The sequence below is a fragment of the Actinoplanes hulinensis genome, from assembly GCF_019429605.1.
Lineage (GTDB): Bacteria > Actinomycetota > Actinomycetes > Mycobacteriales > Micromonosporaceae > Actinoplanes > Actinoplanes campanulatus.
In genome coordinates, this window is the sequence record NZ_JAHXZI010000004.1 from 211,537 (window position 1) to 267,908 (window position 56,372).

Below are 56,372 nucleotides of genomic sequence, written 5' to 3' on the forward strand. Positions count from 1 at the left end.
CGGAAGACGGTTCAACCATGAAGAAGATCGTCGCGCCCCTCGGTTTCACCCTGCTCTCGGCCTGGGTTGTCGTGCTGTTCGTCCTGGCGCACAACACTCCCTAGGGCAACCGGGACGTCCACAGCAGACTCATCGCCGCGCCGGCCAGCCCCAGCAGCAGGCCCACGGCGGCGTACCACCGTGTCACCTCGCGCGGCTCGGTCCGGTGCCCGATCGAGCTGCCCATGTCCTCGTAGACCTGCTTGAGCTCGCTCACCGAGGCCGCCTCGTAGAAGTAGCCGTCGGTGTTCTCGGCCAGCTCCTGCAGGGAGAGGCGGTCCACCGGCACCCGCTGCACCGAGCCGCGGATGTCGACCACACCCGTGTCGGTGCCGAACGCGATCGTCGACACCGGCACGTTGGCCTGCGCCGACGCGGTCGCCGCGTCCTCGATCGAGCGGCCCGACGTGCGGTAGCCGTCGGAGAGCAGCACGATCCGGGCGGGCGGGGCGCCGTCCGCGCCGTCGGCCGGCACCATCCGGATGGCGTCCAGCGAGGTGAACACCGCCTCACCGGTGGCGGTCGCCTCGGCCAGCGTCAGCCCGTCGATCGCGCTGATCACCGCGGACCGGTCCTTGGTCGGCGCGACGAGCACGTTCGCCGCCTTCGCGAACGACACCAGGCCCAGGTTGTAGCTGGGCGGCAGCTCGGCCACGAACGCCTTCGCGGCCTCCTGCGCCGCCTCGATCCGGCTCGGCGCCACGTCCTCGGCCTGCATCGACAGCGACACGTCGATGGCCAGCATCACGGTGGCCCGCTCCAGCGGCTCCTCGGTGTCCACCGAGGGGCGGGCGGTGGCCGCCGCCAGCGCGCCCATCATCAGCAGGAACGCGCCCGCCGAGACGTGCCGGCGCCAGCCCAGGCCCTTCGGGGCGAGGGTGCGGAGCAGGTCGACGTTGGTGAAGCGCATCGCGTACTGCCGCTTGCGGAACTGCCGCCAGACGTACAGCCCGGCCATGGCCAGGACCGGCAGCAGCGTCAGCAGCCACCACGGCTCCAGAAAACGGATCATCGTGTGGTCCCTCGGGTACGGGCGTGGCGCTGAGCGGCCACGAAGCGGACCATGTCGAGCAGCCAGTCGGTGTCGGTGCGCAGCCGGAGGTGGGCCGCGCCGGCGGCGCGCAGCGCACGGGCGATCGCGGCGCGCTGCTCCCCCGCCGCCTCGGCGTACCGACGGCGCAGCTCCGGATCGGAGGTCTGCACCTCGTGCAGCATCCCGGACTCCGGATCGGCCAGGGTCAGCACCCCGACGTCCGGCAGCTCCAGCTCACGTGGGTCGACCACCTCGATGGCGAGCACGTCGTGCCGGACGCCGAGCTTGCGCACCGGCCGGGCCCAGCCCTCCACCGGGGCCAGGAAGTCGGAGATCACCACGGCCACGCCGCGCCGCCGGGGCGGCCGGTTCAGCATGTCGATCAGCTCGCCCAGGTCGGCGCGGCCGGGCCGGATCATGGTCCCGGCGATCGCCCGCAGCAGGCCCTGCGCCTCCTTGCGGCCGGCCCGCGCCGGCAGCCGCAGAACCGGGCCGCCCGGGACGGGCTCACCCACCGTCTCCGGCCTACGGCGCCACCAGCTCCGGCTCACCTTCCTCTCCGGTACGCCGGAGCCGGTGCCCACCACGGCGCCGATCCGGTTGCCGCCCCGGACGGTGAGATGGGCCATCGCGGTGGCGGCCGCGAGCACCAGGTCCCGTTTGAGCCATTTCGCGGTGCCGAAGTCGAGGCTCGCGGACAGATCCACGGCCAGCCAGGTCTCCAGTTCCCGGTCGGCCACCGTACGGCGGACGTGCGGCAGCGTGGTCCGGGCGGTCACCGGCCAGTCCATCCGCCGCACGTCGTCGCCCGGCCGGTACTCCCGCGACTCGCCCGCCTCACTGCCCGGGCCGGGCAGCAGGCCGGCGTAGTCCCCCTGGAGCAGGCCGTCGAGTTTCCGGGTGACCAGCAGTTGCAGCTTGGCGAGGACGGCCTCGGACCGGGCCGCCTCCTCCGGGGCGACCGGCACCGCCGCGCCGGGCCGGATCATTGGGGTCCGGGCTGGCCGGGGTGACCGGGGGCGGGCCAGGGCCCGGCCGGCGGCTGGGGCCGGCCGTTGTCGAACACGCCCGCCGGGACGCCGCTGGTCGGCTGCACACCGGCGGGGCCGGCCACGTACTGCGCGGACTGGGCCACACCGGCCGGGACCGGGGTCATCGGGCCGGGCGGGACCGGCGGCGCGGCCGGGGACCCGCCGTTCGGCCCGGAGCCCTGCCGGGAGGAGACCTGCGGCGGCGGCACCATCTGCATGATCCGGGCCACGATGTGGTCGGCCGGGATGTCGTCGGCCAGCGCGTCGTAGCTGAGCACCAGCCGATGGCGCAGGATGTCCGGGGCGATGTCCTGCACGTCCTGGGGCAGCGCGTAGTCACGGCCGCGCAGCAGCGCCAGCGCCCGGGTGGCCCGGACGATGCCGAGCGAGGCGCGGGGGCTCGCCCCGTACTGGATCAGCTGGGCGACGTCCGGCATGCCGTGCTGTGCCGGGGCCCGGGTGGCCAGCACCAGCCGGACCGTGTAGTCCACCAGCGCGTTGTGCACGAACACCTGGTCAGCGCGGCCCTGGAGGGCGAGCAGGTCCTCCGGGGTGAAGATCTGCTTCGGCTCCGGGGGGCTCACCCCCATCCGGTAGACGATCTCCCGCTCCTCGCTGTCCGTCGGATAGCCCACGAGGATCTTCATGAGGAAGCGGTCCCGTTGCGCCTCCGGCAGCGGGTAGACGCCCTCCTGCTCGATCGGGTTCTGCGTGGCCATCACCAGGAACGGGTCGGGCACGTCGTAGCTCTTGCCGCCGATCGACACCTGGTGCTCGGCCATCACCTCGAGCAGCGCCGACTGCACCTTGGCCGGCGCCCGGTTGATCTCGTCGGCCAGCAGGAAGTTGACGAACACCGGGCCCAGCTCCACGTCGAACTGCTCGCTCGACTGCCGGTAGATCCGGGTGCCCACGATGTCGGCCGGCACCAGGTCCGGGGTGAACTGCACCCGGGAGAACGTGCCGCCGACCACCTTGGCCAGGGTCTCCACCGCGAGGGTCTTGGCCACGCCGGGCACACCCTCGAGCAGGCAGTGCCCGCGGGCCAGCAGGGCCACGAACATCCGCTCGACCATCCGGTCCTGGCCCACGATGACCCGCTTGACCTCGAACATCGCGCGCTCGAGCTGCGACGCGTCGTGCGCCGGGGGCACGGGCGCCGCGGACCCGCCGCTCGTCTCGGTATCGGGCGTGCTCGGCTGCGCCACCGGTCCTCCACAACGGTCGAGATGCGCCGGCTCTTCGACGCCGACGCTCAAGACTTACACGACATACGACAACACACGGCTGGGAGGTTCCCAAGAGCCGGTCCCAGCGGCGCCGCCCAGCCTAGGGCGGCCCGTCGTCATCCGGCCGTCATCATCCCGGAACCCTGTGATCCGCGCAGCCCACGGCGCCATGGGCCGATTGTGTTGATCTTTCTGCGCGATCCGCCGGATCGGGCACGGTCACCGGGTGGATACGCGACCATGGGATGCGTGTAGCATTTGGCTCGTCGCCGGGCGGCTTCCCCCGTGGCCGCCCGGCGCTAAAACTCCCGTTCCGTAATGTCTACGGCATGGTCGAGGAGATCAACCCCCAGTGTTCCGCCAAGGGCTGCCGCGCGCCCGCGGTCTGGCAGCTGCGGTGGAACAACCCGAAGATCCACACGCCGGAGCGGCGGAAGACCTGGCTAGCCTGCGACGAGCACCGGGCCTCGCTCGGCTCCTTCCTGGAGGCCCGTGGGTTCCTGCGTGAGGTCACCCCCTTCACCTCGTCGGGAGAGGCGATCATCTCTTAGGCTTCAAGGGTGAGCGAGCCGCCCGCACGAACCGTCGTCGATGCCCTCGAACCCTGGCCGGACACCGTGATCTGGCGTCCGCTCTCCAGCCGGCTGATCGTCGTGCACCTGATCGGCGTCGCCACCTGGACCGTCGTGCTGCTCGGCGGCCTGCTCGCCGGCCGGATCATCGGCGGCCAGACCGCGTGGCTGTGGGGCATGGGCGCGGTCCTGGTCCTCGGCCTCTGGCGCGCCGGCGTGGCCGTCCGCGCGGTCCGGGCGTGGGGTTACGCCGAGCGCGACAACGACCTGCTGGTGCGGCACGGCCTGGTGGTCCGCCACCTGTCGATCGTGCCGTACGCGCGGATGCAGTACGTGGACGTCACCGCCGGACCGCTGGAGCGCGCGTTCGGCCTGGCCACGGTGCAACTGCACACGGCCGCGGCGGCCAGCGACGCCCGGGTGCCCGGGCTGCCGCCGGAGGAGGCGGCCCGTCTCCGGGACCGGCTCACCGCCCTCGGCGAGGACCGGGCCGAGGGCCTGTGAGCGACACCGGACATCCCGTCACGTCCGGGCCGCCGGCGCCGGAAGTCGAGCCGCGCCGGCGCCTGCACCCGCTCAGCCCGCTGCTGAAAGGCGCCAAGAGCATCGCCGTGATCGTGGCGGCGCTCTCCTGGCAGACCCTCGGGCAGGTCGGGGCGACCGACTTCGCGCTCATCGTGCTGGCGCTCGCGGTCGGGGTGGCGATCTTTTCAGCGGTCGGCTGGTGGAACACCGGGTACCACGTCGTCGCCCGGGAGCTGCGGATCACCGAGGGCCTGGTCTGGCGGCGCAACCGGGCCATCCCGCTCGACCGGCTCCAGGCCGTGGAGCTGCGCCGGCCCCTGCTCGCCCAGATCAGCGGCCTGGCCGAGCTGCGGCTCGAGGTGGTCGGTGGCAACAAGGCGGAGGCTCCGCTCGCCTACCTGACCGTGCGGGACGCGGCCACCCTGCGGGAGCGGCTGCTGGCGCTGTCCGGGCGGGCCGCTCCGGTGGACGACACCGCCACCACCGCGGACGAGCCGGCCGGTGGCGCGCCGCTCTACCGGGTGCGCAACCACGACCTGCTGATCAGCCAGTTGCTCACCCCGCAGGCGATCCTCCTGCCGCTCGGTGTGGCCTGGGTGTCCGCCCAGTTCCTGCTGGAGGGCTCGTGGACGTTCGTCGGCATCGCCAGCACGGTGACCGCGATGGCCGGTGTCCTCCTCCAGCCGATCCGGCGGGTGCTGCGCGACTGGGACTTCCAGCTCGCCCGGGAGAACGGCGACCGGTTGGTGCTGCACTACGGCCTCACCGAGACGCGCAGCCAGGTGGTGCCGCCGAACCGGGTGCAGGCGGTGCGGCTCACCTGGCCGTTCCTCTGGCGGGCCAAACGGTGGATGCGCCTGCGGATGGACATCGCCGGCCTGTCCGGTCCCGACCCCGGCGACGACAAGAGCTCCGACCGCCTCATGCCGGTCGGTGACCTGGCGACCGCCCGCGCCCTGGTCGCCGCGGCGCTGCCCGGGGTCGACCTGGCCGCCCTGGCCACCTCGCCACCCCCGCCGCGGGCCCGTCTGCTGCATCCCTTCGGGCTGCGTTTCCTGGGCGCCGGCCTGGCGGCCGACGTCTTCGTCTCCCGCTCCGGGCGGATCACCCGCGAGACGGCCCTGATCCCGTACGCCCGGATGCAGAGCGTCCGCGTCGTCCAGGGCCCGGTGCAGCGCCGCCTGGGACTGGCCACGGTGTACGCGGACACCGCCGGCGGCCACGCCGGTGCGGCCCACGACCGGCCCCTGGCCGAGGCCTACGCCATCGCCGACCAGCTCGCCCTGCGCGCCCGCCGGGCCCGCTCCGGCCCGCCCGCCCCGGTCGGCGTCGCGGGTCCGGTCACCGATGGATCGGAAGCACCCGTGGAAGAGACGTTCTGGCAACGGCCCGGACAGCCTTAAGCTTTGACAATGGAGCCTCCGGAGTTCGCGCCCGGTCTCAGCGCCCGGGTCGAGTTGTTGGTCACCGACGCCGACACCGCACAGTCCCTCGGCTCCGGTGACGTGCCGGTGCTCGGCACGCCCCGGGTGCTCGCCCTGGCCGAGGCTGCGACGGTCGCGGCGACCGCCCGCCAGATCCCCGGCGGCATCACCACGGTCGGCACCCGGGCGGAGGTCGAGCACCGGGCGCCCACCCCGCTCGGTCGCCGGGTCGTCGCCCAGGCCACGCTGACCAAGGTGGACGGCCGCAAGCTCCTCTTCGAAGTGACCGTCCACGACGGCGAGCTGCTGGTGGCCGAGGTCCGCCTGGAACGGGTCGTCCTCGACCGGCAGCGCTTCATCGCCCGCGCCTTCGGCGACTGATCCCCAGCCGGTGTGCTCCGGGCGTACCGGGAATGGGTCTGATCTTCAGCGGACGCCCCAGCGGGCCGCCAGGTCGGCCGGGGTGGGCATGGCCGTGGCGCCGCCCCGGCGTTCGCAGACGAGGCCGGCCACCGACAGGGCGAAGTCGACGTGGCCCGGCGTGGTGGGCCCGCCCTCGGAGAGCAGGCGGCTGATCAGGGCGGCCATCACCGAGTCGCCGGCGCCGGTGGCGTCGACCGCGTCGACCTTCGGCGCGGGGAGCGTGACGGCGCCGTCCGCGGTGGCGAGGTGGGCGCCCCGCGCGCCGTCGGTCACCACGACGGTGGCCGCGCCGAGCGAGCGGATGTGCGCGGCGGCGGCCGCCGGATCGGGTTCGCCATAGAGTGTCGCGGCGTCGGCGGCGCTCAGTTTGACCAGGTCGGCGGTGGCGAAGAACTCCTCGGCGAGGTCACGCAGCGCGGTCACGGCGGCGGCGCCGGGGAGCAGGGTGGGCCGCACGTTCGGGTCGAAGACGCGCAGCGGGCCGGGGACGGCCCAGGCGGCGCGGGCGGCGTCCAGGAACGGGCGGCGCAGCAGGCAGATCGAGCCCGCGTAGAGGACCGCGGCGCCGGCCACCTCGGCCGGGTCCAGGTCGGCCGGGGCGAGCAGCGCGTAGGACGGCGGCTCGCCGTAGAAGGTGAAGGTCGGCTCGGCGCCCTCGAAGGTGGTCACGGCCAGGGTGGTGGGCACGGGCACCCGGCGGACCCCTCGGTCGCCGACACCGGTCTCGCGGAGGAATCCGGCGATCCGGTCGCCGAGCGTGTCGTCGCCGAGCGTGCCGGCGTAGCGGGCCTCGCCGCCCAGCCGGGCCACGCCGACGGCCACGTTGAGCGGGGCGCCGCCGATCGCCTGGCGGTAGACGCGCTCGCCGTCGAGTTCGGCTTCGAGCAGGTCGACCAGCGCCTCGCCCATCACCATCGCGTAGCCCATGACGGTCAGCCTCTCATCCGTCGCGGGGCACCGGCGGGCCAGTACCCGCGAGAAACGAGGCCTATATGGGTGAATTTGGGATAATTGCTGGATGAATGGTCGTCTGTTGATTCTCACGGCGCCGCTCGCGCTGAGCCTGCTCCCCGCGCCCGCCGCGAACGCCGCCATGCCCAGGCACGAGTTCGAGGGCACGTTCAAACGCTGGCGCGCGGGCGCCACCGCGATCACCTATCAACCCGAGCTGGTCCCGCAAGGCGCGCGGGCCACGGTCACGGCCGAGAAGACCGGGGCCGGGGTACGGGTGGAACTTCTCGCCACCGGACTGATCCCGGGCCGGGCCTACGGGGCGCACGTGCACACCAGCCCGTGCGGCAAGGATCCGGCCGCCGCAGGGCCGCACTACCAGCACCGCCTGGATCCGGCCGCCGGACCGGGCCGCCCGTCGGTGGACCCGGCCTACGCCAACCCGCGCAACGAGGTCTGGCTGGACCTCACCGCCGACCGCAACGGGGTGGGCCGCTCGGTGAGCGCGCAGGACTGGATGTTCGACCTGAAACGGGCGCCGTGGTCGCTGGTGCTGCACGCCGAACACACCCATACCGGACCGGGTGAGGCGGGCACCGCAGGGGCACGGCTGGCCTGCCTGACCAGGGACGCGCTCACGCCGTACGGGGAACCGGCCGGCCGCTGACCGAACACCGCCCGGCCCTGCCGGGCTGGGCGGCCCAGGCGGTAACGTCGGTGGCACCGAGAACGGAGGCACCCATGACGGCCGAGAACAGCGGCACCCAGCCCAAGACCGAGTCGCACGACCCGGACTTCCCCGAGGCGTTCCTGAGCTTCATGCGCCAGGGCTGGCGGGAGGATCCGCTCACCGTCACACCCCTGCCCGAGGTGCCCAACTACGCGAAGCGGCGGGCCGCGCTCTCCGAGGCGTTCCCCGGTGAGACGCTGATCATCCCGAGCGGCAACGAGAAGGTGCGGGCCAACGACACCGACTACCACTTCCGCCCGGGCAGCGACTTCTTCTACCTGACCGGTGACCACGACCCGGACAGCGTGCTCATCCTGCACCCGAGCGGCTCCGGCCACGACGCGGTGCTCTACACCCGGCAGCGCAACTCCAAGGACACCGACCGCTTCTTCCGGGACCGCAACGGCGAGCTCTGGGTCGGGCGCACGCACACGCTGGCCGAGAAGTCGACCGAGCTGGGCCTGCCCACCGCCGCCCTGGGCTCGCTGGGCCCGGCGCTGGCCGGGTCGGCTCCGGGGCGGACCCGGGTGCTGCGCGGGCTGGACGCGAATGTGGACCGCGCCATCCTGCCGTACGAGCCGGATCGTTCCCGGCTCCGCGACCGTGAGCTGGCCCACGTGGTCTCCGAGCTGAAGCTGGTCAAGGACGAGTGGGAGATCGCCCAGCTGCAGGCCGCCATCGACGCCACGGTGCGCGGCTTCGAGGACGTGGCCCGCGTCCTGCCGGCCGACCGGGGTGTCAAGGAGCGGCTGCTGGAGGGCGTGTTCGGGCTGCGCGCCCGGCACGACGGCAACGACGTCGGCTACACCTCGATCGTGGGCGCCGGCCCGCACGCGACGATCCTGCACTGGGTGCGCAACAACGGTGTGACGGTGCCGGGTGAGCTGCTGCTGATGGACATGGGTGTGGAGGGCCACAACCTCTACACCGCCGACGTGACCCGGACGGTGCCGGTCAACGGCGTCTTCACCCCGTTGCAGCGGCAGGTGTACGACATCGTCCACGCCTCCCAGCAGGCCGGCATGGACGCGATCAGGCCCGGCGTGGTCTTCCGCGACGTGCACAAGGTCTGCATGCGGGTGCTCGCCGAGGGCCTGCACGACCTGGGCCTGCTACCGGTCGGTGTGGACCAGGCGATGGCCGACGACAGCACGGTCTACCGGCGGTGGACACTGCACGGCTTCGGCCACATGCTCGGCATCGACGTGCACGACTGCTCGGCGGCTCGCAACGAGACGTACCGGGAGGGCGAGCTGAAGGAGGGCTTCGTGCTCACCGTCGAGCCGGGCCTCTACTTCCAGCCGGAGGACGAGCTGGTGCCCGAGGAGCTGCGCGGCGTCGGCATCCGCATCGAGGACGACGTCCTGGTGACCGCGGACGGCTGCCGCAACCTGTCGGCGGGCCTGCCGCGCTCCTCCGGTGAGGTGGAGCAGTGGCTCGCGGCGCAGCGTGAGGCGGGTCCCCGCCTGCCCGGCTGAGTCAGCCCTTCCGGTAGTCGGAGACGATCCAGCACTCGGCGCCGGCAGCCGTGTCGGTGACGTTGATGGTCACCTTGGCCGGATGACCGTCGGTGAGGTCGAACTCGGTGGCCACCTCGGCCCCGTCCTCCTCGGCGGTCTCCGCCATGGTGACCAGCTCGCCCAGCGTCGGCACCTCGATCTCCTCGCCCTCCTGCCCGGTCGCCGGGCCGAGGTCGACGGCGGCCGAGGCGGTCGGCGCCGCGGCGGACGCGCCGACCCGCTGCGAGCCGGTCACCTTCCCGCCGGAGACGGTGGCCTGGTAGCGGCCCAGCGGCGCGGCGGCGTCACAGCCCCGGGTCAGCACGAAGCTGTAGGCCGAGGGCTCGGTCCATGCCGGCGCGGACGCGGCCACCGACGGCGGCGGATCCTGAATGACCGGCTCACTGTCCGGAGAGGACGTGCATCCCCCGGCCAGCCCGGCGACGACCACCACACACAGCACACGCTCGAACCGCAGAACTCCCACGCGGCGCAATCTAGCGCAGCCGTGCCCGTCCACCGTGCTCCGGCTCGTCACCAGGGCCGGCTGATCACTTCCGGCAGCTCCCGGACCGCGACCCGGTCCTCATCGGCCAGCACGCCGAACATCCGCTCCGCCTCGTCGACGGTGGCGTGCCTGCCGACCGACGCGGCCGCTTCGACGTCGGGCGTCTCCAGCCACAGCCCACTCTCCTCCCAGACCACCTGCACGCATCCGCCGGACCGGCCGACCGCGCTGAGCCACGACCCGGTCCGCGTGGGCAGCCGCCGCAGCACGCCGGTGACCTCGGCGATCGTCATCGGCCGCCCGGCGGGCTCGGCGTGCCCGGCGGGCAGGGTCTGGTAGGTCACCTCGATCAGCCCCGCCTCGGCCGGCGGCTCCTCGCCCTCCCCGTCCGCCAGCAGCCGCAGCCCGTCGAACCGGCCCACCGCACGGCCGTCGCCGATCAGCCGGTCGAACTCCCGGTGCACCGCCACCGACCGCTCGCCGTCGGTGAGCCGGAGCTCGACCCCGGCGGGCAGCCACGGCAGCTCGACCTCGCCGAGCACGGCCGCCGGGAGCCGCCCGGGGACACGGTGCCGACCGCGGACCACCTCGACGCCGATCTCCCGGCCGACTGGCTCCGACGGGTGGGCGGCCATCCGCCCGTACCGGGGACGGGCCCACCGCAGCCGCACGTGGATCCGCTGGCCGGCCGACTCGTCCCAGTCCACGTGCAGGCCCTCGGCGCGCAGCGCGGCCACCACCTCCCGGCCGGTCTCGACGTCCGGGCCGAAGGCGAGCCACAGGCTGCCGCCGCCGGCCGCCCGCTCGGCGTCCTGCTGGTGGTAGAAGACGAAACCCCGGCCCGGGACGTCGCGCAGCTCGGCGACCCCGCAGTTCTGGCAGCAGGAGAAGTCCTGCCGGGCGATGATGCCGGCGGTGTCCAGCGCCCGGAACGCGTCGGTGAGCCGGTCGCTGTCGGTCCGCCGCGGCCAGCCCACCTGTGCCTCGAGGTGGGCCGCGAAGTGCCGGGTGGCCAGCGCGCGGATCTTCTCCGGTTCGATCTCGCCGCTGAAGTCCTCGGCGCACTCCTCCACCAGGGTGATCCAGTCGTGCTCGCCACGCGCCACGGCGACCCGCACGTTCTCCTCGACGGACATGTATCTCCCTGCTCAGACGGTGTCACTGACGAAGACCGCGACCGACCGGGCCGGCACCTCGTGCGGTGTGGCGGCGCGCAGCACCGGATCCGCCGACGCGATCTGCTCCGGATGCGGGCGCAACGACCCCGGCTCGGTCAGCCGCGGCCGGGCCGGCTCGGTGGTGGCGTTGAACACCACCACGACCCGGCTCCAGCGGGCGTCCAGCCCGGTGCCGTCCAGGCACATCACGATCACGCCGGGTGGCTCCTGCGGGCCGCCGAGCGGGAACGACAGGCGCCGCTGCACCTCCTCGGCGGTGGGCAGCCCGAAGACCGGCGAGGACCGGCGGATGCGGAGCAGCTCCCGGTAGCGCTCGGCGGTCAGCTCGATCACGTCGGGCCGGGGCACCAGGCCCGGGTCGGCGAGCAGCGGCCGGGCGTAGTCCCACTTGTCGGCGTTGTCGGGCTCCGGTGGCAGGCCCACGCCGAACCCGTTGCCCAGGCCCGGATCCCAGCGGATCTGGTTGAACCAGTCGCCGGAGTTGTAGGAGTTCCGGTCCAGCGACTTGGACCGCAGCAGCTCGGTGCCGAGCGCCACGAACCCGGCGCCCTGGCCCAGCACCACGAAGGAGAGGGCGAGGATCTGCATCCGGGCGCGGTCCAGCTGGGGCGTGTCGGGGGGCAGTTTGAACGCCATGGCGTCGTACAGGATCTCGTTGTCGTGGGCGTCCACATAGTTGACCGCCTCGCCGGGGGCGTGGGCGTAGCCGCACGGTGAGCCGTTGTAGTCGATCTGGGCGCCGCTGCGCTCCACCCCGTCGTGGTTGACGAACCGGTACGTCGTGAGCGCCCCGGACAGCCCCACCTTGATCCGGTCGTGCAGCCACAGCGGCGTGGCCGAACCGAGCCCGGTGGCGAACCCGGGCACCCCCGGGTCGTCGCCGAACGCGCCACCGCCGCGCAGCGCGTCCCGCAGCCGGTCGTTGAACGTGGCGACGCCGGTGCCGGCCATGTTGACCTGGGTGGCCTGGACGAAGCGGGCGTCATAGGCCACCTCCCCGAAATTCCACCCCTCCCCGTAGAGCACCGTGCCGGGGCCGAGCGCCTCCTGGACGCGCAGGATGTTCGCCTTCGGGTGGTGGCCCATCAGGTCGAACCGGAACCCGTCGATCCGGTAGTGCCGTGCCCAGGTGACCAGCGAGTCGACGACGAGCCGGTCCATCATGGCGTGCTCGGTGGCGGTGTTGGGGCAGCAGGAGGACTCGGCGGTGCTGCCGTCGGCGAGCAGCCGGTGGTAGTAGCCCGGCACGATCCGGTCGAGGACGCTGAACCGGCCGAGCCCGTCGTGCATGGTGTGGTTGTAGACGACGTCGAGGACCACCCGCAGACCGGCCGCGCTGAGGGCCATCACCGCCTGGCGCAGCTGGAGGATCCGGTGCGGCCCGGCCGGGTCGGTGGCGTAACCGCCCTCCGGCGCCGTCCAGTGCCACGGGTCGTAACCCCAGTTGAACCCGTCGGTGTCGGCGACCGCCATGACGGCCCGCTGCTGCTCCGGCGAATCCGGCGGGAAGGTGGCCAGGTCGCAGGCGGGCACCGACTGGTCGGCGCGGCGGTCCGGCACGGTGGCGAAGTCGTTGACCGGCAGCAGGTGCACGTGGGTGAGCCCGGCCTCGGCCAGCGAGCGCAGGTGGCGCATCCCGGCCGAACCGGGATGGGTGAAGGCCAGGTAGGTGCCGCGCTCGGCGGCCGGCACCGAGCCGTCCAGGATGGAGAAGTCGCGCACCGACAGCTCGCTGATCTGCATCCGGGCGGGGGCCACCGGCGGCGGTTTGACCAGGGTGTCCCAGCCGTGTGGGCGCAGCGCCGGATCGTCCAGGTCGATCAGTTGGCTGTGGGTGGAGTCGGTGGCCAGGGACACCGAGTACGGATCCGTCACGCTGGTCGTCACCACCCGCTGTGCGGCCGGTTGCCACACCTGGACCCGGAATCTGTACCACCGGCCGAGCCACTTGCGCCGGCCGGTGATCGACCAGACGCCGGTCGTGTCGTCGCGCTCCATCGGCAGGACCCGTGGCTCGTCGGCGGGGTCCTTGAAGAGCTCCAGCTCCACCGTGCGGGCGGTCGGCGCCCACACCGAGATCCGGGGCCGGTCGTGGTCCTCGGTCACCGGGCCCAGCTCGGCCCCGGTGGCGGCCTCGTAGAGGTCGTCGAGCACTCCGGCGAGCTGCACCGCGGTGACCGCGACCACCTCGCCCGAGGTGTCCCGGCCCTCGACGAGCAGACGGTCCCGCAGAAGCGGGTCCAGGTCGGTCTCCGGGACGGCGAAGGCGCGGTACGCCCGGAGGTGCGGGAACCGTCGGCTCTGCGCCTGGAAGAGGCCGCCCGGCCGGGGCGCGAGGGAAAGCCCGCCGAGCGTGAACGTGGCCGCGCGGGCGGCGAACCAGTCGGGCAGCGCCACCGTGGTCCGGTCGATGAGGACGGCGTGCGCCCGGGCCGGGTCCAGCTCCGGCCCGAGGGTCCCGAGGTCGGGGCGGACCGGCGCCCGCACCCCGGCGGTCAGCCACACCTCCCGGCAGACGGTGAGGTCGAGCCGCTGGTCGTCGGGCAGATCCTTCTCCTCGCCGCGGTGCAGCACATAGCGCAGGCCCACCGCGCCGGGCCGGACCGGAACCTCGAAGACCGCGCCGAACGCGTCGAAGCGGGTGGGCGCCAGCGGCGTGCCCCAGCGGGTGCGGTCCTTGACGAGGACGCCCTCCCAGCAGTGCAGACCCCACCCGGCGTAGTCACCGGCGGGCCGCCGGTAGTGGATCACCACGGTGGCAGGGCCGGGTGGTGTGGTCTCCGGGGCGACGGTGGAGACCGCCCGGTCACCGGCGGTCACCCAGATCTCGCTCGCCTCGCGGATCGCGACCCAGCGGTCGGCCTCGACGTCCTTGGCGCCCCGGCGGTTCAGCACCAGGAAGCCGGCCTTCTGCGCGTCGCGGGCCAGCGGCACCCAGGCGAAGCGGCCCCACTCGTCCTCCCCCGCGAACGGGACGCCATCGGGATAGGCCGGACCCGCGCCGGGCTCGAGGTCGCCCCAGGCGTGCAGCACCCAGTCCGCGTAGTCATCGTCGTCGCGCCGGTAGTGCACGATCAGCCATCGCGGATCGCCTCTGGTCACCGGCACATCATCGCAGCGGGATACGACATTTTCCGGGCGTCCCGATGAAGGGCTGGAAGACTCGGCCCGTGGGACCCGCCTTGCACGGGCTTACAAGACGGACGTACGGTTTACCGAAGACGCACAACCGAGAGTTAGGCAAACCTAACCCGAAGGTCGCCCTTTCGGTGCGAAAGACTTGACTTCCAGTCGCTGGGTGTGAAGGAGATGACGGTGGCCAGCCTCGACACCTTTGGTGCGAAGAGCGAGCTGCGCGTCGGAGACGCGAGCTACGAGATTTTCACGATCGACAAGGTCAAGGGGCACGATCGCCTGCCCTACTCCTTGAAGATCCTCCTGGAGAACCTGCTGCGTACTGAGGACGGCGCGAACATCACCGCCGACCACATCACCGCGCTCGGCAGCTGGGACAAGGACGCCCAACCCAACGTCGAGATTCAGTTCACCCCGGCACGGGTGCTGATGCAGGACTTCACCGGCGTCCCCTGCGTGGTCGACCTGGCCACCATGCGTGAGGCCGTCAAGGAGCTGGGCGGCGACCCCACCAAGGTCAACCCGCTCTCGCCCGCCGAGATGGTCATCGACCACTCGGTCATCGCCGACCTGTTCGGCCGTGCGGACGCCTTCCAGCGCAACGTGGACCTGGAGTACCAGCGCAACAAGGAGCGCTACCAGTTCCTGCGCTGGGGCCAGACCGCGTTCAACGAGTTCAAGGTCGTCCCGCCGGGCACCGGCATCGTGCACCAGGTCAACATCGAGTACCTGGCCCGCACCATCATGGAGCGCAACGGCCAGGCCTACCCGGACACCGTGGTCGGCACCGACTCGCACACCACCATGGTCAACGGCCTGGGCGTGCTGGGCTGGGGCGTCGGCGGCATCGAGGCCGAGGCCGCCATGCTCGGCCAGCCGGTCAGCATGCTGATCCCGCGGGTCGTCGGCTTCAAGCTCTCCGGCGAGGCGCCGGCCGGCACCACCGCCACCGACCTGGTGCTCACCATCACCGAGATGCTGCGCAAGCACGGTGTGGTCAGCAAGTTCGTCGAGTTCTACGGCCCCGGCGTGAGCGCCGTCCCGCTGGCCAACCGCGCGACCATCGGCAACATGTCGCCGGAGTACGGCTCCACCGTCGCGATCTTCCCGATCGACGAGCAGACCATCGACTACCTGAAGCTGACCGGCCGCACCGAGCAGCAGGTGGCGCTCGTCGAGGCGTACGCGAAGCGCCAGGGCCTGTGGCTGGACCCGAACGCCGAGCCGGACTACTCGGAGAAGCTCGAGCTGGACCTGTCGACGATCGTCCCGTCGCTGGCCGGCCCGAAGCGCCCGCAGGACCGCGTCCTGCTCAGCGAGGCCAAGCCGATGTTCCGCGACGCCCTGAAGAACTACGTACAGCCCCAGGGCCACGCCGACGAGGCCAGCGACGAGTCCTTCCCGGCCAGCGACTCGCCGGCCAACGGCGTCGACGACCCGGCCGACAAGCCGCATGTCTTCAGCGCCGCGAACGGGGCCGACGGCCGCCCGTCGAAGCCGACCCTGGTCAAGGGCGAGGACGGCGTCGAGTACGAACTGGACCACGGCGCCGTCGTCATCGCCGCCATCACGTCCTGCACCAACACCTCGAACCCGCAGGTCATGATCGGCGCCGCGCTGCTGGCCAAGAAGGCGGTGGAGAAGGGCCTGACCCGCAAGCCGTGGGTCAAGACCACCCTGGCGCCGGGCTCGAAGGTCGTCTCCGACTACTACGACCGGGCCGGGCTGACCCCCTACCTGGACAAGATCGGTTTCAACCTGGTCGGCTACGGCTGCACCACCTGCATCGGCAACTCCGGTCCGCTGCCCGAAGAGGTCTCGGCCGCCATCAACGAGGCCGACCTGACCGCGGTCAGCGTCCTCTCCGGCAACCGGAACTTCGAGGGCCGGATCAACCCGGACGTCAAGATGAACTACCTGGCGTCCCCGCCGCTGGTCGTCGCCTACGCCCTGGCCGGCTCGATGGACATCGACATCACCACCGAGCCGCTCGGCACGGGTTCGGACGGCAAGCCGGTCTACCTCAACGACATCTGGCCGACCAACCAGGAGATCGACGACACCATCGCGCAGGCGATCGGCGCCGAGGGCTTCTCCACGGCGTACCAGGACGTCTTCGCCGGTGACGAGCAGTGGCAGTCGCTGCCCACCCCGACCGGCGACACCTTCGCCTGGGCGAGTGACTCCACCTACGTCCGCAAGCCCCCGTACTTCGAGGGCATGCAGGCCGACCCGAGCCCGGTGACCGACATCACCGGCGCCCGCGTCCTGGCCAAGCTGGGCGACTCGGTCACCACCGACCACATCTCCCCGGCCAGCTCGATCAAGCCCGACTCGCCGGCCGGCAAGTACCTCGCGGCCAACGGCGTCCCGCGCGCCGAGTTCAACAGCTACGGCTCGCGCCGCGGCAACCACGAGGTCATGATCCGTGGCACGTTCGCCAACATCCGGCTGCGCAACCAGCTGCTGACGGATGTCGAGGGTGGCTTCACGCTCAACCACCTGACCGGCGAGCAGACCACCATCTACGACGCCTCGGTCGCCTACCAGGAGGCCGGCATCCCGCTGGTCATCCTGGCCGGCAAGGAGTACGGCTCGGGCTCGTCGCGTGACTGGGCCGCCAAGGGCACCATGCTCCTCGGCGTCCGCGCGGTCATCGCCGAGAGCTACGAGCGCATCCACCGCTCCAACCTGATCGGCATGGGCGTGCTGCCGCTGCAGTTCCCGCAGGGCCAGAACGCCGCGTCGCTCGGCCTCACCGGCACCGAGACCTTCTCGTTCGCCGGCGTCACCGAGCTGAACAACGGCTCCACCCCGCGCACGGTCAAGGTGACGACGGACACCGGCATCGAGTTCGACGCCGTCGTCCGCATCGACACTCCCGGCGAGGCGGACTACTACCGCAACGGCGGCATCCTCCAGTACGTCCTCCGCAAGATGCTCCGCGGCTGACGATCACCGAGACGCCCCGCCTTCCACTCACGGAGGGCGGGGCGTTCCGCTTTCCAAGTTCAACCCCGATGTCGCACCTGAGTGGTGGGTACAGACCGCTGCTCCCGCCGAGGGCCCGGCGCGACTCGCTGGCCGCTGACGCGTCCAAACCGCTCCCCACCCCGGGCGACGTGCGTAAGGGGTCGCCCTCACCCCAACCCCGGCTGGCCCTCAGTGCTGTCGGGTTTGAGTGACCACTCACGCACGTCGCCGGGTGGGGGTGGCCGTTCAGGAGCCGCCAGGCGACTGGCCGCCCGCGCCCGGCCCTCGGCGGGAGCAGCGGTCTGTACCCACCCCCCGGATGCGACATCCTGATCTTGATCGCTCAGAGGTCGATCGCGTAGAACAACAGATCCTCGGGCTCCGTGCGGATCAGGGACATCCCGTGGCGGCGGCCATGGTCACAGGATGGGCTCGGCCCAGGCCGCGTGGTCGAACTCGACCGCCGGGGTGACCCGGCCCTCGACCTCGCCGCCGGCCGTCATGGCGACGGCGACCGAGATGAGGTGCTGGCCGGAGTCGACGTAGTACACCTGGCGGCGGACCCGTGGGCTGTGCCTGATCCGGTAGCGCAGGCCCTCGACGTGAACGATGCCGCACTCGTCGCCGTCGTCCTCGAACGCTGTCGACTCGACCACGACCTGCCAGCCGGCCTTCTGCGCCCGGTAGCACCACACCTCGAAGGCGCGGGCCCGGCCGTCCCGCTCACCCACCCGGGCCAGGATCTCGACCGGATCCGTCCGTTTCTCCACCAGCGTCCTCCCCGCGATGTCAGGGACGATAGCCGGTCTTGTCGGCGCCGGTGATCTCGCGCAGCACCCGGGCCGGGACGCCGGCCGCGATCACCCCGGGCGGAACGGACTTCGTGACCACGCTGCCGGACCCGATGATCGCCCCGTCGCCGATGGTCACGCCCTGGTTGATGGTGACGCCGCCGCCGACCCAGACGTTGTTCCCGATGACGACCGGTTTCGCGTAGCAGGCCCCGGCCGCCCGCTCGGCCGCGTCGACCGCGTGGTTGGACGTGTAGATGCCGACCCGCGGCCCGAACAGCACATGGTCCCCGATGGTGATGCCGCCGCCGTCGAGCATCACGCAGTCGAAGTTGGCGTAGAAGTGGTCGCCGACGCTGATGTTGAACCCGAACTCGCACCGGAACGTCGGCTCGAAGTGGCACTCCCGCCCGACCGACCGCAGCAGCCGCCGCAGGACGGCCTCGCGCTCCGCCTGCGGCCGGCCGAAGCTGTCGTTGTATTCGCTGGTCAGCAGCACGGCTCGTTCCCGGGCGCCGATCAGTTCCGGGGTCAGGTCGTTGTACATCCGCCCGGAGAGGATGTGCTCCCGCTGAGCCTCAAGCGTCACCACATGATCCTAATGTCGGCATGAAACCGGTGCGGTGAGCGCCCACCGGCACGGCCCGGATGCTTAGGCTCCGGGAATGGATGACAAGACTGTGCTGAGCCGCATCAGCGACCTGGTCGATGAGGAGCACACGCTCCGCCGTCAGCTGAGCGACGGCAAGATCTCCTCGGACGAGGAGCACACCCGCCTCCGGGAGCTGGAGGAGTCGCTGGACCAGTGCTGGGACCTGCTGCGCCGGCGCCGTGCGGCCCGCTCGGCCGGCAACGACCCCGACGACGAGCAGGCCCACAGCGTCGACGAGGTGGAGAACTACGTGCAGTGAGCCGGCGCCGGTCGCGGCCGCCGTGGACGCGGCGGCCGCGGGCCGGGCAGTGGCCGGCACTGGACCGCGCTCAGCGCAGTCCCGCCTCGTAGTGCAGGCGCTCGACCAGCGCCTCCTCGTCGACCTCCAGCCCCCGTGACCGGAACCAGCCGGCCACGTTGCGCACGTCCCGCGCGATGAACTCGCCGCCGCGCGGATTCGCGATCACGTCCACGATCTGCGGCAGGTCGATGAGCACCAGCCGCCCGTCGTGGACGAGTGTGTTGTACGGCGACAGGTCCCCGTGTGCCACCTGTGCCCGGGCCAGCACCGAGAGCGCGTCGGTCATCTGCCGCCACAGGTCGGCCAGCCCGTCGGCGTCGGCGCGCACCTGGGCGAGCCGTGGCGCCGCCTCACCGGTCTCCCAGTCGCCGATGAACTCCAGCATCAGCTCGGTGCCGATCAGCTGCACCGGGTAGGGCACACAGATCAGCCCGCTCTCCTGGCCGACCTGCCACAGCCGGCTGAGCGCGCCGAACTCGGCGGCCGCCCACTGCCCGGAGATCATCTCCTTGCCGAAGGCGGTCCGGTTGGTCATGGCCCGCATCTCCCGGGAGCGGCGGACCCGGCGGCCCTCGAGATAGCCGGCGTCCCGGTGGAACATCCGGTGGTCACCGTCTCGGTACCGCTTGGCGGCCAGCATGCTGATCTGGCCGGTGCCCGGGATGGCGCGCCGGACCAGGAAGACGTCGGCCTCCTTGCCGGTCTTCAGCATCCCCAACTCGGTGTCGACGGCGCCGTACTCGGTACGGACCCAGTCGGGCCGGGGATCGGGACCGTGCAGAGCGCCGTCCCAGGTGGACCAGCGGTCGCCCTCCTCGGGCAGATCAGGGTCCTCCTGCAGGGCCGGCTCGAGCCGGCCGCGCTTTACGAAAGTCGGTTCGTCGTCGTCGAACTTGGGGCGCCCACGGCGCATGGTCGTCTCGTGCTCGCGCACTGGAGGGTCTCCTCAGAGAAAGAAGTCATCAGGGAAAACGGGGACGCAGGCATGACAAAGACAGCCACGAGGTCCACCCCCTTCTTTCTCGTCGGGAAACACGCGCGCCCACTCTGTCCGACCGCCGGACCGGGGCGCAACCTATTTATCTGGCGGCCATGATCGCCGAGATTCCCTGGATCACGTTGCCCACCACCCGGGTCGGCGCGAACCGGTTGTCCACCCAGTCCCGCCCGCGGTGCAGCCACACGCTGGGCAGCCCGAGCGCCGCGGCGCCGCCGATGTCGGCCTCCGGGCTGTCCCCGAGCACCCAGGCCCCGGCCAGCCGCATCCGCACCCGCTGCGCGGCCAGGGCGAAGATCCGCGGGTTCGGCTTGCTCACCCCGCACTCCTCGGAGATCACCCAGTCGGCGACATAACGGTCCACCCCGGTACGCCGGATCCGCGCCTCCTGCTGTTCGGTCTGCCCGTTGGTGACCACCACCGGCACCAGCCCCGCGTCGCCCGCGATCTCCAGCGCGCAGCCGACCATCGGGTCCAGCCGTTCGAAGGTGAGCGGCCCGGTGTTCAGTTCGTCGACCAGGTCGATCACCGGCACCCGCAGCCGGTAGCGTTCCCGGATGAGGTCCGCCAGGTCCCAGCGTGAGGTCAGGCCATCGGCGTCGACCGACACCAGCCACTCCAGGTCGTCCTGAGGGGCGGCGATCTCGTCGAGGAAGCCCTTAGACCACAGCCGGAACGCACCGCTGCGGTCGAGCAGGGTGTCGTCCAGGGCGAGGAAGACTAGGGGCACGCGGGCACTTTACGTGAGCGCCTGCCGGACCGCCCAGTCCAGGACTGTTAACAAAACACGGAGCCGATGAGGAAATTCGCATCATCCGATCGTGGGACGGCCATTTGTAGTAAGCCGTACGTACGGATTGCAAGACGGTCCGGCCACATGACACGATCAACGACGTGCCCAGGGTGAGTCAGGACCAGCTCTATGCGCGCCGCCACGAGATCCTCAGTGCGGCCCGCGCCTGTTTCGCGCGGTTCGGCTACGGGGGCGCCACCGTCCGCCGCCTCGAAGAGGCCACCGGCATGTCGCGCGGCGCGATTTTTCACCATTTCCGGGACAAGGAGCATCTGTTCCTCGCTGTGGCCGAGGACGACGCCGCCACCATGGTGGAGACCGTAGCCCGCAACGGCCTGGTCCAGGTGATGCGCGACCTGCTCGACCGGGCCGGCAACAGCGAGGGCGACACGGCCGGCTGGCTCGGCACCCAGCTCGAGGTGTCACACCGTCTGCGTACCGACCCGGCCTTCGCCAAGCGCTGGGCCCAGCGGTCCGCCGCGATCGCCGACGCCACCCGCGAGCGGCTCCAGCGGCAGCGCGAGGCCGGGGTGCTGCGCGAGGACGTACCGGTCGAGGTTCTCACCCAGTTCCTGGAGCTCGCCTACGACGGCCTGGTGTTGCACCTGGCCACCGGCCGCCCGGCCGGCGAACTGACCCGTGTCCTCGACGTGGTCGAGGAGGCGGTCCGCAAGCCCGCCGCGTGATTCCCGTCGATTACCCCGGAGGTAATGGTGAACGCGCGTGGCCGCTGCCTAGGCTGCCCGCATGGGCGAGGTGGGAAGGCTGCTGCGCGGCTGGCGGGACACCCGGAGGCTGAGCCAGCTCGATCTGTCGGGCCGGTCCGGGGTGTCCACCCGGCATCTGTCGTTCGTGGAGACCGGCCGGTCCCGGCCCACCCGGCAGATGCTGCTGCGGCTGGCCGAGGAGCTGGACGTGCCGTTGCGCGCCCGCAACGAGCTGCTGCTGGCCGGAGGGTACGCGCCCGCCTACCCGGAGTCGGCACTGGACGGCCCACCGCTGGCCGAGGTGCTGTCCGCGCTCCGCGAGGTGCTGGCCGGGCACGGGCCGAACCCGGCAATACTGGTGGACCGGCACTGGACCATGGTCGACGGCAACGCGGCGGTGGACCTCTTCACCACGGGATGCGCGCCGGAGTTGCTGGCGCCGCCGGTCAACGTGCTGCGCCTGGCCCTGCATCCGGCCGGCCTGGCGCCCCGGATCGGCAATCTCGCCGAGTGGCGCACCCACCTCCTGCACCGGCTGGACCGGCAGGCCGCGGCCACCGGCGACCCGGTGCTGCACGAGCTGCGGGCCGAACTGGCCGGCTATCCGGGCGGCGAGGCCGACGCCCGCCCGGACGGGCTGGTGGTGCCGCTGCGGTTCGGCGACCTGAACCTGTTCAGCATCACGTCGGTGCTCGGCACCCCGCGTGACGTCACCCTGTCCGAGCTGGCCATCGAGACGTTCCTGCCGGCCGACGCGGCCACCGCGACCGCGCTCGGCCGCCGGATGGCAGGATCGTCCCATGGACCTTGGGCTGGCTGATCGTGTCTTCATCCTCACCGGCGCCTCGCGCGGGCTGGGGTTCGCCACCGCACAGGCGCTCGTCGGCGACGGCGCCCGGGTGGTGATCTCCTCGCGCGACGCCGACCGGGTCGCCGAGGCGGTGGACCGGCTGGGCGGCCCCGAGCACGCCCTCGGGGTGACCGCCGACCTGGCCGACCCGAGCACACCGCGCGAACTCGTGCACGCCGCGCAGGAGCGGTTCGGCCGGCTGGACGGCGCGCTCATCTCGGTCGGCGGACCCACTCCGGGCACCGCGGCCAGCATGAGCGACGACCAGTGGACGACCGCCTTCGAGACGGTGTTCCTCGGTTCGGTGCGCGCGGCCCGCACATTCGCCGCCGCCCTGCCCGAGGGCGGCGCCATCGGCCTGGTCCTGTCCACGTCGGTGAAGACGCCGCTGGCCGGGCTGGGCCTCTCCAACGGCTTCCGCCCCGGCCTGGCGATGGTGGCGAAGGACATGGCCGACGAGTTCGCCCCGCGCGGCGTCCGGGTGCTGAGCATCCTGCCGGGCCGTTTCATGACCGACCGCAGCCGCGAGCTCTTCGAGGCCGCCCCCGACCCGGCGGCCGCGGCCGAGGCGGTCGCCGCGAACATCCCGCTGAGCCGGATCGGCGAGCCCACCGAGTTCGGCCGGGTCGCGGCCTTCCTGCTCTCCCCCGCCGCCAGCTACGTGACCGGCGTGGCGGTCCCGGTCGACGGCGGCGCCCTTCGCACCCTGTGACCCTCCCGCCCACCGAGCCCGCCTCCACGGTCCGCCGTCCGAGCGCCGAAGAGGTGGCGGCCGCGGCCGGGCGGACCATCCCCGACGTGGCCGGGCCCGATCTGCTGGTGCTGTTCTCCGGCATCAACCCGAGCCTCTACTCGGCGGCGACCGGCCACCACTTCGCCCGGCCCGGCAACCGGTTCTGGCCGGCGCTGCACGGCGCCGGCTTCACCGACCGCCTGCTGGCGCCCTCCGAACAGCACCTGCTGCCCGTTCTCGGACTCGGCATCACCAATGTGGTGGCCCGGGCCACCGCCCGCGCCGACGAGCTCTCCCCCGAGGAGTACGCCGAGGGCGGCGCCCAGCTCACGGAACGGGTGGCCCGCCTGCGGCCGCGGTGTCTCGCGGTGCTCGGGGTGACCGCCTACCGTGCCGCCTTCCGCCGCCCGAAGGCACGGTTGGGGCCACAGGACGAGGCGCTCGCGGGCGTACCGGTGTGGGTGTTGCCGAACCCGAGCGGCCTGAACGCGCACTTCCAGTTGCCCGCCCTGATCAGCGAGTTCGCGGCGCTCCGCGCCGCGACGCTCAGGCGACAGCGATGATCTCCAGCTCGACGAGCCAATCGCTCTCCAGCGTCTGTACGACGATCGCCGTGGTGGGAATGGCACGCCCGCCGAGCGCCGCCACCCGGGCCGCCGCGTTCTCCTCGGCGTAGGACACGTCCCGCAGGTAGCTGGTCAGGCGGACGACGTTGTCCACCGTCATCCCCGCCGAGGCCAGGATGGTGCGGATGTTGTTCCAGACGAGTTCGAGCTGTTCGGTGAGATCCGCGCCCGGCCGCCCACCCGGATCGAGCCCCATCGTCCCGGAGACGAAGAGCATCCGCTGCGCCCCTCGAACCTCCATGGCGTGCACGTAGTCGCCGGTGGCCGGATAGATGCCGTCGATCGGATTGCGCGCGACCGTCTCCATCCGGCCGAGCCTAATCCGGTTTCCTCGATCTCGGGGCACCGGATCGCTCATCCGGTCGGGGTGATCCGGTCGTACCCGTCTCGCGGTCTGATCGGGGCATGAATGAAGCGGCGGCGGCAATGGCGCTGCTCGCCGTCTTCGGTTGGGGGTTGTGGTCGGCGCGGCTGGGTCGCGCCGACCTCACCGCGCCGATCCTGTTCGTCAGCGCCGGACTGCTGCTCTCCACCGGCCCGATGCCCGATCCGGAGGCCACCCGTGAGGTGGTCCGGCTGCTGGCCGAGATCACCCTGGTCTGGGTGCTGTTCGCCGACGCGTCCCGGGTGGGGTTGCCGGAGTTCCGCGCCGACCTGGGCCTCTTCGCACGGCTGCTGGGGATCGGCCTGCCGCTGACGATCGCGGTGGGCACCCTGCTGGCGGCCGTGTTCTTCGGCGAGCTGGGATTCTGGCTCGCGCTCCTGATCGGTGCCGCCCTGGCGCCGACGGACGCGGCCCTGGGCGCGGCAGTGATGTCCGACCCGTCGGTGCCGGAGCGGATCCGCCGGACGCTCAATGTGGAGAGTGGACTCAACGACGGCATCGCGACCCCGGTCGTGACACTGGCGATCGCCGGCGCGGCGGCCACCGCCGGCAGTCCGCACACGGCGATCGGCGACGTGGTGATCGGCGTGGCGGCCGGCGTCGGCGCCGGGCTGGTGGGCGGCCGGGCGATGCGCACCGCCCGGGCCCGGGGCTGGGCGTCCGAGGATTTCGCCGGGCCGGGCGTGCTGGCGCTGGCCCTGGCCGTCTACACCGGCACGCACTGGCTGGGCGGCAACGGTTTCGTCGCCGCTTTCGTGGCCGGCATCGTGTTCGGGGCGGCGGCCGGCCGGGGCAGCGCACGCGAGGTCTTCTACGTCGAGCAGACCGCCGGCCTGGCCTCCCTGCTGACCTGGTTGATCTTCGGTGCGGCCGCGGTGCCGATCGTCATCGCCCACACCGACTGGCCGGTGATCGGGTACGCGCTCCTGAGCCTTACCGTGATCCGGATGCTGCCGGCCGGGCTCTCCCTGATCGGCAGCGGCCTTCCGCTCCGGACGATCGCCTTCATCAGCTGGTTCGGCCCCCGCGGCCTGGCGTCGATCGTCTTCGCGATGCTCGCGGTGGAGGATCTCGGCCCGCGGGCGGACCGTGCCGTCGCCGTGATCGGGCTGACCGTCCTGTTCAGCGTCTTCGCTCACGGCCTGACCGCGAAGCCCCTGGCCGCCCGCTTCGCAAAACACAGCGGCCGGCAGGCGACCACCGCCGGCGCCACCGCGGCGGCCGCGCCGGGCAGCGTTCTCAGCCCGGCCGCCGACGCCACCCCGGAGGCCGGGACCACAGTGGACACGCCTGGAGCCGCCGCACGGCAGCCGGGCGCCGCTCCCGATCCGGCCCGGGCCACCGCGGGCCCGGGCACCGGCCCGCCGGGCCCGGGCAAGGACCCGACCGGCCCGCCGGGCCCGGGCGAGGACGCGACCGCCCCGCCGGCCCCGGAGCGTGCCGGATCCGATCGCCAGGCCGGTGTGCTGCCTGCGCGCGGCCTGCTCCACCGTCACCCGGCCCACCATCGGCCGGACGGGCCCTAACCACGATCGTCACCGGCGCTTGGCCCGACCGCCATCTCCCGCGATGGGAGTTCCGCGAACTGGGTCCGGTAGAGATCGGCGTAGAGCCCACCCGCGACGATCAACTCCTCGTGCCGGCCGCGCTCGACGATGCGCCCCCTGTCCAGAACCAGAATCTGGTCGGCCTCCCGAATGGTGGAGAGCCGGTGCGCGATGACCAGCGCCGTCCGCCCGCGCAGCGCCTCGGCGAGCGCCCGTTGCACGGCCGCCTCGGATTCGCTGTCCAGGTGGGCGGTGGCCTCGTCGAGGATGACGATCGACGGCTGTTTGAGCAGCAGCCGGGCGATGGCGAGCCGCTGTTTCTCCCCGCCGGAGAACCGGTAGCCGCGCTCCCCCACCACGGTGTCGAGCCCGTCCGGCAGGGCCCGCACCAGCGCGGCGATCCGCGCGCCGGTGAGCGCGTCCCACATCTGTTCCTCGGTGGCGTCTGGTCGTGCGTACCGAAGATTGTCGGCGATGGTCTCGTGGAACAGATGCGAGTCCTGGGTGACGACGCCGACGGTGTCGCGCAGTGACGCGAGGGTGGCGTCGCGCACGTCGACCCCACCGATCCGGACCGAGCCGCCGGTCACGTCGTAGACCCGGGAGACCAGCATCGACGTGGTGGACTTGCCGGCGCCGGACGGGCCGACGAGCGCGACCATCTGCCCCGGCTCGACGGTGAAGTCGAGGCCGGCGAGGACCTCCTCGTTCTCCCGGTGGTCGAGGGTGGCGACGTCCTCCAGGGTGGCGAGCGACACCTCGGCGGCGCTGGGGTAGCGGAACCGGGCGTCCCGGAACTCGATGAGCCCGGAGCCGGCCGGGATGGGTACGGCGCCCGGCTTCTCGGCGATGCCCGGTCGCAGGTCCAGCACCTCGAAGACCCGGTCGAAGGAGACCAGCGCGCTCATCACGTCGACCCGGACGTTGCTGAGCGCGGTGAGCGGACCGTACAGCCGGGTGAGCAGCAACGCCAGGGTGACGACGGTGCCGGCCGAGACGTCGCCGCGGACCGCCAGCCAGCCGCCCAGCCCGTACGTCAGCGCCTGCGCGAGCGAAGCGACGAGCAGCATCGCGACGAAGAAGGTCCGGGAATACATCGCCTGCTGGACGCCGATGTCGCGGACCCGGCCGGCGCGCTCGCCGAACCGGGCGGCCTCGACCTCCGGCCGCCCGAAGAGCTTGACGAGCAGCGCGCCGGAGACGTTGAACCGCTCGGTCATCGTCGCGTTCATCTTCGCGTCGAGGTTGTACGACTCCCGGGTGATCTCGGCGAGCCGCTTGCCCACCCGTCGCGCCGGCACGATGAAGACCGGCAGCAGGAACAGCGACAGGGCGGTGATCTGCCAGGACAGGGTGAACATCACCGCGGCCGTGAGGACCAGCTGGATGACGTTGCTGACCACGCCGGAGAGCGTCGACGTGAAGGCCCGCTGCGCGCCGACGACGTCGTTGTTGAGCCGGCTGACCAGGGCGCCGGTCTGGGTGCGCGCGAAGAACTGCAACGGCATGCGCTGCACGTGGTCGTAGACCCGGGTGCGCAGGTCGAGGATGATGCCCTCGCCGATGCGTGCCGAATACCACCGCTGGGCGAGCGACAGCAGGGCCTCGGCGACGGCCAGCCCGGCGATCACCAGGGCGATCCGGACCACCGCGTCCGCGCGTCCGGCGGTGATCGCGTTGATCACGTCGCCGGCGAGCAGTGGGGTGGCCACACCGATCCCGGCGGCGAGGACCACGGTCAGCAGGAACACCGCGATGTCACGCCGGTACGGCGCGGCGAACCGCAGGATCCGCTCCGACGTGCCCTTGCGCACACGGTGCCGGCTGACCCGGTCCGCGTTCTGGATCGAGCGCAGGACACTCCAGCTGGACATGTCACCTCCCGGGTGCCGTTCGACGGGGCAGCACACAGTCTGCCCCGTGGGTACGACAATCCCGGGAGGTGATCTACTCCCCGGAACCCAGCAGGTCGCTCAACCTGCGGGTCTGTGCTTCGCGCTCGGCCCGGTCCTGCTCCGCGTACGACCGCTGGGGCGCACCCGCGAGCAGGGCCTTGATCTCGGCGACCGCGCCACCGTCCGCGGCCAGCACCGCCGCGGCGAGGTCGGCCACCGCCCCGTCCAGTTCGGTTCGGGGGACCACGGCCGTCGCCAGGCCGATCCGGTCCGCCTCGTCGGCCGCCATCCGCCGGCCGGTCACGCATATCTCCAGTGCCCGGGACGGGCCGACCAGCTCGGTGAGCCGTTTCGTACCGCCCAGATCGGGAACCAGCCCGAGTGTGACCTCGGCCATGGAGAACCGCGCGTCGTCGGCGAGGACCCGCATGTCACAGTTCAGCGCAAGCTGGAAGCCGGCGCCGATCGCGTGTCCTTGCACAGCGGCAATCGTCACAATGGACGGACTGCGCAACCAGGTGAACGCGGTCTGGAACCCGGCAATCCGATCCGCGCACTCGGACGCGGACAACTGTGCCAGGACGGCCAGAGAAGAATCGCCGTCGCCACGTGCCACCGACAGATCCAGGCCGGCGGAAAACGCGCGTCCCTCGCCCCGGACAATGACGACCCGGACGTCACCCGGTAATTTTCGTGAAATGTTGCCGAGCTCCGTCCACATGGCCGGAGTCTGAGCATTGAGAACGTCGGGCCGGCACAACGTCACCGTCGCGACCGGCCCGTCCTGTTCGTAGCGAACGCCGACGTCGTCGGTGGAACTGGGTCGAGCGTTGCCGGACGTCACGCCTTCTTACGGCGGCGGGCGCCGCCACGCTGGCGCAACTGAACACCCGACTCGGTGAGCACGCGGTGGACGAATCCGTAGGAACGGCCGGTGGAAGCGGCCAGCGCGCGGATGCTCTCGCCGGAGGTGTAACGCTTCACCAGGTCCTTGGCGAGCGACTGCCGCTCGCTACCGACGATTCGACGACCCTTCTCAGTACTGGTAGCTGTGCCAGTGGCTGCCATCTTGAATCCTCACGTCGCAGACAGTGCGGTCAGATACGGTCCCTCCTATTACACCGTCTCGAACGATCATGCGCCAGGCATCTAGCCCCCGTGAACGTGCCCATTTATTACTGTCAGGAACTTGACGGTTACCACCGGCATCAATGTCAGACAGTTTGCCGGCAGCCTCTCGGAAGGCATTTCCGGGCAGCGGGGCCGCCGCCCAAGACCATCGATCACCTGCGGAAACACTCGATCGAGGGGAGGCCCTCGATCGCTCCGGAGAGTGCTGTGATCGCTCCATGGCGTGACACTCGACCTTGGGACGGAGCCCCGGCCGAGCGCCCGACCTGTTGGCAAACGCCCGAACATCGCACTGTCTGTGTGGGCACCTGTTGACAACTGACGATCGGCAATGATCCCGGCTCAGGCCAGCTCGACGAGCTCCAGGAGATCGTCGCTCCAGGCGTCCTCGTCGCCGTCCGGCAGCAGGATCGCCCGGTCCGGCTTCAGCGCCTGCACACAGCCGGCGTCGTGGGTGACCAGCACGATCGCCCCCGGGTAGTTGGCGATCGCGTCCAGCACCTGCTCGCGGCTCACCGGGTCGAGGTTGTTGGTCGGCTCGTCCAGCAGCAGCACGTTGGCGCCCGAGCAGACCAGGGTGGCCAGGGCCAGCCGGGTCTTCTCACCGCCGGAGAGCACACCGGCCGGCTTGTCGACGTCGTCACCGGAGAAGAGGAACGCGCCCAGGATCTTGCGCAGTTCGGTGTCGGTCTGCTCGGACCCGGCGCTGCGCATGTGCTCCAGGATGGTCCGGTCCACGTCCAGCGTCTCGTGCTCCTGGGCGTAGTAGCCCAGCCGCAGCCCGTGCCCGGCACGCACCTCACCGGTGTCCGGCTCCAGCAGGCCGCCCAGCATCCGCAGCAGGGTGGTCTTGCCGGCGCCGTTGAGGCCCAGGATGGCGACCCGGGAACCGCGGTCCACCGCCACGCTGACATCGGTGAAGATCTCCAGCGAGCCGTACGACTTCGACAGCCCGGACGCGGTCAGCGGGGTCTTGCCACACGGGGCCGGGCTCGGGAACCGGACCTTCGCCACCCTGTCGGAGGTACGCACCTCTTCCAGCCCACCGAGCAGCTTCTCGGCACGACGCGCCATGTTCTGGGCGGCGACCGTCTTGGTGGCCTTGGCACGCATCTTGTCCGCCTGCGCCATCAGGGCGCCGGCCTTCTTCTCCGCGTTGGCCCGCTCCCGGCGGCGGCGGCGCTCGTCGGTCTCGCGGGCCTCCAGGTACGTCTTCCAGCCCATGTTGTACATGTCGACGACCGAGCGGTTGGCGTCCAGATACCAGACCTTGTTGACGGCGGCGTCGAGCAGTTCGACGTCGTGACTGATCACCACGAGGCCGCCCTTGTGCTGCGCCATGTAGCCGCGCAGCCAGGTGATCGAGTCCTGGTCGAGGTGGTTCGTCGGCTCGTCGAGCAGCAGGATGCCCTTGCCGTTCTGCCCCGAGTTGGCGAACAGGATGCGGGCCAGCTCGATCCGGCGGCGCTGACCGCCGGAGAGGGTGCCGATCGTCTGGGCCAGGGCGCGCTCCGGCAGGCCCAGGTTGGCGCAGATCCGGGCGGCCTCGGCCTCGGCGCCGTAGCCACCGAGGGCGGAGAACTGGTCCTCCAGGTGCCCGTAGCGCCGGACCAGCTTCTCGTCGCCGCTCTCCTCGAGCTGGACCTCGAGCTTCTGCATCTCGGCGAGGATGGTGTCCAGGCCGCGGGCGGACAGGACCCGGTCGCGGCCGGTCACGTTCAGATCCCCGGTACGCGGGTCCTGCGGCAGGTAACCGATCTCACTGGTCCGCTCGACGCTTCCCGCGTACGGGATCCCCTCCCCGGCGAGCACCTTGAGCGTGGTGGTCTTGCCCGCGCCGTTGCGGCCGACCAGGCCGATCCGGTCGCCGGGCTGCACCCGCATCGTGGTCGGGGAGATCAGGATGCGCGCGCCGGCGCGGAGTTCCAGTCCGGTGGCGGTGATCATGAGGTTTCTCGCTCTCGGTGAGACGGCTGACTCAGGGCGCAGAAAAGCGCCGGCCATCGCAGATGACGGTCGGCGCCGGGGCAGGTCAGCCTTCGCAGAGCAGCACGCGGCCATGATACCCGGGCCGCCACGGCACCTCCCACCCGATTAATTCACAAGGTCAACGGGTAACCCGCCGGGCAACCGTGGTGAAGGTGGGACGACTATGGAACTCAACGAACGCGCCGACATCGACACCGGTTCGATCGAGGACGGCCGCGGATCGGGTGGTGGCGGTGGCATCGGCGGGCTGCCGATCGGCGGTGGCGGCCTCGCCGGCATCGTGGTCACCCTGATCATCGCCCTGGTCGGCGGCTACTTCGGGATCAACACGATGGGCGGGGGCGGCGGCGAGTCGACCGGCCAGCCGATCACCCAGTGCAGCACCGGCGCGGAGCAGCTCCAGCAACTGGTGTGCCGCAACGGGCTCTATGTGACGTCGATCCAGGCGTACTGGCGTGACGAGTTGCCGCAGGCGTTCGGCGAACAGTACGTCCCGGCCAAGACTCACCTCTTCGAGGGCTCGGTGAACACCGCCTGCGGCGCCGCCGACTCCGGTGTGGGCCCGTTCTACTGCCCGGCCGACGACAAGGTCTACATCGATCTCTCCTTCTACCAGGTGCTGTCCCGGCAACTGGGCGCGCCGGGCGAGTTCGCTCAGCCGTACGTGCTGGCCCACGAGTACGGGCACCACATCCAGGACGTGCTCGGCACCGAGGCCGAGATGCGCCGCCGGCAGGAACGCGACCCGGACTCCGCCAACCAGGAGTCGGTGAAGCTGGAGCTCCAGGCCGACTGCTACGCCGGGGCCTGGGCGAACGCGGCCGCGAACACCACCGACAAGGACGGCGACAAGATCTTCACCAGCCTCACCGACACCGACATCCAGGAGGGCATCCAGGCCGCCGGCCAGATCGGCGACGACACCCTCCAGCAGCGCGGTGGCGGCCGGGTCGACCCCGAGCAGTTCACCCACGGCACGTCCGAGCAGCGCCAGCACTGGTTCCGCGTCGGTTACGAGTCCGGCGACCCGAAGCAGTGCGACACCTTCAAGGCGGGCGCGGTCGCCTGACCCACCCGGATCAGGATCGGCAGGGCTTCACTCGCGGATCAGGATCGGCAGGGCTTCACTCGCGGATCAGGATCGGCACGGCGCGAGCCGCGGCCACGGCGGTCACCAGGACCGCGTGCCGCGGCTCCGGCACATCCAGCAACCTTCCGGTACGGAGAGCGGCCACCGCCCTCAGCTGCGGCACGGCCAGGATGGTGTCCACCGCCACACGGTCACCTCCGGCCACGAGCGCGGCCATCGTCCGTACCTCCGGAAGGAGAATGCGCCCCACGATGCCGGCGGCGTCGGCAGCGGCCGCTTTGGCCTGATTGTCCCGGCGGCGCGCGAAGCGCTGTTGCGACCAGCCGCCCGCGGCCGTGCGCCCCTGCACGTAATGGGTGTCCACCTTGGACGTGATCAGCTCGTCGCCGTCGGCGATACCGACCGCGACCGCGCCCTTGCGGGCCAGCAGCAACCCCAGCCGTCGCGGTGCCCGCGCTTCCCGGATCAGCTCGGCCAGCGTCGTGACCGGCCCGGCTCCCGGGGGCGCGTGCAGCGTCGCCGACGCGCCGTCCTCGGCGGTCACCGTCAACCCCTCTGCACGGTACGGGCCATGGCGCGCCGCGAAGTTCTCCAGCCATCGCGGCAGCCGCCCGGGCGCGACATCGACCCACTTGCCACCGCCGGCCGCCGCACGTTCCCCCATTCCGCCCACCCTACTTCCGCGGATTTCCGTCGTACCCCGGTGGCAGGATGCGGGACATGAGCGATCTGGCTGTGGTTCTGGTCGACCGGCTCGCCGCCGCGTTCGACGAGGCCCGCGACCCGGTGCGGGCGGTCGGGGCGGCGGCCTACATGCGCGATCAGTTCCCGTTCCTCGGCCTGACCAGCCCGGTGCGGCGCGCCCGGGCCCGCGTGGCCCTGGCCGGCCTGCCACGACCGGCCGAGGCCGAGCTGCGCGACGTGGCGCTGGCCTGCTGGTCCCGTGACGAGCGCGAGTTCCAGCAGTTCGCCTGCGACTACCTGGCGAGGCACATCAAGGTCCCAGGGCCGGCGTTCCTCGACACGGTGGCCGAGCTGATCGTGACGAAATCCTGGTGGGACACAGTGGACGCGCTGGCCGCCCACGTGGTCGGCGACCTGGTGCGACGGCATCCGGACACGGTCACCCGGATGGACGAGTGGTCCCGCGCCGACGACATGTGGCTGGTCCGGGCCGCGATCCTGCACCAGCTCACCTACGGCCCGGCCACCGACACCGACCGCCTGTTCGGCTATTGCGCCGCCCAGGCCGGCCACCGCGACTTCTTCATCCGCAAGGCGATCGGCTGGGCTCTGCGCCAGCACACCCGCACCGACCCGGAGGCGGTCCGCGCCTTCCTGTCCGCCCAGGGCGATCGCCTGTCCCCACTCTCCCGCCGCGAGGCGGCCAGACACCTGGTCAACCGGTGACAAGCAGCGGCCTTCACCGAGGTGCGACTCGGGCCGTTCCGCACGCGGTCGGCCAGACACCTGGTCAACCGGTGACGAGCAGCTGGAGGGCCAGGCCGGCGATCACGATGCTGGAGACCAGGGCGGTGATCAGGCGGCCACGCCGGCCGGTGAGGAACCGGCCGATCAGCGAGCCGCCACCGGCGATCAGCAGCTGCCAGCTCGCCGAGGCGAGGAAGGCGCCGGCCACGAACCACACGCCGCCTCCCGCGCCGCCGCTGCCGAGCACCAGCGCCGCGAAGTAGATCACGGTGGCCGGGTTGAGCAGCGTGAGGCCGAGAACACCGGCGTAGGCGCGGAACGCCGTCGCCGGCCGCTCGTCCCGCTGGGTCACCCCGGTCGCGCGGATCGCACCCCAGGCGGTCCATCCGGCCAGCGCGAGGAGCACCGCCGCCCCGGCCCACCGGAGCGGCACGGCCACCGGCGCGATCGCGGCCGCGACAGCCGCTCCCCCGGCCACGGCGACCAGCGCGTAGAGGCCGTCCGCGGTGGCCGCGCCGAGCCCGGCCGCCGCGCCGACCCGCAACGAGGTCCGGGCGCTGAGCCCGGCGATGAGCACACCGATGGCTCCCACGGGCACCGCGATGCCGTAGCCGGCGACCACACCGGCCAGGAACGCCCCGCTCATGACCGCTGCCGGCGACCCGAAATCGACTCGGCGCCGGTCTGCTGTCGCACGGCCCGATCGGCCACGGCGACGGAGACGGCGGGGAAACGCTTCAGCTTGGTCACGCCGCCATCTTGAACGCGGCCCACCTCTCCCGGCCAGCGATTTTCCGCCCTGTGATCGATCTTGTCCGGCTGGTTCTGGGCGCTGTTCCGGAGCGTTCGAGACAGCCCTGACGACCAGCCCGAACCACTCGGCTGGCGCTGAGGGCCGCCTCAACGGCGCTGAGACGGCGCCCACGACCAGCTGAGCAAGATCAGCCACTACCGGACGGCGCGGCCATCGGCGGTCGGGCTCGGCACTGATCTCGGCAGCGCGAACGGGGCCCGCTTCCGGTCCGCTTCCGCGGGCGCCCGCCCGTACAGGATCGGGTCTTTCGTGCGCCGGGCCGGCGGCGGGAGGACGACCGTGCGAATGCACCGGAGGGTCATTTCACGCAATGAACGCAGTTACCAGACGCTTTCTGTTGAACTCGGAACGTGACCGGACACGGGCGGACTCGGTAGGGTCCGATCATGGTCGCTGAACTGATTCTGGTCCGGCACGGGCAAAGCCTGGCCAACGTGGCGTTCATCGCAGCCAACGCGGAGGGGCTCCTGGAGGCGGCGGTGAGCGGCCGCGACGCGGAGGTGCCGCTCACCGAAACCGGGGAGGAGCAGGCCGCCGCCGTGGGCAAATGGCTGGCCGCTCTCCCGGAGGAGCACCGGCCACAGGCGGTGATCACGTCGCCCTACCTGCGCGCCCGCGAGACGTGGCGGATAGCCGCCGCGTCGTCGGGCCTGGACCTGCCGGCGCCGCGCACCGACGACCGCCTGGTGGACCGGCTGATGGGCGAGCTGGAGCTGCTCACCCACGCCGCGGTCGCGGCCCGCTACCCGGACGAGGCGGCGCGTCGGGCCGAGGCCGGCGAGTTCGAGTACGTGCCACCGGGCGGCGAGTCGTTCGCCGACATCGCGATCCGGCTCAAGTCGTTCCTGGACGACCTGCACACCGACCACGCCGGGCAACGGGTGATCGTCGTGGCCCACGACGCGGTGGTGCTCATGATGCGGGCCGTCATCGAGCAGTTGAGCTGGGACGAGGTGCTGGAGGTGGAACGCGAGGCGGGCAGCGTACGGAACGCGTCCATCACCCGGTTCGACGGCGGTCCCGGGGAGCTGACGCTGGACCGCTACAACGTGATCGACCACCTGCCCCCGACCTGAGTCTTATATCGATGACCGTCTTGTCACGAACGGCCAGCGATCTTATGTTCGGTCGATGCCCGTCGCCCACTCTCTCCGCGGGCCGGCTCCCCCGCGTCGTGCGGTGAGCCGCCAGCTGGGCGCTCTCCTCACCGCCGAGGCGATCTCCATGCTCGGCAGCCGGATCACCTTCGTCGCCGTACCCTGGCTGATCCTCGTCACCACCGACTCGGCGCTGCTCGCCGGGGTGGCCGGATTCGCCGAGATGCTGCCCTACGTGCTGTCCGGCCTGATCGGCGGCCCGATCGTGGACCGGGTAGGCCCACGGCCCACCGCCGTGACCGCCGATGCGGCGAGCGTCCTCGCGGTGGCCGGCATCCCGTTGATCGCCTACTGCGAAGGTGTGTCGTTCGGCACGCTGCTGGTGCTGATCGCCCTGGCCGGCGCGCTGCGGGGCTTCGGTGACGCGGCCAAACGGGCGCTGCTGCCCCGCACGATCGCCGCGGCCGGCCTCTCCACGGAACGCGGCACCGCGATGTACGACGGCACCTGCCGCGCGGCGACCCTGGTCGGCCTGCCGCTCGCCGGGGTGCTGATCGCCACGCTCGGCCCGGCGGTGGTCCTGCTCTTCGACGCGCTCTCGTTCGCGGTCAGCGCGCTGATCATCGGCGCGCTCGTCCGGGTCGGTCACGCCGACGCCGCGGCTCGCGCCGAGAGCGAACAGCAGGGGTACGCGGACGCGCTGCGCGACGGATTCCGGTACGTACGCGGGGATCGCCTCATCGTCGGTGTCATGGCGATGCTGTTCGCCACCAACCTGTTCGACCAGGCGTTCGCGACCGTGTTCGTACCGGTGTGGGTCCGCGACGGCCCACACGGACCCGCCGCACTGGGGGTGATCGGCACCGCCTTCGGCCTGGGCGCGGTGGCGGGCAACCTCCTCTACACGGTGCTGGCGCCACGCCTGCCCCGGCGCCGCACCCTCGGCATCTGCTTCTTCCTGGGCGGCCCAGCGCAGTTGCTGGCCCTGGCCCTCACCGACCGCGTCTGGGTCGTGCTGGCCACCGCGGCGGTCGCGGGCGCCCTCATGTCCACGGTCAACCCGATCCTGATGGCCTCCGTCTACCGCCGGATCCCGACCCACCTGCACGGTCGCGTGATCAGCGTCCTGATCGCGGTCTCCTGGGCCGGCATCCCGTTCGGTGGCATCGTCGGCGGCTGGGCCACCGACCTGCTCGGTCTGCACACCGCCGCCCTGCTGGCCGCGATCGGCTATCTGGCGGTGACGGTCTCCCCCTTCCTCTTCCCCGCGTGGCAGGAGCTCGACGAGACCCCACACCCCGAACGCAACAAAGCGGTAGCCACCGTCTGACCGCACCGGCGCAACCCCACAGCCCGGCAGGCCGGATCGCGGCTTGCCGGGCTGAGTGCCACCTCCGCCACGACCCACCGGGCGTCAGTCCATCCTGCTCCAGGCGAGGAGCTGGTCGGCGACGGCACGGTCGCCGTCGATGCGGATATCGGACAGGGGGATGCGGCGGTAGAGGGCCAGCACCAGGTCACTCGCGGTGCCCCGGAGGCCGGTGACCGGCTCGCCGCTGGCCGCCGGGTCGGCCTTGGCCCCGGCCGGGGACAGGTCGAGGGTCCAGGACGGGCCCTCGACCGCATGGAAGGCGACCCGCGCCGGACGGTGCGGCCAGGCCCCGAGCGAGCCGAGGCAGACGGTGAGGAACTCGCTCACCCCGTCGACCGCGACGGCGGCCGGCAACGACTCGGGCCGGCCGATGGCCTCCTGAGCGTCGTAGGCGTGCACGGCCGCCTCCTGCACCTGGTGCCGGGCGACCGCCCCGGCGGTCAGCGGCGCGCCCGACTCGGCCCGCCACGCCCAGCAGGACGCCTCCGGCCCGGCGGTGCGCAACGCGTCGAGCAGCAGGCCGGTGGACTGGCTGAACCATCCCGGCAGGTCGCCCTCGGGATCCTGCTCGCCACGCTGCCCTGGCGGAAGCGGCCCGGAGTCATCGGCCGCCGCGACCGTGGCGGCCCAGATCCGCTGGACACCGCCGAGGTGGGTGACGAGGTCGGTGAGCGACCAGTCGGGGCACCCCGGAACGCGGACCGTCGGATCCGGCGCGGCGTCGACGGCGTCACGCAGCGCCGCCGACCGGCCTTCGATCAGGGCGAGAAGCTCGGAGAACGGCGGAGTCGAATTCATGCCCGGTTTCTACCACCGAGGTACGACAGAAACCGTCTGCCCGATCATGCGCCGCCCTCAGGACGTACCCGGCGGGACGGAAACGGCGGAGAAGGCGGCACCCGCCTCGGCACGACCTCGGCCCGGGCTCGGACACACCGGAACAGCGAAGGGCGGCACGCGATCCGCGTGCCGCCCTTCACCGGAGATCTGTCAGACGTTGAAGCCGAGCGCCCGAAGCTGGTCGCGGCCGTCGTCGGTGATCTTGTCGGGGCCCCACGGCGGGAGCCACACCCAGTTGATGCGGAAGTCGCTGACCAGGCCGCCGCCGGGACCGGAGAGCAGCGCCTGCCGGGTCTGGTCCTCGATGACGTCGGTCAGCGGGCAGGCCGCCGAGGTGAGCGTCATGTCGATGGTGACCACGTTGTCGTCGTCGACGTGGGTGCCGTAGACCAGGCCCAGGTCGACGACGTTGATGCCGAGCTCGGGGTCGACGACGTCCTTCATCGCCTCCTCGACCTCGGCGGTGGTCGCCTTCTTCACCGCGTCACCGGCCGCCGGACCACCGGCTACCGGGCCGGAGGCGGCGGGAGCAGTGTCCACGGCTTCGGACGGCGCGTCCGCGCCGGGCGAGGCCGAGACGCTGACGCCCGGCACCTCGACGGGTTCGCCGGCCTCGGCGGCCGCGGCCCGCTCGGTGGCCAGCCAGTCCGGCACCTCTTCGCCCGCGCCGGGAGCCGCGCCGGAAGCCGGAGCGGAAGCGATCGTCCGGGCCACGTCGGCCTCCGGAGCGGATACGGCGTCCGAAACCGGGCCGGGAACCGTGTCGGTCTTCTCTGTCATGCCTTCACCTCCGGGCTCACGCCCACCTCCACGCCGGCCCGCGCGGCCGCGTCCTTGAACGCCATCCAGGGCAGCAGCGCGCATTTCACCCGGGCCGGGAACTTGGCCACCCCGGCGAAGGCGATGCCGTCGCCGAGGATCTCCTCGTCGGCCTCGGCCTGGCCGCGGCTCTGCATCAGCTCGACGAAGGCGTGGTGGATCTCCGAGGCCGCGGCGGCGTCCCTACCCTGCAGCAGCTCGTGCAACACCGACGCCGAAGCCTGACTGATGGAACATCCAACACCATCGTACGAAATTTCGCTCAAATCGTGGGAAACGCGTACGGTGATCTCATCGCCACACGTCGGGTTGACGTGATGCGCCTCACCGTCGTAAGGATCCCGCAGGCCACGCCCGTGCGGGTTCTTGTAGTGGTCGAGGATGATCTCCTGGTAGAGACCGTCGAGCATCATCAGCCGAACACCTTCCGGACCTGGTCGAGGCCGCGCGCCAGAGCGTCGATCTCCGCCGTGGTCGTGTAGAGGTAGAACGAGGCCCGGGTCATCGCCGGGACGCTGAAGCGGGAGCAGACCGGCCGGGCGCAGTGATGCCCGACCCGCACCTCCACGCCCAGAGCGTCCAGAATCTGTCCCACATCGTGCGGATGTACCCCGTCCACACCGAACGACACCGTACCGCCCCGGCCCTCGACCGTCTCCGGACCGAAGATCCGTACGCCGGGGACCGAGGTGAGCGCGTCCAGCGCGTACCGTGTGATGTCCTGCTCGTGCTGGTGGATCGCCTCCATGCCCAGCCCGGTCAGATAGTCGACGGCCGCGCCGAGGCCGATGGCCTCGGTGATCGGCGGCGTGCCGGCCTCGAACCGTGCCGGAGGCGCGGCGAAGGTGGTGCCGCCCATCGTGACCGTCTCGATCATCGATCCGCCGGCCAGGAACGGCGGCATCTGCGCGAGCAGGTCGAGCCGGCCCCAGAGCACGCCGATGCCGGTCGGGCCGAGCATCTTGTGGCCGGTGAAGGCGATCAGGTCGGCGCCGAGCGTCGACACATCGATGGGGAGATGCGGAACGGACTGCGAGCAGTCCAGCATCACCAGGGCGCCGAAGGAACGGGCACGCTCGGCGATCCGGGAGACGTCGTTGATCGTGCCGAGCACGTTGGACATGTGCACCAGCGAAACGATCCTGGTGCGTTCGGTGATCACCGAGTCGAGATCATCCTCGTCCAGCCGGCCGGAGTCGGTGATGCCGAACCAGCGCAGGGTCGCGCCGGTCCGCTCGCAGAGCAGCTGCCACGGCACCAGGTTCGAGTGGTGCTCCATCTCGGAGATCACCACCTCGTCGCCGGGCCCGAGCCGCAGCATCTGGCCCAGCGAGTGCGCCACCAGGTTGATCGCCTCGGTGGAGTTCTTGGTGAAGACCACCTCGTCCGGGCTCGCCGCGCCGATGAACGTGGCGATGCGAGCCCGGGCACCCTCGTACGCCTCGGTCGACTCGGTGCCGAGCGTGTGCACGGAGCGGGACACGTTGCCGTTGTACCGCTCCTGGTGCGCACGCATGACGTCGAGCACCTGAACCGGCTTCTGCGAGGTGTTGGCGCTGTCCAGGTAGACCAGCGGGTGGCCGTTGACCTCCCGCTCGAAGATCGGAAAGTCCTTACGGACCCGCTCGACGTCGAAGCTCATCAGTTAACCCCTCAGGCCCTGACCTTGTACTTGTCGTAACCCTCGGCCTCGAGCTGCTCGCCGAGCTCCGGGCCACCCTCTTCGACGATCTTGCCGCCGACGAAGACGTGCACGAAGTCCGGCTTGATGTAGCGGAGGATCCGGGTGTAGTGGGTGATCAGCAGGAAGCCGGTCTCCCCGGTCGCGCGAACGCGGTTGACGCCCTCGCTGACGATCCGCAGCGCGTCGATGTCCAGGCCGGAGTCGGTCTCGTCGAGGATCGCGACCTTCGGCTTGAGCAGCTCGAGCTGCATGATCTCGTGACGCTTCTTCTCACCACCGGAGAAGCCCTCGTTCACGTTGCGCTGGGCGAAGGACGGGTCCATCTCCAGCTTCTCCATGGCGCCGCGCAGCTCGCCGGCCCAGGTGCGCAGCTTGGGCGCCTCGCCGTCGATCGCGGTCTTGGCGGTGCGCAGGAAGTTCGCCACCGAGACGCCGGGCACCTCGACCGGGTACTGCATGGCCAGGAAGAGGCCGGCCCGGGCGCGCTCGTCGACGCTCAGCTCGAGAACGTCGGCACCGTCGAGGGTCACCGAACCGCCGGTGATCTCGTACTTCGGGTGGCCGGCGATCGAGTAGGCGAGGGTCGACTTGCCGGAGCCGTTGGGACCCATGATGGCGTGGGTCTCGCCGGCCTTCACGGTCAGGTCGACGCCGTTCAGGATCGGCTTCAGCTCGCCATCCGGCAGCTTCACCGAAACCTGCAGGTCGCGGATCTCCAGGGTGCTCACGGCTCTACTCCATTGCTTGGTGTCGTCGAAACGTAGATGTCGCCGTCGCGGATCTCGACGGGGTAGATCGCCACCGGGTGGATGGCGGGCGGTCCGGAGGGTTGACCGGTACGCAGGTCGAACCGGGAGCCGTGCAGCCAGCACTCCAGCGTGCACCCGTCCACCTCGCCCTCGGAGAGGGCCACCGAGGCATGGCTGCACTCGTCGCGGACCGCGTAGAAGACGTCGTCGTCGGCATGGACGACCGCGATCTCGACCCCGTCGACCTCCACCTGGAGGGCGGTGCCCTTCGCGACGTCCGACACCGGACCGACGTTCTCGAAATCCACTACCGGCCTGCCTCGGCAAGGCGTGCCTCGATGGCGTCGCCGAGCCGCTCGCGCAGCTCCCCGACCGGGATCTTGTTGATCAGCTCGGCGAAGAAACCGCGGACCACCAGCTTCCGGGCCTCCCCTTCGGGGATGCCGCGGGCCATCAGATAGAACAACTGCTCGTCATCGAAGCGACCGGTCGCGCTCGCGTGCCCGGCGCCGGCGATCTCGCCGGTCTCGATCTCCAGATTGGGTACGGAGTCCGCACGCGCCCCGTCGGTGAGGAGCAGATTCCGGTTGATCTCGTAGGTGTCGGTGCCGGTCGCCGCGGCCCGGATCAGCACGTCGCCGACCCAGACGGTGTGCGCCGACGCACCCTGGAGCGCCCCGCGGTAGCCCACGTAGCTGCGGCAGTCCGGCACCGCGTGGTCGACCAGCTGCCGGTGCTCGTGGTGCTGGCCGGAGTCGGCGAAGTAGAGGCCCCACAGCTCGGCGTCGCCGCCACGGCCCGCGTACTCGACGCTGGTGAACTGCCGGACCAGGTCGCCGCCCAGGGTGACCTGGACGTGCTGGACCCGGGCGTCGGAACCGACCCGGAACTTGACGTGCTGGGCCTGGACCGCGTCCCGGTCCCACTCGGCCAGGGTCACGAAGGTCAGCTGGGCGCTGTCGCCCACCAGGACCTCGATGTTGTCGGCCAGCGTGACCGAACCGGTCTGCTCCAGGATGATCGTCGCCTTGGCGAAGTTGCCGACCTTGACGAAGGTGCGGGCCGCCGCGGCGTCGCCGCCCTTGCCGACCAGCCGGATCACGGCGGCCTCGGCGGGCTCGGCCTCGGCGGCCACCTCGATGACGGTGACGGCGGCGGCCGACCCGTACGCGAGAGCGCTGACCCGGTCGAACGGCGTGAGCACCGACGGCACGTCGTCCGCCTCGGACACCGTCACGCCGGCGGGCAGGTCACCGAACTCCACGGAGGGAGCCGCCCCGCTCAGCGTGCTCGCGGTGACCAGGTCACGGAGCCGCTTGAGCGGGGTGAAACGCCACTCCTCCTCCAGGCCGTTGAGGGCCGGGAAGTCGGCGACGTCGAAGGAGCGCAGCACCTGCGACTTGGTGCTCGGCGGGGCGATGGCCTCGGTAGTCATTTCGTCCTTTATGTCCGCTTCGTAAGGGGTGGGGGAGCCGGCCGGGTCAGCCGACCGCCCCCTCCATCTGGAGCTCGATGAGGCGGTTCAGCTCCAGCGCGTACTCCATCGGGAGCTCCTTGGCGATCGGCTCGATGAAGCCGCGCACGATCATCGCCATCGCCTCGTCCTCGGTCAGACCGCGGCTCATCAGGTAGAAGAGCTGGTCCTCGCTGACCTTGGAGACAGTCGCCTCGTGGCCCATGTTGACGTCGTCCTCACGGATGTCCACGTACGGGTACGTGTCCGACCGCGAGATCGTGTCGACCAGCAGCGCGTCGCACTTGACCGTGCTCTTGGAGTGCGACGACCCCTCCAGCACCTGCACGAGGCCCCGGTACGACGTGCGGCCGCCCCCACGGGCGATCGACTTGGAGATGATCGTCGAGGAGGTGTGCGGCGCGGCGTGCACCATCTTGGCGCCGGAGTCCTGGTGCTGGCCCTCACCGGCCATGGCGATCGAGAGCACCTCGCCCTTGGCGTGCGGGCCGGTCATGTAGACGGCCGGGTACTTCATCGTCACCTTGGAGCCGATGTTGCCGTCGATCCACTCCATGGTCGCGCCCTCTTCGCAGGTGGCGCGCTTGGTGACCAGGTTGTAGACGTTGTTCGACCAGTTCTGGATGGTCGTGTAGCGCACCCGGGCGTTCTTCTTCACGACGATCTCGACGACCGCGGAGTGCAGCGAGTCGGACGAGTAGATCGGCGCGGTGCAGCCCTCGACGTAGTGCACGTACGAGCCCTCGTCGGCGATGATCAGGGTCCGCTCGAACTGGCCCATGTTCTCCGTGTTGATCCGGAAGTAGGCCTGGAGCGGGATCTCCACGTGCACGCCCTTCGGCACGTAGATGAAGGAGCCACCGGACCAGGTCGCGGTGTTCAGCGCGGCGAACTTGTTGTCGCCGACCGGGATCACCGTGCCGAAGTACTCCTTGAAGACGTCCTCGTGCTCCTTGAGGGCGGTGTCGGTGTCGAGGAAGACGACACCCTGCTCCTCCAGGTCCTCACGGATCTTGTGGTAGACGACCTCGGACTCGTACTGAGCGGCGACGCCGGCCACGAGGCGCTGCTTCTCCGCCTCCGGGATGCCGAGCTTGTCGTACGTCGCCTTGATGTCCTCGGGCAGGTCCTCCCAGGAGGCGGCCTGCTTCTCGGTGGAGCGGACGAAGTACTTGATGTTCTGGAAGTCGATGCCGGTCAGGTCGGCGCCCCAGTGCGGCATCGGCTTGCGGCCGAACAGCCGCAGGCCCTTGAGCCGGAGGTTCAGCATCCACTCCGGCTCGTTCTTCAGTGCGGAGATGTTGCGCACCACCGCTTCCGACAGGCCGCGCTGCGCGGCCGCGCCGGCGACGTCAGCGTCGGCCCAGCCGTACTCGTAGCGACCCAGAGCGGCGAGGTGCTCTTCCTGGGTGGCGATCTGGTCAGTCATGTATCTGTCCTAACCGTGATGGTAGGCGGGCCGTTAGTCCGTTTTATGGGTGGTGGGTGGGGCGGTCGGATGGGGGGTGCGGGTGCGCATGACGGGTGGGGATGTGCGTGGTGCACACCCCGTCGCCGTGCGCGATGGTGGCGAGGCGCTGCACGTGAGTGCCGATGAGCCGCGAGATGACTTCGGTCTCGGCGTCGCACAGCTGAGGAAACTCGGCGGCCACGTGAGCCACCGGGCAGGAATGCTGGCACAGCTGCCCACCGGACGCGATCGTGGTCGCGCTGGCAGCGTAACCCTCGGCGGTCAGCACCTCGGCGAGTGCCTCGGCACGCGTGATCGGATCGCCGTCCGCCGTCCGCAACGCCGCCTGGCAGCGCTCCTCGAGCGCCGCGACCTGGGCCGCCGCGAAGGCGGAGACGGCCTCCGGCCCGTGGTGCTGGGCGATCCAGCGCAGGGCCGCGGAGGCGATGCCGTCGTAGTGGTGCGGGTTCAGCTCCTCGCGGGCGGCCACGGTGAGGGCGAACGCCTTCGCCGGCCGGCCCCGGCCACGCGGAAGGTTGCTGCGAACCTCCCTGGTCTCGACCAGGTCGTCGGCGAGCATCGCGTCGAGGTGCTTGCGGATGGCCGCGGGACTCAGGCCCAGAGCGGCGCCGAGCTCGGCCGCGGTGGCCGCGCCCCGCTTCAGCAGGAGCTGGGCGACTCGGCTGCGGGTGCGCCCGTCCGTCGCGCCGGCATGCGCCGGTGCGCCGATCTGGAGCAGCACCTCGTTTTTCACTACGGCAACGTTACGTATTTCCCGGGGCCCCTGCAAACCAGGGGTCGGTGATCCGCCCCACCGGCATGCGGAGCTGCGAAAATCAAGATCCATGGCAAGCGTACGATGCGCGGGGTGAAGTCCTCCAAGGTGCGCCTGGCGTCCGCTTTCCTGGCCTCCCGCCCCGTGCGATGGTGCGGATCCTCGCTGCGCGGGCTGGCGTTCGCGTCGCTGGTGGCCAACATCGGGATCATCGTCACCGGCGCGGCCGTCCGGCTCACCAAGTCCGGCCTCGGCTGCCCCACCTGGCCCCGGTGCACCGACGAGTCCTACACGACGACGGCCGAGATGGGCATCAACGGCGTCATCGAATTCGGCAACCGGCTGCTGACCTTCGTCCTGATCGCGATCGCGGTGGCCTGCTTCCTCGGCGCGCTGGCCCGGGGCCGGCGCTCGCTGGTCAGGCTGTCGGTCGCCGTGGCGCTCGGCATCCCCGGCCAGGGCGTGATCGGCGGCATCACGGTGCTCACCAACCTCAACCCGTGGGTCGTCGGGCTGCACTTCGTCCTCTCGATCGCGCTGGTCACCGGGGCGTTCGCGCTCTGGCGGCGGGTCGGCGAGGGCGACGGCGACCCGGTTCCCCTGGTCCCGGCCCCGCTGCGGCAGCTCGCCCGGGTGCTGGCCGCGGCCAGCTTCGCGGTGATCGCGGCCGGCGTGGTGGTGACCGGCAGCGGCCCGCACTCCGGCGACCAGGGCGCCAAGCGCAACGGCCTGGACCCGCAGCAGATCTCCCAGGTGCACGCCGATCTGGTCTTTCTGCTGATCGGCCTCACCGTGGCGATGTGGTTCGCGCTGCGCGCGGTGGAGGCGCCGGCGACCGCGGTGCGCGCCGTCGCGGTGCTGTTCTGGGTGGAGATGGGCCAGGGGCTGATCGGCTTCGTGCAGTACTTCACCCATCTGCCGGTGGCCCTGGTCGCCGCGCACATGCTCGGTTCCGCCCTGGTGTGGACCGCGACGCTGGCGGTGGTGTGGTCGCTGCGGGCCCGCCCGGTCACCCCGGTCCCGGCCGAGCCGTCCCCGGCGACCGCGAGCGAGCCGGTCCCGGCCGCCTGACAGCGCGCCGGAAGAGAGCCGTCAGGCCACCGCGCCGCGGGAGAGCCGCCTGACCGCCCGTCGAAAGAGGGCCGGCTCACGCCGTACCGGAAATGGTCGTCCAAAGAGAAAGGCCGCCCCGGAGGGCGGCCTTTCTCGTGAGCGTGAGTGGCGTCAGAGACGGGCGATGATCGCGTCGGCGAGCCGCTCGGCGGAACCGGGCGCGGTCAACAGGAACAGTGACGGCTCGGTGAGCTCCAGCTCGACCAGCATCGGCGCCCCGTCCGGGCCAGGGATCAGGTCGACGCGTGCGTAGAGCAGCCGCTTGGGACCGCCCGGGATGACCGTGAGCACCCGCTCGGCGACCTCCAGCTCGGCGGGCGACGGCTGCCGCGGGCTGATCTCCTCGACGTAGGGATCGACCGTCTCGCCGGCCGGCCCGGTGAGCATCGGGCCCTTCCGGATGCCGTGGCTGAACGTCAGCTCGCCGGCCTCGTCCGGCGTGCACAGCACCGCGGTCTCGCCGGCGGTGTCCACAGCCGACAGGTACGGCTGGATCATCGCGGTCCGCCCGGCAGTGGTCAGCCGCTCGACATGCGCCGCAGCGAGATCGGCCTGACCGGGCAGGGTGTAGCGGGCGGTGTCCTGGCTGCCGGCGCTGACCGTCGGCTTGACCACCCACTGCCCCTCGGCCGGCGGGGTCCAGTCGTCACCGGGCCCGACGAACGTGGTCGGGATGATCGGGACGCCGGCCGTCTCGAGCTCGCTCAGATACCGCTTGTCGGTGTTCCACGCGACGATGTCGGCCGGGTTGGCCAGCCGCGGCACCGAGGCGGCCCAGTCGACGAACTCGTCGCGACGGGCCGTGTAGTCCCACGGCGAGCGGAGCACCGCCAGGTCGTAGGCGGCCCAGTCGGCCACCGGGTCGTCCCAGCGGACGGCGTCGACCGCCACCCCGCGCTCGCGCAGCGCGTCACGCAGGGGGTGGTCGTCGTCCCAGAGGTCGGGCTTGTCCGCGGAGGTGACCAGCGCGACCCGGAAGTCGCGGATCGTCAACGGGCCATGCTCCGGCGGGACATCGAGCGCCACAGGTCGTTGCTCGGCCGCATCTGCTCCAGGAGCTCGCGCTCCCACTCGTTCTCCACCTGGACGCCGGCGTGGTCGCAGGCCTCCCGGGCGACGCCGGTGTCCGGGGCGAACTGGTCGGACCACTCGCCGTCCTCGCCGACGAGGACGATGCGGGCGCCGCGCTTACCGACGTACTCGATCACCGCCTTGGCGCCGCCGTGACCGGCGGCGAAAGACTTGATCTCGGAGGTCAGCGTCATTACGGAACCTTCTGCCATGCTGCGCAGCCTAAGCAGTCGGCAACCTCGCCGTGGGCACTCCAAGCCGCTTTTGTGACTCCAATTACCTGCGGGTTTCAGGAGCCAGCGCATTGTTATGAGCCGATTACGCCCCAATTGCGCCCGGGCCGGGAATCCGCCCTACGAGTGACGGACAGTGACTGACACTGGCGACAATCCGGGCATCCTGTGCGACAGATCAGACCAGAGCGTCAACCGCGACGGCCATGAAGACCACCGTGAGGTACGTGATGGACAGATGGAACAGGCGCATCGGCTTCATCGCGACCCCGGCCCGGGTCTGCCGGACCAGCCGGACCGCCTCGGCCAGGAAGACCGCGCCCATCACGATCGCGGTGACCCCGTAGATCGGGCCCAGCCCGAGCGGCCAGGCGGCGAGCGAGGCGGCCACGGTGAGGACGGTGTAGACGAGGATCTCGAAGTTCACCCGCTCCATCGAGCGGACCACCGGGAGCATCGGGATGCCGGCCCTCGCATAGTCGTCCTTGTACTTCACAGCGAGCGCATAGAAATGCGGCATCTGCCAAAAGAAGACAACCGCAAAAAGCGCCCATGCCATCGGCGGGATGGTGCCGGTCACCGCCGCCCAGCCGATCACCACGGGAGCCGCGCCGCACACTCCACCCCAGAACGTGTTCGCCGGGGTGCGCCGCTTCAGCCAGAGCGTGTAGACGACGTCGTAGTAGAAGATCGAGAAGGCGGTCAGCGCGGTGGCCAACCAATTGGTGAGAAGCCCCATCAGCGCGACCGAGATCACAGCGAGGGTGAGGCCGAAGATCAGCACGGCCCGCGGCGTCATCTGGTGGTTCGGCAGCGGGCGCCGCTTGGTGCGCCGCATCAGCTCGTCGATGTCGCGGTCGATGTAACAGTTCAGCGCGCTCGCGGCGCCGCCCGCCAGACCGCCGCCGACCAGCACGGCGGCGAAGGTGACCGGGTCGGGCCACCCGCCGGCGGCCAGCATCATGGTCGGCACGGTGGTGACCAGGAGCAGCTCGACGATCTGCGGCTTGGTCAGGGCGAGGTACGCCCGGAACACCGCCGTCCAGCTCCGCCGGGCCCCTGGGCGGGGCGGGCGCGCCGGGCGCTCCGCCGCGCCGGGCGCCTGTCCGCGGACAGGACGCTCGGTGATCATGCTCACGGACAGCCACCTTCCGGCTTCGGCTCAATTTCGCGGCCGTTGACCGGGTGACGATCCGGCGGCCAGCCCGGACAGCCTACGCGCAGCCGTCTCCGCTGCTCGGGGCACCCGGTACGGGTGCAAGCGGTCACACCCGTTGAACCGGCATGTCCGCTCACAGCGTATGTGCCTAGGGCGTTCGCTGCGCATGCGTTTAGCCCGACTGGATAGGGTCAACTCGAAAACGGTTCCATTATTTTGCCCGAGGAGCACAACCGACGTGGCTGCCACAGATCCCGTTCTCAACTGGTCCGACCTCGACCGCAAGGCGGTGGACACCGCCCGGGTGCTGGCCATGGACGCTGTGGAGATGGCCGGCAACGGCCACCCCGGCACGGCCATGAGCCTGGCCCCGGCCGCCTACATGCTGTTCAACCGTGTGATGCGACACGACCCGACGGACCCGGAGTGGGCGGGCCGCGACCGGTTCGTGCTCTCCTGCGGTCACTCCAGCCTCACCCTTTACGTCCAGCTCTTCCTCAGTGGTTACGGCCTGGCGATCGACGACCTGAAGGCGCTGCGCCAGTGGGAGTCGCTCACCCCCGGTCACCCTGAGTACGGGCACACCCCCGGCGTCGAGGTCACCACCGGCCCGCTCGGCCAGGGCATCGGCAACGCGGTCGGGATGGCCATGTCGGCCCGCCGCCAGCGCGGCCTGCTCGACCCGGACACCGCCGCCGGTGAGTCGCCGTTCGACCACTTCGTCTACTCGATCGCCTCCGACGGCGACATCGAGGAGGGCGTGAGCCACGAGTCGAGCGCCATCGCGTCGGTGCAGAAGCTCGGCAACCTCGTGGTCATCTACGACGACAACGAGATCTCCATCGAGGACGACACCCGGATCGCCAAGAACGAGGACGTCGGCGCCCGCTACGAGGCGTACGGCTGGCACGTCCAGACGGTGAACTGGCGCGGCTCGGACCCGTACGTCGAGGACGTCGAGGAACTCTGGAACGCGATCCAGGCCGCCAAGGCGGTGACCGACAAGCCGTCGTTCATCGTCCTGAAGACGATCATCGGCTACCCCGCGCCGAAGAAGCGGAACACCGGCAAGATCCACGGCTCCGCCCTGGGCGCCGCCGAGGTCACCGCCACCAAGGAGCTGCTGGGCTTCCACGACCGGCCGTTCGCGATCGACGACGAGGTCGTCAAGTACACGCAGCAGGCCGTCGAGCGTGGCCGCGCCGCCCACACCGAGTGGCAGGCGGCGTTCGACGCCTGGGCCGCCGGCAACGCCGAGGGCAAGGCGCTCTTCGACCGGCTCGCCACCCGGACCCTGCCGGTGAACTGGCACAAGGCGCTGCCCGAGTTCCCCGCGGACCCCAAGGGCCTGGCCACCCGTGCCGCGTCCGGCAAGATCCTGGAGGCGCTCGCCCCGGTGCTGCCCGAGCTGTGGGGTGGCTCCGCCGACCTGGCGGAGAGCAACAACACCACCATGAAGGGCGAGCCGTCGTTCATCCCGGCGGAGTACTCGACCAAGGAGTTCCCGGGTCACGAGTACGGCCGCACGCTGCACTTCGGCATCCGCGAGCACGGCATGGGCTCGATCCTCAACGGCATCGCGGTGCACGGCGGCACCCGCCCGTACGGTGGCACCTTCCTGGTCTTCAGCGACTACATGCGCGGCTCGGTCCGCCTGTCCGCGCTGATGAAGCTGCCGGTCATCTTCGTCTGGACGCACGACTCGATCGGCATCGGCGAGGACGGCCCGACGCACCAGCCGATCGAGACGGTGACCGCGCTGCGCGCCATCGTCGGCCTCGACGTGGTCCGCCCGGCCGACGCCAACGAGACCGCCTACGCGTGGCGGGGCGCCCTGGAGCACACCGACCGGCCGACCGCGCTCGCGCTGACCCGGCAGAACGTGCCGACCATCGACCGTTCGAAGTACGCGTCGGCCGAGGGCACCCTCAAGGGCGGCTACATCCTCGCCGAGGCGTCCTCCGGCCACCCCGAGGTGATCCTGATCGCCAGCGGCTCCGAGGTGGCGATCGCGCTGACCGCCCGGGAGCGCCTGGAGGCCCAGGGCACCCCGGCCCGGGTCGTCTCGATGCCCTGCCAGGAGTGGTTCTTCAAGCAGGACCTGTCCTACCAGCACCACGTGCTGCCGCACGGCGTACGGGCCCGGGTCTCGGTCGAGGCCGGCATCCGGATGAGCTGGGACCGCCTGATCGGCGACGCCGGCGAGGCCGTCAGCATCGAGCACTACGGCGCCAGCGCGCCGGCCTCGGTGCTCTTCGAGCAGTTCGGGTTCACCGCTGACAACGTCGTCGCGAAGGCCCACGCCTCCCTCGCCAAGGTCGGCAAGATCCACGGCCAGAAGACCGGCAACTGACATCTATCACCCGCCACCTTCATTCAGGAGTTGAGGGAAATGACCGACAGACTTGCCGAGCTGTCCGCGCAGGGCGTGGCGGTGTGGCTCGACGACCTCTCCCGGGTGCGTCTGACCAGCGGCTCGCTGGACAGGATGCGCACCGAGCAGCACGTGGTCGGCGTGACCACGAACCCGAGCATCTTCCAGAAGGCGCTCTCCGACGCGCACGCGTACGACGAGCAGCTGCGTGACCTGGCGCTCCAGAAGGTGACGGTCGAGGAGGCCGTCCGCCTGATGACCGCCAAGGACGTGCGCTGGGCGAGCGACGTCATGCGCCCGGCGTACGACACGTCGAACGGCGTCGACGGCCGGGTGTCCATCGAGGTGGACCCGCGCAAGGCGCACGAGACCGTGTCCACGGTCGCCGAGGCGAAGACGCTGTGGTGGCTGGTCGACCGGCCCAACCTGTTCATCAAGATCCCGGCGACGCTGGCCGGCCTGCCCGCCATCACCGAGGTGCTGGCCGCGGGCATCAGCGTCAACGTCACGCTGATCTTCTCGGTCGAGCGGTACCGCGCGGTCATGGACGCGTTCCTGGCCGGCCTGGAGAAGGCGAAGGCGAACGGCCACGACCTGTCCAAGATCGGGTCGGTCGCCTCGTTCTTCGTCTCGCGTGTGGACACCGAGGTGGACAAGCGCCTCGACAAGATCGGTTCGGACGCGGCGAAGGCGCTCAAGGGCAAGGCGGCCATCGCCAACGCCCGGCTGGCGTACGAGGCGTACACCGAGGTCTTCGGCACCGACCGCTGGAAGGCCCTGGCCGCCGCCGGCGCCCACCCGCAGCGCCCGCTCTGGGCGTCGACCGGCACGAAGAACCCGGAGTTCCTCGACACCATCTACGTCGAGGAGCTGATCGCGTTCGGCACGGTGAACACCATGCCGGAGCCGGTGATCTTCGCGTACGAGGACCACGGCACCACCCGCGGCGACACCGTGACCGGCAACTTCGCGGACGCCCACCAGGCCTTCACCGACCTTGCGGCGGCCGGCATCGACTTCGCCGACGTGTTCAAGGTCCTCGAGGAGGAGGGCGTCGAGAAGTTCGAGGCGAGCTGGAACGAGCTGCTGGAGGGCGTCGCGGCGTCCCTCAAGGCGGCCGGTTCCTGACGACCAGCGTTCGCGGCCTGTCGCGGGGCTCCCGCGACAGGCCGTTCCGCCTTCGATGAAACTGGCAGGATGAGAACGTGGGTAATCCGCTGCGCACCGCACAGGACCGAAGGCTCCCACGGATCCCGGAGCCCTGCGCTCTGGTGATCTTCGGGGTCACCGGCGACCTGTCCCGAAAGAAGCTCATCCCGGCCGTGTACGACCTGGCCAACCGTGGTCTGCTTCCCCCCGGCTTCGTGGTGGTGGGCTACGCCCGCGCCGACTGGGGTGACGGCAGCTTCGAGTCGCTCGCCCACGCCGCCGCCAAGAAGGGCGCCCGGACCCCGTGGCGCGACGACGTCTGGCAGCGCCTCTCCGAGCGATTCCACTTCATTCCCGGCTCGTTCGACGACGACGAGGCCTTCGACCACCTCGCGAGCACGCTGGACGAGCTGAAGGAGCGCAACGGCATCGCCGGCAACGCGGCCTTCTACTTCTCCATCCCGCCCGCCGCCTTCCCGCTGGTGCTCAACCAGCTCAACCGCACCGGCATGGCCGACCCGTCGAAGTCCGGCGGCTGGCGCCGGGTGGTCGTGGAGAAGCCGTTCGGCCACGACTTCCAGAGCGCCGTGCAGCTCAACGAGCTCGTCGACGACGTGTTCATCCCGGAGGACGTCTTCCGGATCGACCACTACCTCGGCAAGGAGACGGTCCAGAACATCCTGGCCCTGCGCTTCGCGAACAGCCTGTTCGAGCCGGTGTGGAACTCGAAGTACGTCGACAGCGTGCAGATCACCATGGCCGAGGACGTCGGCATCGGCACCCGGGCCGCCTTCTACGACGCCTCCGGCGCCGCCCGCGACGTGCTGCAGAACCATCTGCTGCAACTGCTCGCGCTGGTCGGCATGGAGGAGCCGACGAGCTTCGACCCCCAGGAGGTACGGGCGGAGAAGCTCAAGGTCCTCAGGGCGATCAGTCTGCCGGCCGACATCACCACCGGCTCCGTCCGCGGGCAGTACCTTCCCGGCTGGGTCGCCGGCGAGCGCGCCGTGGGTTACCTGGAGGAGCCGAACATCCCGGCCGACTCCATCACCGAGACGTACGCGGCGGTCCGCCTCGGCATCCAGAACCGGCGCTGGGCGGGTGTCCCGTTCTACGTCCGGGTCGGCAAGCGGATGCCCCGCCGGGTCACCGAGATCGCGATCATGTTCAAGAAGGCGCCGCACCTGCCCTTCGACCCGGCCGACGTGGAGATGCTGGGCCACAACCAGCTGGTCATCCGGGTGCAGCCGGACGAGGGCGTGGTCCTGAAGTTCGGGTCCAAGGTGCCGGGCACGTCGATGGAGGTCCGCGACATCGCGATGGACTTCCAGTACGGCGAGGCGTTCACCGAGTCCAGCCCGGAGGCGTACGAGCGTCTGGTCCTGGACGTGCTGATCGGCGACCGGACGCTCTTCCCGGACGCCGCCGAGATCGAGCAGTCCTGGCGGGTCATCGACCCTCTGGAGGCCGCCTGGGCGGGCACGAAACCGGAGCCGTACCGGTCCGGTGAGTGGGGTCCCCGGGCTTCCGACGAGATGCTGGCGCGCGAGGGCCGCACCTGGAGGCGGGCATGATCGGTTTGTGGGACACCACCGGCAACGAGGTCGTCAAGGCCCTGGCCGCGGAGCGGCGCAGCGCCGGTGGCGTGGCCTCCGGCCTGGCACTGACCCTGGTCTCGGTGGTCGAGGAGAAGAAGGTCCGGGAGGCCGAGGCGGCGGCCACCATCGCCGCCGCCGCGCACCCCTGCCGGCTGCTCATCGTGGTCCGCTCGGACGTCGAGGGCCGCAGCCGGCTGGACGCGGAGATCGTCGTGGGCGGTCGCCTCGGCCCGGCCGAGGCGGTCGTCATGCGGATGTACGGGCGTCTCGCGCTGCACGCCGAGTCGGTCGTCATGCCGCTGCTCGCCCCGGACGTCCCGGTGGTCACCTGGTGGCACGAGGAGCCGCCGAACATGATCGCCAACGACTTCCTGGGCGTGGTCGCCGACCGGCGGATCACCGACAGCGCGCAGTCGCCCGACCCGGTGGCCGCGCTCCGGCAGCGGGCCGCCGACTACGCGCCCGGCGACACCGACCTCACCTGGACCCGGATCACGCTGTGGCGGACCCTGGTGGCCGGCGCCTTCGACAGCACCGAGGCCCGGGTCGTCGGCGCGAAGATCGTGGCGCCGGACCGTGACCCCACCGCCTGGCTCATGCTCGGCTGGCTGAAGTCCCGTCTCGGCATCGAGCCGGTGCTGGAGCACACCGACCGGGCGCCCCGGATGTACTCGGTGGAGTTGCAGTGCGAGAACGGCGACTGCGTCCGGGTCACCCGCGAGGAGGGCACGGCGCTGTTCAGCCGTACCGGCCAGGAGGACCGCTACATGCCGCTGCCGAAGCGGCCGGTCGGTGACGAGCTGGCCGAGGAGCTGCGCCGGCTGGACGCGGACCAGATCTACGCGGACGCGCTCGGCGCGATGGCCGGCATGTCCGGGCTGGAGCACCGCAACCCGAACCGGGTGCACGTCTGGAAGGATCCGGCGCTGGCCGCGATCGCCAGTTCCACCGCCTGATTTCAGCATCGGGGCCGCCCACCGCACCGCGGCGGGCGGCCTCTTCACAAGGAGAGACGCAATTGAGTGAGACCGTGGTCGTGGTGGTACCGGACGCCGACATCCTGGCGTCCACGGTGGCGGCACGTCTCGCCATCAAGATCATCGACGCGCAGGCGGTGCACGGATCGGCGAGCGTGGTGCTGACCGGCGGCCGGGTCGCGGCCAAGGTGCTGCGCGCGGTCCGCGAACTGCCGGCCTCCGCCGCCATCGACTGGTCCCGGGTGGACCTGTGGTGGGGCGACGAGCGCTACCTGCCGTCCGGCGACCCGGACCGCAACGAGACCCAGGCGCGCGACGCCCTGCTGGACAAGCTGCCGCTGGACCCGGCCCGGGTGCACGCCATGCCCGCCTCGGACGGCCCGGACGGCGCCGACGCGGTGGCCGCCGCGGCCCGCTACGCGTCCGAACTGGCCGCCGCCGCGGAACCGGGCTCCGCGCTCCCCCGATTCGACGTGCTGATGCTCGGCGTCGGCGAGGACGGGCACGTGGCGTCGCTCTTCCCCGACCACCCGGTGCTCCAGCAGACCGGCACGACGGCCGCCACCTTCGACAGCCCGAAGCCGCCGCCGGTCCGGGTCACCCTCACCCTGTCCACCATCCAGAGCGCCGACGAGGTGTGGCTGATCGCGGCCGGCCCGGACAAGGCCGCCCCCATCGGCACCGTCCTCTCCGGCGGTCATCTGCCGGCGGCGAGCGCGTCCGGCGTACAGAAGACGCTCTGGCTGCTGGACCAGGCCGCCGCGGCGAACGTGCCCACGCGGGCCTGACCACACCCTGGCCATCCCGGTCCCGGGCGCGCGACGCGCCCGGGACCGTCGCCATCCGGCCGGCATCACCCACGACCCGACGGCGACCAGCCACGCCCCGTCGCCGTCAATGGAACCTTTGTGGTCGAGGTCCGCGTTTCGCTTCCGCTTCTTTCCCGGTACGCGTGACCTCGTCCCGCCACATCTGTCCCGTCCCGTCCGGTCGGCGCGCGCTTGCTGCCCGCTTCCGCCTGTGCCGCCCCCGCCGGGCGTAGATCGGTGGCCGGGCAGGCCCGGCTGGTCGCTTCACCACCCCTGCCTGCCGCCGCTCACGGCCGAACGTCAGCTCCCGTCCCCTGCGACCCGGTCGCCCCCCGGTGGGTGGTTGCGGTGGTGCTTGCGAGGCACCCGGGTTGCCCGCTCTCGGCCGCAACGCCGGTCGCCCGGGCGGGTGGTCCAGGTCTTGCCGCCCAGGCACCCGGGTCCGCCGCTCTCGGCCGTAACGCCGGTCGCGGCGATCGTCATCCGCGGTCCCGCCAGGCCCGGCGGCCGCACACGCAAGTCGCCACGTGCGCGGCCACCACCGCTGTAGGCCATGTTGGCGACCACGACATCGCCGGCGTGTGCGCCCACCCGCCGATCGCCGTGACGGCCGCCCACCCGGTGGCTTTCGTCCGCGCCCACTCCAAACCCGACCGGTCCCACTCCGGCGTGAGCGAGGGATCCCGTTCACAGGCCTTTGTGGAGAATCTAGGTAGCTGGAGAGCCTGTTTCTTGGTTGTGGGTGCCCGCGATGCCGAGTCGCGCATTCGGATGGCTGCGGCGTCATCCCGACTCGCCGGCGATCTTGGGCGATCGTAGCCGTCGGGTCGATCTTGATTCCTGGTTGCCGTCCAGCGACAGATCATCACCCATGATCCATTTCTCCTGGAAGACCTTGGGTCATCGGATACGCCCGAGCGGCCACGATCGCCCAAGATCGCGCCACTCGGCAACAATCACCCAAGATTCACATCGACGCTCGCGGACGCTCGAACAGCCGGCGGGGACCGGCCGAATCTCGCGGCGCCCGGCCTGCCCGGGCACCGATCTACGCCCGGCGGGCGCGGCACAGGCTGGAGCGGGCAGCGAGCGCGCGCCGACCGGACGGAACGGGACAGACAAGGCGGGACGAGGTCACGCGTACCGGAAAAAGAAGCGGAAGCGAAACGCGGACCTCGACCACGAAAGATCTCTAGCCGGGCGTCACCCGCGGCCCGGCGGTGACCGATCTCGTCCCGTCGCCGTCGGCGGGGACGTCTCCGGCGCGGACGTCTCCGGCGCGGACGTCTCCGGCTTGATCCCCGTCCTCGACGGCGTGGTGGTGATCGCCCGGCTCGGCGTCGCCGGGGCCGACGAGGGCGACGGATCGGCGGGCGACGGACCGGACGGGGCGGGTGACACGGCCGGCGCGGGCGTCGACGTGCCGGGCCCGGGATCGGCGGGAAGAACCGGCGCCGGCTCGGAAGGGCCGGTGAGCAGCGTGAACCCCAGCGCCACCCCGGCGGCCGCCGTCGTGATCGCGATCGCGATCGCGGCCCACCGTCCGCGCCGCACCGGCGTACGGGCCGTGACCATCGTCGGCGGCGGCTCGAAACGCAGCCGTTCCGCGGTGATCTGCCCGGCCCGGGCCGTCAGTGCGCTGCGCAA

At 71.2% G+C, this 56,372-nt stretch carries 53 protein-coding genes and 1 pseudogene (1 of these 54 running past the window's edge); 23 read left to right on the forward strand and 31 right to left on the reverse strand.

What is annotated here, in order from left to right:
* Positions 1–100: 100 nt before the first annotated feature.
* From KZ829_RS09405 to KZ829_RS09415, 3 genes are read right to left on the reverse strand one after another with little or no spacing between them, the layout of a single operon-like run.
* Positions 101–1,051 (reverse strand): 26S proteasome regulatory subunit RPN10, encoded by a 951-nt coding sequence (locus tag KZ829_RS09405; protein WP_188121910.1) that lies wholly within the window; start codon positions 1,049–1,051, stop codon positions 101–103.
* A complete protein-coding gene (locus KZ829_RS09410) occupies positions 1,048–2,061 on the reverse strand; it encodes a DUF58 domain-containing protein (protein WP_220143461.1) in 1,014 nt (337 codons plus the stop codon). The genes KZ829_RS09405 and KZ829_RS09410 overlap by 4 nt, the downstream gene beginning before the upstream one ends.
* Positions 2,058–3,311 carry an AAA family ATPase gene (locus KZ829_RS09415; protein WP_308285405.1) on the reverse strand — a complete coding sequence of 418 codons (1,254 nt, stop codon included), beginning with the start codon at positions 3,309–3,311 and terminating at the stop codon, positions 2,058–2,060. The genes KZ829_RS09410 and KZ829_RS09415 overlap by 4 nt, the downstream gene beginning before the upstream one ends.
* Positions 3,312–3,661: 350 nt before the next feature.
* Between KZ829_RS09415 and KZ829_RS09420 the strand changes: the two genes are divergently transcribed.
* Genes KZ829_RS09420 through KZ829_RS09435 form a run of 4 tightly spaced genes read left to right on the forward strand, consistent with a single transcriptional unit; the run spans position 3,662 to position 6,234 of the window.
* On the forward strand, positions 3,662–3,883 hold the full coding sequence (locus KZ829_RS09420; protein WP_183217656.1) for a hypothetical protein: 222 nt from the start codon (positions 3,662–3,664) through the stop codon (positions 3,881–3,883).
* A 9-nt stretch (positions 3,884–3,892) separates the two neighbouring features.
* On the forward strand, positions 3,893–4,408 hold the full coding sequence (locus KZ829_RS09425; RefSeq protein ID WP_220143462.1) for a PH domain-containing protein: 516 nt from the start codon (positions 3,893–3,895) through the stop codon (positions 4,406–4,408).
* Positions 4,405–5,832, forward strand: coding sequence for a PH domain-containing protein (locus tag KZ829_RS09430; RefSeq protein ID WP_220143463.1), 1,428 nt, complete (start codon positions 4,405–4,407; stop codon positions 5,830–5,832). The genes KZ829_RS09425 and KZ829_RS09430 overlap by 4 nt, the downstream gene beginning before the upstream one ends.
* A 3-nt stretch (positions 5,833–5,835) precedes the next feature.
* On the forward strand, positions 5,836–6,234 hold the full coding sequence (locus KZ829_RS09435) for a thioesterase family protein (protein WP_229794481.1): 399 nt from the start codon (positions 5,836–5,838) through the stop codon (positions 6,232–6,234).
* A 45-nt stretch (positions 6,235–6,279) separates the two neighbouring features.
* Here the strand turns inward: KZ829_RS09435 and KZ829_RS09440 are convergent, their stop codons facing one another.
* Positions 6,280–7,203 (reverse strand): carbohydrate kinase family protein, encoded by a 924-nt coding sequence (locus KZ829_RS09440; protein WP_220143464.1) that lies wholly within the window; start codon positions 7,201–7,203, stop codon positions 6,280–6,282.
* 91 nt (positions 7,204–7,294) lie between these two features.
* On the opposite strand from KZ829_RS09440, the gene KZ829_RS09445 reads away from it, so the two are divergent.
* Together KZ829_RS09445 and KZ829_RS09450 are read left to right on the forward strand one after the other, a co-directional pair.
* Entirely contained in the window at positions 7,295–7,894 is a 600-nt protein-coding gene (locus KZ829_RS09445) for a superoxide dismutase family protein (RefSeq protein ID WP_246635327.1), read from the forward strand.
* 74 nt (positions 7,895–7,968) lie between these two features.
* Positions 7,969–9,435, forward strand: a complete 1,467-nt coding sequence (locus tag KZ829_RS09450; RefSeq protein WP_220143465.1) for an aminopeptidase P family protein — start codon at positions 7,969–7,971, stop codon at positions 9,433–9,435.
* A 1-nt stretch (position 9,436) separates the two neighbouring features.
* On the opposite strand, the gene KZ829_RS09455 is transcribed toward KZ829_RS09450, so the two are convergent.
* The 3 genes and pseudogenes from KZ829_RS09455 to pulA form a co-directional block, all read right to left on the reverse strand.
* Positions 9,437–9,943, reverse strand: a complete 507-nt coding sequence (locus KZ829_RS09455) for a hypothetical protein (RefSeq protein ID WP_308285406.1) — start codon at positions 9,941–9,943, stop codon at positions 9,437–9,439.
* Between the two features lie 47 nt (positions 9,944–9,990).
* On the reverse strand, positions 9,991–11,100 hold the full coding sequence (locus tag KZ829_RS09460; RefSeq protein WP_220143466.1) for a DUF6891 domain-containing protein: 1,110 nt from the start codon (positions 11,098–11,100) through the stop codon (positions 9,991–9,993).
* Between the two features lie 12 nt (positions 11,101–11,112).
* A pseudogene (gene pulA, locus KZ829_RS09465) lies at positions 11,113–14,244 on the reverse strand (pullulanase-type alpha-1,6-glucosidase); the annotation flags it as partial.
* Between the two features lie 198 nt (positions 14,245–14,442).
* Between pulA and acnA the strand changes: the two are divergent.
* On the forward strand, positions 14,443–17,229 hold the full coding sequence (acnA, locus tag KZ829_RS09470) for an aconitate hydratase AcnA (protein ID WP_308285408.1): 2,787 nt from the start codon (positions 14,443–14,445) through the stop codon (positions 17,227–17,229).
* 440 nt (positions 17,230–17,669) lie between these two features.
* On the opposite strand, the gene KZ829_RS09475 is transcribed toward acnA, so the two are convergent.
* Entirely contained in the window at positions 17,670–18,020 is a 351-nt protein-coding gene (locus KZ829_RS09475) for a hypothetical protein (RefSeq protein WP_220143469.1), read from the reverse strand.
* A 19-nt stretch (positions 18,021–18,039) separates the two neighbouring features.
* Positions 18,040–18,630, reverse strand: coding sequence for a sugar O-acetyltransferase (locus KZ829_RS44445; protein ID WP_308285409.1), 591 nt, complete (start codon positions 18,628–18,630; stop codon positions 18,040–18,042).
* Positions 18,631–18,706: 76 nt separating this feature from the next.
* Here KZ829_RS44445 and KZ829_RS09485 point away from each other — a divergent pair, with 76 nt between their 5' ends.
* Entirely contained in the window at positions 18,707–18,952 is a 246-nt protein-coding gene (locus KZ829_RS09485; protein ID WP_220143470.1) for a DUF2630 family protein, read from the forward strand.
* A 70-nt stretch (positions 18,953–19,022) separates the two neighbouring features.
* Here the strand turns inward: KZ829_RS09485 and KZ829_RS09490 are convergent, their stop codons facing one another.
* Both KZ829_RS09490 and KZ829_RS09495 read right to left on the reverse strand, forming a co-directional pair.
* Positions 19,023–19,928, reverse strand: a complete 906-nt coding sequence (locus KZ829_RS09490) for a serine protein kinase RIO (RefSeq protein WP_372453846.1) — start codon at positions 19,926–19,928, stop codon at positions 19,023–19,025.
* A 145-nt stretch (positions 19,929–20,073) separates the two neighbouring features.
* Positions 20,074–20,721, reverse strand: a complete 648-nt coding sequence (locus tag KZ829_RS09495; RefSeq protein WP_183217630.1) for an HAD family hydrolase — start codon at positions 20,719–20,721, stop codon at positions 20,074–20,076.
* Between the two features lie 164 nt (positions 20,722–20,885).
* Here KZ829_RS09495 and KZ829_RS09500 point away from each other — a divergent pair, with 164 nt between their 5' ends.
* The 4 genes from KZ829_RS09500 (at position 20,886) to mug (ending at position 23,637) form a co-directional block, all read left to right on the forward strand.
* Entirely contained in the window at positions 20,886–21,470 is a 585-nt protein-coding gene (locus KZ829_RS09500) for a TetR/AcrR family transcriptional regulator (protein WP_204296370.1), read from the forward strand.
* Between the two features lie 61 nt (positions 21,471–21,531).
* A complete protein-coding gene (locus KZ829_RS09505) occupies positions 21,532–22,311 on the forward strand; it encodes a helix-turn-helix domain-containing protein (protein WP_220143471.1) in 780 nt (259 codons plus the stop codon).
* Entirely contained in the window at positions 22,292–23,053 is a 762-nt protein-coding gene (locus KZ829_RS09510; protein WP_220143472.1) for an SDR family oxidoreductase, read from the forward strand. Before KZ829_RS09505 ends, KZ829_RS09510 begins: the two co-directional genes overlap by 20 nt.
* Positions 23,050–23,637 carry a G/U mismatch-specific DNA glycosylase gene (gene mug / locus KZ829_RS09515; RefSeq protein WP_308285410.1) on the forward strand — a complete coding sequence of 196 codons (588 nt, stop codon included), beginning with the start codon at positions 23,050–23,052 and terminating at the stop codon, positions 23,635–23,637. Before KZ829_RS09510 ends, mug begins: the two co-directional genes overlap by 4 nt.
* Here mug and KZ829_RS09520 read toward each other — a convergent pair.
* The gene (locus KZ829_RS09520) at positions 23,621–24,007 is read right to left on the reverse strand and encodes a RidA family protein (RefSeq protein WP_220143473.1); all 387 of its coding nucleotides are present in this window, start codon (positions 24,005–24,007) and stop codon (positions 23,621–23,623) included. The genes mug and KZ829_RS09520 overlap by 17 nt on opposite strands.
* Before the next feature lie 98 nt (positions 24,008–24,105).
* On the opposite strand from KZ829_RS09520, the gene KZ829_RS09525 reads away from it, so the two are divergent.
* Positions 24,106–25,611 (forward strand): cation:proton antiporter, encoded by a 1,506-nt coding sequence (locus KZ829_RS09525; protein WP_220143474.1) that lies wholly within the window; start codon positions 24,106–24,108, stop codon positions 25,609–25,611.
* Here the strand turns inward: KZ829_RS09525 and KZ829_RS09530 are convergent.
* From KZ829_RS09530 to KZ829_RS09545, 4 genes are all read right to left on the reverse strand, one after another.
* Positions 25,608–27,506: an ABC transporter ATP-binding protein gene (locus tag KZ829_RS09530; RefSeq protein ID WP_220143475.1), complete on the reverse strand. Its 1,899-nt coding sequence runs from the start codon at positions 27,504–27,506 to the stop codon at positions 25,608–25,610. The two genes, KZ829_RS09525 and KZ829_RS09530, sit on opposite strands and share 4 nt — an antisense overlap.
* A gap of 73 nt (positions 27,507–27,579) precedes the next feature.
* Entirely contained in the window at positions 27,580–28,371 is a 792-nt protein-coding gene (locus KZ829_RS09535; protein ID WP_220143476.1) for an enoyl-CoA hydratase/isomerase family protein, read from the reverse strand.
* Positions 28,368–28,595 carry a helix-turn-helix domain-containing protein gene (locus tag KZ829_RS09540; RefSeq protein WP_014441759.1) on the reverse strand — a complete coding sequence of 76 codons (228 nt, stop codon included), beginning with the start codon at positions 28,593–28,595 and terminating at the stop codon, positions 28,368–28,370. The genes KZ829_RS09535 and KZ829_RS09540 overlap by 4 nt, the downstream gene beginning before the upstream one ends.
* Before the next feature lie 405 nt (positions 28,596–29,000).
* Complete coding sequence (locus tag KZ829_RS09545; RefSeq protein ID WP_220143477.1) at positions 29,001–30,605, reverse strand: ABC-F family ATP-binding cassette domain-containing protein; 1,605 nt, start codon at positions 30,603–30,605, stop codon at positions 29,001–29,003.
* Positions 30,606–30,810: 205 nt separating this feature from the next.
* Here KZ829_RS09545 and ypfJ point away from each other — a divergent pair, with 205 nt between their 5' ends.
* Positions 30,811–31,716: a KPN_02809 family neutral zinc metallopeptidase gene (ypfJ, locus tag KZ829_RS09550; protein ID WP_220143478.1), complete on the forward strand. Its 906-nt coding sequence runs from the start codon at positions 30,811–30,813 to the stop codon at positions 31,714–31,716.
* Positions 31,717–31,771: 55 nt separating this feature from the next.
* Here the strand turns inward: ypfJ and KZ829_RS09555 are convergent, their stop codons facing one another.
* Positions 31,772–32,401 (reverse strand): acVLRF1 family peptidyl-tRNA hydrolase, encoded by a 630-nt coding sequence (locus tag KZ829_RS09555; protein WP_220143479.1) that lies wholly within the window; start codon positions 32,399–32,401, stop codon positions 31,772–31,774.
* Positions 32,402–32,457: 56 nt separating this feature from the next.
* Between KZ829_RS09555 and KZ829_RS09560 the strand changes: the two genes are divergently transcribed.
* Positions 32,458–33,147: a DNA alkylation repair protein gene (locus tag KZ829_RS09560; RefSeq protein ID WP_220143480.1), complete on the forward strand. Its 690-nt coding sequence runs from the start codon at positions 32,458–32,460 to the stop codon at positions 33,145–33,147.
* A 64-nt stretch (positions 33,148–33,211) separates the two neighbouring features.
* Here the strand turns inward: KZ829_RS09560 and KZ829_RS09565 are convergent, their stop codons facing one another.
* Complete coding sequence (locus tag KZ829_RS09565) at positions 33,212–33,814, reverse strand: LysE family transporter (protein ID WP_220143481.1); 603 nt, start codon at positions 33,812–33,814, stop codon at positions 33,212–33,214.
* Positions 33,815–34,368: 554 nt separating this feature from the next.
* On the opposite strand from KZ829_RS09565, the gene KZ829_RS09570 reads away from it, so the two are divergent.
* On the forward strand, positions 34,369–35,058 hold the full coding sequence (locus tag KZ829_RS09570) for a histidine phosphatase family protein (protein ID WP_220143482.1): 690 nt from the start codon (positions 34,369–34,371) through the stop codon (positions 35,056–35,058).
* A gap of 103 nt (positions 35,059–35,161) precedes the next feature.
* Positions 35,162–36,409, forward strand: coding sequence for an MFS transporter (locus tag KZ829_RS09575; protein ID WP_308285411.1), 1,248 nt, complete (start codon positions 35,162–35,164; stop codon positions 36,407–36,409).
* A gap of 84 nt (positions 36,410–36,493) precedes the next feature.
* Here the strand turns inward: KZ829_RS09575 and KZ829_RS09580 are convergent, their stop codons facing one another.
* The 9 genes from KZ829_RS09580 to KZ829_RS09620 all read right to left on the reverse strand — a co-directional run bounded on the left by KZ829_RS09580 (position 36,494) and on the right by KZ829_RS09620 (position 44,221).
* Positions 36,494–37,249 carry a maleylpyruvate isomerase family mycothiol-dependent enzyme gene (locus KZ829_RS09580; protein ID WP_220143484.1) on the reverse strand — a complete coding sequence of 252 codons (756 nt, stop codon included), beginning with the start codon at positions 37,247–37,249 and terminating at the stop codon, positions 36,494–36,496.
* Between the two features lie 192 nt (positions 37,250–37,441).
* Complete coding sequence (locus tag KZ829_RS09585; protein WP_372453854.1) at positions 37,442–37,831, reverse strand: metal-sulfur cluster assembly factor; 390 nt, start codon at positions 37,829–37,831, stop codon at positions 37,442–37,444.
* Between the two features lie 236 nt (positions 37,832–38,067).
* The gene (sufU, locus tag KZ829_RS09590) at positions 38,068–38,523 is read right to left on the reverse strand and encodes a Fe-S cluster assembly sulfur transfer protein SufU (RefSeq protein WP_220143485.1); all 456 of its coding nucleotides are present in this window, start codon (positions 38,521–38,523) and stop codon (positions 38,068–38,070) included.
* Entirely contained in the window at positions 38,523–39,752 is a 1,230-nt protein-coding gene (locus KZ829_RS09595; protein ID WP_220143486.1) for a cysteine desulfurase, read from the reverse strand. Before KZ829_RS09595 ends, sufU begins: the two co-directional genes overlap by 1 nt.
* 11 nt (positions 39,753–39,763) lie before the next feature.
* Positions 39,764–40,522, reverse strand: coding sequence for a Fe-S cluster assembly ATPase SufC (gene sufC, locus KZ829_RS09600; protein WP_220143487.1), 759 nt, complete (start codon positions 40,520–40,522; stop codon positions 39,764–39,766).
* Entirely contained in the window at positions 40,519–40,851 is a 333-nt protein-coding gene (locus KZ829_RS09605) for a non-heme iron oxygenase ferredoxin subunit (protein ID WP_220143488.1), read from the reverse strand. Before KZ829_RS09605 ends, sufC begins: the two co-directional genes overlap by 4 nt.
* A complete protein-coding gene (sufD, locus tag KZ829_RS09610) occupies positions 40,851–41,978 on the reverse strand; it encodes a Fe-S cluster assembly protein SufD (protein WP_220143489.1) in 1,128 nt (375 codons plus the stop codon). Before sufD ends, KZ829_RS09605 begins: the two co-directional genes overlap by 1 nt.
* Before the next feature lie 46 nt (positions 41,979–42,024).
* On the reverse strand, positions 42,025–43,446 hold the full coding sequence (gene sufB, locus KZ829_RS09615) for a Fe-S cluster assembly protein SufB (protein ID WP_220143490.1): 1,422 nt from the start codon (positions 43,444–43,446) through the stop codon (positions 42,025–42,027).
* A gap of 43 nt (positions 43,447–43,489) precedes the next feature.
* A complete protein-coding gene (locus tag KZ829_RS09620) occupies positions 43,490–44,221 on the reverse strand; it encodes a helix-turn-helix transcriptional regulator (RefSeq protein ID WP_372453847.1) in 732 nt (243 codons plus the stop codon).
* 114 nt (positions 44,222–44,335) lie between these two features.
* Here KZ829_RS09620 and KZ829_RS09625 point away from each other — a divergent pair, with 114 nt between their 5' ends.
* Complete coding sequence (locus KZ829_RS09625) at positions 44,336–45,313, forward strand: COX15/CtaA family protein (RefSeq protein WP_372453848.1); 978 nt, start codon at positions 44,336–44,338, stop codon at positions 45,311–45,313.
* Positions 45,314–45,466: 153 nt separating this feature from the next.
* Here the strand turns inward: KZ829_RS09625 and KZ829_RS09630 are convergent, their stop codons facing one another.
* The 3 genes from KZ829_RS09630 to KZ829_RS09640 all read right to left on the reverse strand — a co-directional run bounded on the left by KZ829_RS09630 (position 45,467) and on the right by KZ829_RS09640 (position 47,797).
* Positions 45,467–46,348, reverse strand: a complete 882-nt coding sequence (locus KZ829_RS09630) for an ATP-grasp domain-containing protein (protein WP_220143493.1) — start codon at positions 46,346–46,348, stop codon at positions 45,467–45,469.
* Positions 46,345–46,638 (reverse strand): hypothetical protein, encoded by a 294-nt coding sequence (locus KZ829_RS09635; protein WP_183217587.1) that lies wholly within the window; start codon positions 46,636–46,638, stop codon positions 46,345–46,347. Before KZ829_RS09635 ends, KZ829_RS09630 begins: the two co-directional genes overlap by 4 nt.
* Before the next feature lie 199 nt (positions 46,639–46,837).
* Positions 46,838–47,797 carry a heme o synthase gene (locus KZ829_RS09640; protein WP_220143494.1) on the reverse strand — a complete coding sequence of 320 codons (960 nt, stop codon included), beginning with the start codon at positions 47,795–47,797 and terminating at the stop codon, positions 46,838–46,840.
* A 187-nt stretch (positions 47,798–47,984) separates the two neighbouring features.
* Here KZ829_RS09640 and tkt point away from each other — a divergent pair, with 187 nt between their 5' ends.
* From tkt to pgl, 5 genes are all read left to right on the forward strand, one after another.
* Positions 47,985–50,171, forward strand: a complete 2,187-nt coding sequence (gene tkt, locus KZ829_RS09645) for a transketolase (RefSeq protein ID WP_220143495.1) — start codon at positions 47,985–47,987, stop codon at positions 50,169–50,171.
* Between the two features lie 39 nt (positions 50,172–50,210).
* A complete protein-coding gene (tal, locus tag KZ829_RS09650) occupies positions 50,211–51,320 on the forward strand; it encodes a transaldolase (protein ID WP_220143496.1) in 1,110 nt (369 codons plus the stop codon).
* Positions 51,321–51,397: 77 nt separating this feature from the next.
* Positions 51,398–52,915, forward strand: a complete 1,518-nt coding sequence (zwf, locus tag KZ829_RS09655; protein ID WP_183217580.1) for a glucose-6-phosphate dehydrogenase — start codon at positions 51,398–51,400, stop codon at positions 52,913–52,915.
* On the forward strand, positions 52,912–53,895 hold the full coding sequence (locus KZ829_RS09660) for a glucose-6-phosphate dehydrogenase assembly protein OpcA (RefSeq protein ID WP_220143497.1): 984 nt from the start codon (positions 52,912–52,914) through the stop codon (positions 53,893–53,895). Before zwf ends, KZ829_RS09660 begins: the two co-directional genes overlap by 4 nt.
* 62 nt (positions 53,896–53,957) lie before the next feature.
* The gene (gene pgl / locus KZ829_RS09665) at positions 53,958–54,704 is read left to right on the forward strand and encodes a 6-phosphogluconolactonase (RefSeq protein WP_220143498.1); all 747 of its coding nucleotides are present in this window, start codon (positions 53,958–53,960) and stop codon (positions 54,702–54,704) included.
* A gap of 1,224 nt (positions 54,705–55,928) precedes the next feature.
* Here pgl and KZ829_RS09670 read toward each other — a convergent pair.
* On the reverse strand, positions 55,929–56,372 hold the 3' portion of the coding sequence (locus KZ829_RS09670) for a hypothetical protein (protein WP_220143499.1). Its footprint extends 24 nt past the window's final position; the window shows 444 of its 468 coding nt (coding positions 25–468); its start codon lies beyond the right edge, outside the window — the gene reads right to left on this strand; it ends in the stop codon at positions 55,929–55,931.

What these genes read in the sequence shown, in the direction of transcription:
- KZ829_RS09510 (WP_220143472.1), top strand. Translation starts at nt 22,292, where the DNA reads ATGGACCTTGGGCTGGCTGATCGTGTCTTCATCCTCACCGGCGCCTCG.
- KZ829_RS09570 (WP_220143482.1), top strand. Translation starts at nt 34,369, where the DNA reads ATGGTCGCTGAACTGATTCTGGTCCGGCACGGGCAAAGCCTGGCCAAC.
- KZ829_RS09560 (WP_220143480.1), top strand. Translation starts at nt 32,458, where the DNA reads ATGAGCGATCTGGCTGTGGTTCTGGTCGACCGGCTCGCCGCCGCGTTC.
- KZ829_RS09635 (WP_183217587.1), bottom strand. Translation starts at nt 46,638, where the DNA reads ATGGCAGAAGGTTCCGTAATGACGCTGACCTCCGAGATCAAGTCTTTC.
- sufD (WP_220143489.1), bottom strand. Translation starts at nt 41,978, where the DNA reads ATGACTACCGAGGCCATCGCCCCGCCGAGCACCAAGTCGCAGGTGCTG.
- KZ829_RS09580 (WP_220143484.1), bottom strand. Translation starts at nt 37,249, where the DNA reads ATGAATTCGACTCCGCCGTTCTCCGAGCTTCTCGCCCTGATCGAAGGC.
- KZ829_RS09440 (WP_220143464.1), bottom strand. Translation starts at nt 7,203, where the DNA reads ATGGGCTACGCGATGGTGATGGGCGAGGCGCTGGTCGACCTGCTCGAA.
- sufU (WP_220143485.1), bottom strand. Translation starts at nt 38,523, where the DNA reads ATGATGCTCGACGGTCTCTACCAGGAGATCATCCTCGACCACTACAAG.
- sufB (WP_220143490.1), bottom strand. Translation starts at nt 43,446, where the DNA reads ATGACTGACCAGATCGCCACCCAGGAAGAGCACCTCGCCGCTCTGGGT.
- KZ829_RS09460 (WP_220143466.1), bottom strand. Translation starts at nt 11,100, where the DNA reads ATGTCCGTCGAGGAGAACGTGCGGGTCGCCGTGGCGCGTGGCGAGCAC.
- KZ829_RS09445 (WP_246635327.1), top strand. Translation starts at nt 7,295, where the DNA reads ATGAATGGTCGTCTGTTGATTCTCACGGCGCCGCTCGCGCTGAGCCTG.
- tal (WP_220143496.1), top strand. Translation starts at nt 50,211, where the DNA reads ATGACCGACAGACTTGCCGAGCTGTCCGCGCAGGGCGTGGCGGTGTGG.
- KZ829_RS09405 (WP_188121910.1), bottom strand. Translation starts at nt 1,051, where the DNA reads ATGATCCGTTTTCTGGAGCCGTGGTGGCTGCTGACGCTGCTGCCGGTC.
- KZ829_RS09485 (WP_220143470.1), top strand. Translation starts at nt 18,707, where the DNA reads ATGGATGACAAGACTGTGCTGAGCCGCATCAGCGACCTGGTCGATGAG.
- KZ829_RS09540 (WP_014441759.1), bottom strand. Translation starts at nt 28,595, where the DNA reads ATGGCAGCCACTGGCACAGCTACCAGTACTGAGAAGGGTCGTCGAATC.
- KZ829_RS09595 (WP_220143486.1), bottom strand. Translation starts at nt 39,752, where the DNA reads ATGAGCTTCGACGTCGAGCGGGTCCGTAAGGACTTTCCGATCTTCGAG.
- KZ829_RS09555 (WP_220143479.1), bottom strand. Translation starts at nt 32,401, where the DNA reads ATGGGGGAACGTGCGGCGGCCGGCGGTGGCAAGTGGGTCGATGTCGCG.
- KZ829_RS09450 (WP_220143465.1), top strand. Translation starts at nt 7,969, where the DNA reads ATGACGGCCGAGAACAGCGGCACCCAGCCCAAGACCGAGTCGCACGAC.
- tkt (WP_220143495.1), top strand. Translation starts at nt 47,985, where the DNA reads ATGCGTTTAGCCCGACTGGATAGGGTCAACTCGAAAACGGTTCCATTA.
- KZ829_RS09545 (WP_220143477.1), bottom strand. Translation starts at nt 30,605, where the DNA reads ATGATCACCGCCACCGGACTGGAACTCCGCGCCGGCGCGCGCATCCTG.
- KZ829_RS09520 (WP_220143473.1), bottom strand. Translation starts at nt 24,007, where the DNA reads ATGGAGACGGTCGCGCGCAATCCGATCGACGGCATCTATCCGGCCACC.
- KZ829_RS09420 (WP_183217656.1), top strand. Translation starts at nt 3,662, where the DNA reads ATGGTCGAGGAGATCAACCCCCAGTGTTCCGCCAAGGGCTGCCGCGCG.
- KZ829_RS09505 (WP_220143471.1), top strand. Translation starts at nt 21,532, where the DNA reads ATGGGCGAGGTGGGAAGGCTGCTGCGCGGCTGGCGGGACACCCGGAGG.
- KZ829_RS09525 (WP_220143474.1), top strand. Translation starts at nt 24,106, where the DNA reads ATGAATGAAGCGGCGGCGGCAATGGCGCTGCTCGCCGTCTTCGGTTGG.
- KZ829_RS09660 (WP_220143497.1), top strand. Translation starts at nt 52,912, where the DNA reads ATGATCGGTTTGTGGGACACCACCGGCAACGAGGTCGTCAAGGCCCTG.
- KZ829_RS09530 (WP_220143475.1), bottom strand. Translation starts at nt 27,506, where the DNA reads ATGTCCAGCTGGAGTGTCCTGCGCTCGATCCAGAACGCGGACCGGGTC.
- ypfJ (WP_220143478.1), top strand. Translation starts at nt 30,811, where the DNA reads ATGGAACTCAACGAACGCGCCGACATCGACACCGGTTCGATCGAGGAC.
- KZ829_RS09565 (WP_220143481.1), bottom strand. Translation starts at nt 33,814, where the DNA reads ATGAGCGGGGCGTTCCTGGCCGGTGTGGTCGCCGGCTACGGCATCGCG.
- KZ829_RS09410 (WP_220143461.1), bottom strand. Translation starts at nt 2,061, where the DNA reads ATGATCCGGCCCGGCGCGGCGGTGCCGGTCGCCCCGGAGGAGGCGGCC.